Consider the following 57033-nt stretch of genomic DNA (forward strand, 5'->3'; position numbering starts at 1 on the left):
TGCGCGCCGCAGCCAATACCGAGATAGTCGCCAAAACGCCAGTAATTAAGGTTGTGCTGACACTGATAGCCCGGCTTCGCATAGGCTGAGGTTTCGTACTGTTGATACCCGGCGGCGGTCAGCAACTGGTGGCCTTGCTCAAAAATATCCCACAGCGCATCATCGTCTGGTAAAACAGGCGGTCGGGAACCGAACAGCGTGTTGGGTTCGATGGTCAACTGATACCAGGAAAGATGCGGTGGGTTGAGCGCGATGGCCTGCTGTAAATCGCCCAGCGCCTCTTCCAGCGTCTGATCTGGCAAACCATGCATCAGGTCGAGGTTAAAGCTGCGTAGCCCCAGACCGCTCGCCAGGTGTGCTGCTCGTTTGGCTTCTTCCGGCCCGTGAATACGTCCCAGACGCTCGAGTTTGGCGGAGCTAAAGCTCTGTACGCCAATCGAGATACGGTTTACGCCAGCGCGTTGATAATCAACAAAGCGATCGGCTTCCACCGTCCCGGGATTCGCCTCCATTGTGATTTCTGCATCTGCGGCCAGATTCAGCCGTGCACGCACGCCGTCGAGCAGCGTTTGCATTGCCGGGCCAGAAAGCAGGCTCGGCGTACCACCACCGATAAAAATTGTCTTTACTTCGCGCCCCTGGGCATGGGCCACCTCAGTATCCAGATCGCTCAGCAGGTGCTGAACATAGTCGTCATGAGGAACCTCGCCCTTAAGCGCATGCGAGTTAAAGTCGCAGTACGGGCATTTCTGCACGCACCAGGGGATGTGAATATAAAGACTTAGCGGCGGAAGGTTAACCATTGCGCAGGGCATCCAGCAGCAGCTTCAGTGCCTGTCCGCGGTGAGAAATCGCGCTTTTTTCTTCGCGGGTCAGCTCAGCAGCTGTTTTTCCTTCGGACGGCACAAAAAAGATTGGGTCGTAACCAAAACCACCGTTTCCGGCCGGTTCACGGGTAATCACGCCCGGCCAGCTTCCGTGGCACACTAAAGGCGTGGGATCGTCCGCATGGCGCATATACACCAGCACGCAGTGGAATTGCGCCTGACGCTGGTCATCCGGGACATCCCGCAGGGTGTGCAGCAGTTTTTCCAGGTTCTGCTGATCGGTCGCATCTTCGCCGGAATAGCGGGCTGAATAGATACCCGGCGCGCCGCCAAGGGCATTTACTGCCAGGCCGGAGTCATCAGCAATGGCTGGCAAACCCGTAATTTGCGCGGCATGACGCGCCTTCAGAATGGCGTTCTCAATAAACGTCAGCCCGGTCTCTTCTGCAGAATCAACACCCAGATCCGTTTGGGCAACAACATCAAGACCGAAATCACTCAGAAGAGAGGCGAGTTCACGCACTTTACCGGCATTGCCGGTCGCGAGGACAACTTTTTGCATGGGATACCTAATCAGTTAGCGCCGCAATTTCGGGCGGGATCTGTTGCGGATGAATAATTTTAACCTGTTTGTGACGACCAAGCTCGCCCTTCTCAATAACGACCTGGCTTTTCGCTACGCGGAACTGTTTACCGAGAAACTTCACCAGATGGCTGTTGGCTTGTCCATCGACCGGCGGGGCGGTAATGGCGACTTTAACTTCGTCGCCATGTAAACCCACAATACTGTCACGGCTGGCTTTCGGCTGAATATAGAGCCGTAAAACCAGACCGTCGTCGCAGGGTGTAACGGCACTCATAGCGCCATCCACAGCCCCGGCAGCAGCATGTTGCCTGTCGCCTGTAACACTTCCGCGATACCCATGTTAATGACATAGAGCAGCAGAACCAGAATCATTGGGGAGAAATCGATCCCGCCCATGCCTGGAAGTATGCGACGGATAGGACGCAACAGCGGATCCGCCAGTTGAATCAGCACGTACTCCACCGGGCTGCGACCCTGGCTGACCCAGCTCATAATCGCCATTACCAGCAGCACCCAGAAAATCAGCAACCCAATGGTCTTCAGGACAATCAGCACGGCGGCGATCCAGATGATCGGCTGGAACGTGACCACCTTAAATAGCACGATGGCTTTGATAAAGCTGAGAACGAGCGCGACTAATGCTGATGCGCTGTCAATGGGCCCCATCGGAGGAATAATACGGCGTAACGGCCCAATAATGGGCTGAGTGATTTTCACAATAAACTGCGAGAACGGGTTGTAGAAATCGCAGCGAGACCATTGCATCCACACGCGCAGTAGCAGCGCCATGGTATACAGCTCAATTACCGTTGAGAGCAGGAAGGTCAACGTATTCATGGTGTTCCTTAATTTTCCTTATTTTTTAGTGTAATCACGAGCACCAAAAATGGCAGTGCCGATGCGCACCATCGTGCTACCCGCCGCGATAGCGGCATCCATATCATCAGACATCCCCAGCGAGAGCGTATCGATATTTGGATAGCGTGTTTTCAACCCGGCAAATGCTACAGCCATTTGCTGTGCAACTTCAAACTGCCTTACATAATCTGACTCAGGAGCGGGAATAGCCATCAAACCACGCAGGGTAATGCGCGGCAGCGCAGCGACTTCAGCGGCCAGGGCATCAAGCTCTGCCAGCGGAATCCCTGACTTACTGTTCTCATCGCTGATATTAATCTGGATCAGCACATTCAGCGGCGGCAGGTCTGCCGGGCGCTGTTCGCTCAGACGGGCAGCGATACGTAGACGGTCGATCGTATGGCACCAGTCAAAGTGCTCGGCGACCAGACGACTTTTGTTGGACTGCAGCGGGCCGATAAAGTGCCACTGCAGATCGTTGACGCCTTTTTCCTGAAAGTAGCGGATTTTATCCACCCCTTCCTGGACATAGTTTTCACCGAAGGCACGCTGCCCTGCGGTAATGGCTTCTTCGATGGCGCTCGCAGGTTTGGTTTTGCTGACTGCAAGCAACATAACTTCTTCTGAAGACCGCCCGCAACGCGTCGCGGCGGCTGAGATTTTGTCCCGGACATGTGCCAGGTTATGCGCGATATCGTTCATTTTCCGAGGATGTTCATATGAATATGGAAGAAATAGTGGCCCTTAGTGTAAAGCATAACGTGTCGGATCTACACCTGTGCAATGCATGGCCTGCGCGTTGGCGCAGGCGTGGAAAAGTCGAAAGCGCACCGTTTACCACGCCTGACGTAGAGAATCTGCTGATGTGCTGGCTCAGTGAGCAACAACAGGTACAGTTGCAGGAGCAAGGGCAGATTGATTTTGCCGTTACCCTGACGGACTCCCGACGGCTGCGCGCCAGCGCATTTGTCCATCAGCAGGGAACCTCGCTGGCGCTAAGACTGCTACCGCTGGATTGTCCTCATTTAGACGATCTTCAGCCTCCCGCGGTCATACCTGAACTGCTTCACAGTGAAAATGGGTTGATTCTGGTGACAGGCGCTACCGGCAGCGGTAAATCTACGACCCTGGCGGCGATGGTGGAGTATCTTAATCAGCATATTGAGGGGCACATTCTGACGCTGGAAGATCCTATTGAATATCGCTACACCAGCCGACGTTGTCTGATTCAACAGCGGGAGGTGGGCGCACACTGCGCCTCTTTCGCCGCCGGTTTGCGCGGTGCGCTACGCGAAGATCCCGACGTTATTTTGCTGGGCGAGCTGCGCGACGTGGAAACCATTCGGCTGGCATTAACGGCGGCGGAAACCGGACATCTGGTGCTGGCAACGTTACATACGCGAGGTGCGGCGCAGGCCATCGCGCGGCTGGTGGATTCCTTTGCAGCAACAGAGAAAGATCCTGTGCGTAACCAACTGGCAGACAGCCTGCGGGCGGTTCTTTCGCAAAAACTTGAGGAGGATAAGCAGGGGGGACGCGTGGCGCTATTCGAACTACTCGTCAACACGCCCGCCGTGGGCAATTTGATCCGCGAAGGGAAAACGCATCAGCTACCCGGCGTGATTCAAACCGGGCAGCAGACAGGTATGCAGACATTTGCACAAAGTTTGCAGCAGCGACAGGCGCAGGGGCGGCTTTAATAGCCCTGCTCGAAATAGCTTTCCAGGATAATAACGGCAGAAGCGGAGTCCACTTTGCCTTTATTCAACGCCCGGTAACCGCCTTGCTCAAACAGGCCTGAGCGGGCTTCGACGGTGCTCAAACGTTCATCGTGCAGCGTTACGGTTACGCCAAAGCGACCATGAATGCGGTTAGCGAATTTACGTGCGCGCGCGGTAAGGGGCTGTTCGGTGCCATCCATGTTGAGTGGCAGGCCGACAATGATTTCATCCGGTTGCCACTCTTTCAGCAGGCGTTCAATCAAATTCCAGTCTGGCGTACCGTCCTGTGCTTTGATGGCGGGCAATGGCCTGGCCGTACCGGTAATGCGCTGACCCACGGCGACGCCGATACTTTTCGTACCAAAATCAAAAGAGAGTAATGTTCCGCTCATCATGCGTGTCCCGCCACGCCGGGCATGGTCTGAATATCTATCCCGATAAGCTTCGCCGCATCGCGCCAGCGGTCGGCAATCGGTGTTTTGAATAAGATGTTGAGATCGGCAGGGGCCGTAAGCCAGGCGTTATCCAGTAACTCTTGTTCCAGTTGGCCCTTTTCCCATGATGAATAACCCAGCGCAACCAGCACTTCGGACGGTTGTTCCTGCGTACCCAGGGTTTCTAATACATCGCGGGAGGTTGTGATGATGGTTTTATCAGAAATGCGAATACTGGACGCAAAGCGCGACGGTGGGGTATGAAGTATAAATCCACGGTCTTCTGCCAGCGGGCCGCCGAGCATCACGGGCTTATCCAGACGAATGGCCGGATCGCGTTCTTCTGGAGTAATCTTCAGCTTTTCCAGAATCCCTTCAATTTGTAAGTTTTCCAGAGGCTTATTGACGATAATCCCCATTGCTCCGTTCTCATTGTGTTCGCAAATATACACCACGGAACGGCGGAAAATTGGATCCTGGAGAGCAGGCATGGCAATTAGAAAGTGATGCTGTAAATTCATTGTCAGAGGTTCTGTTTCCTGGTTCAAAAAAGCAACAGCGCCCAGTATGCGTACAAACAGGAGCGCTGTCACTATTAGTATTGGTAGGGTCCCTTCTACCGGCGAGTTCTTTTATTTTTGCAGGCGCGCCTCAATGGCATCCATCAGCATACCGGTAATCGAAACCGGGAACTCCGCTTCAATTTCACGAATACAGGTTGGGCTGGTGACGTTAATTTCCGTCAGACGATCGCCAATGATATCCAGACCGACAAAAATCAAACCTTTCGCTTTCAGCGTTGGCCCAATGCGACGGGCAATTTCCCAGTCACTGTCGGTTAATGGACGCGGCTCGCCACGACCACCTGCGGCCAGGTTGCCACGGGTTTCGCCGCCCTGCGGAATACGCGCCAGGCAGTAAGGAACGGGTTCGCCATCGACCACCAGCACGCGTTTATCGCCGTCTTTAATGGCTGGCAGATAGTTCTGCGCCATGCAGTAGCGGGTACCGTGCTCGGTCAGCGTTTCCGCAATAACGCCAAGGTTCGGATCGCCTTCCTTCACGCGGAAAATAGAGGCCCCGCCCATGCCGTCCAGCGGTTTGAGAATGATGTCGCTGTGTTTTTGCCAGAAGGCTTTCAGCTGCGCTTTATTACGCGTGACCAGAGTTTCCGGCGTCAGATCGGCAAACCATGCGGTGAACAACTTTTCGTTGCAGTCGCGCAGGCTCTGCGGTTTGTTGACGATCAGCGTTCCTTTCTCTTCTGCACGTTCCAGAATATAGGTCGCGTAGATGAACTCGGTATCAAACGGCGGATCCTTACGCATCAGAATAACGTCCAGGTCTGCCAGCGGGAGATCCTGTTCGCTCTTAAATTCATACCATTTGTCGTAGTTCTGCTCTACGCTCAGGGTACGCGTATGGGCGCGGGCTTCACCGTTGATCAGATAAAGATCGGCCATCTCCATATAATGAATTTCGTAACCGCGGCGTTGCGCTTCCAGCAGCATAGCGAAACTGGAATCTTTCTTGATGTTGATGCTTGCGATGGGATCCATCACGATGCCGAGCTTGATCATGTTCTTCTCCGTTTATGCCTTAGCCCAGATCGCCAAAACGCACCTGAAGCGCGGTAATGGCGGTGAGCGCAGTTGTCTCAGTACGCAGAACGCGAGGTCCTAACAGAATATCAGTAAACTGATACCGTGCGGTCATGGCAATTTCATCTGCCGACAACCCACCTTCCGGGCCAATCAGCAAGCGGATGCGCTCCACCGGGAGCGGCAGCGTGTTAATGCTGGCGCTGGCGCGAGGATGCAGATTGAGCTTCAGTCCTTCGTCCTGTTCTGCGCACCATGCTTCCAGATCCATTGCCGGGCGAATTTCAGGCACCCGATTACGACCGCACTGTTCGCAGGCGGCAATAGCGATTTTCTGCCACTGCTGGAGCTTCTTGTTCAGGCGTTCATTGTCCAGTTTAACGCCGCAACGCTCAGAAAAAAGTGGCGTAATGAGGCTTACACCCAGTTCAATCGATTTCTGGATAGTAAATTCCATTTTTTCACCGCGCGACATTACCTGGCCCAGGTGGATATGCAACGGTGATTCCCGATCGTCGAGTTCAGCGTTAAGCACCTTCACTTCCACGCTTTTCTTACTGGCATGGGTAATTTCGGCGTCGAATACCTGATTGCTGCCATCAAACAGCTGTAGCGGCTGGCCTGGCCCCATACGTAGTACGCGGCCGATATGGTTGGCAGCATCTTCACACAGTGAAATTTGGCTACCGGAAGCGAGTGGCTCTGGGTGATAAATGCGAGGAATGCGCATAGTTAAACATCCGCGTCATGGCCCTGGGCTGCAACAGGCAGGGCATGGTTAAAAATATTGCCGCTAGTGTAGGTTAGCTCTTTTGCGCCTGGCAAGCGCGTTGCACATAGGGGTTATGATTCCCCTGTACCTTCGCGATGCGTTCGTCGCGCTCACACTCCCAGTCGGTGACCGGATACTGCTTATTCCAGGCATTAAAAAGCTGGGTTTGCTGGCGAGAGAGCGTCAGGTTGTATTGGTCGCGCATATAAAAATAGGTACGCGCGATGGCGCCACGGGCGCGGGCAGGCGGCTCGGCAACTTTCTCTTTGAAATCAACCTTCATCGCGCACTGTCCATACTGGCCTTCGCCACCGTTCCACTGGCTGTACATGAAGTTAGCGCGATCGCCATTCACTTCACCTACCGCAGGCTGCAGGTTATGCATATCGCTTTCCATTTTGCGATAGACCGGATCTTTAGCGCAGTTTTTACGCCCTCCGTCCTGCCAGCACTGGCGCTGATGACCAAACTGCCAGGCGGGGACAACGTGCTCCCATTCAATTCGACTGGCGCGGTTTTCGTTTTTTCGCACTTTATAGCCGCAGGATTCGAGGTCCACGACCCCTTTTTTGCCTTGCCAGTTAATTTTACAACCGCAGTAGAAATCGCCTGGTGCATCGGCGTTAACTTTGACGCCCGCCGCTTTTGCCTGAGAAAAACTGTTGATGCCTTCGGCTAAAGCCGGGCCTGAAAATGCTGCGGCTAACAAGGCCGCAGCAAAAGAAAAATTACGGTACATCACGAACTCCGTGTCAAAACGAGCCCGCAACGTAGCGAAAGTCATTCCTGTATGCAATCAGTTAGATCAGAAAAGTTCCTGATAATTCTGAAGATTATTCTGCAATCAGTGGTTCGCCGCAGTGAACGCAGCGGTAGGTGGCTTCGCCGCGTATCACGCGGTTATGGCGGCGTACGGTCAGTTGGTGTTCCTGACACTTGCAGCGGTAAGTAAAGGTCTTACGCTGCACGGATTGCAGTTCGAACTGATGCGTACGTCGGGCTGGCACGCCCAGCACGCTTTCCATCATCCATTTCCACTCTTTGCCGTGCGGCGGCACGCGGCCAAAGTATTTCCACACCAGTAAATGCGCCAGTTCATGGGGCACCACTTCGTTAACGAACGCGTCAACGTTCTCAATCAGCAGGACGGGATTAAGGCGAATTTCATAGGTTTGTAGCCACGCGGTACCCGCGGCGGTTCCGCGCTGTTGGTAAACCAGCTTTGGCTCCGGGTAATTGCGTTCGAGCTTGAGGTTGGCCTGAGCGAGCTTTTCCCGCAGGCTGCGCATAACGGCTTGCTGGATGGCGATAGGGAGACGGGAGGTTTTCATAGCGCCAGAGGATAGTGCGACAGGGAAGGGACTGCAAGAGGAAGGCTTCCTCCCGCGGGGGAGGAAGCTTTTCGTGATTAGTCGTGTGCGCCAATTTCGCGCAGTTTACGACCTTTCATCAGGTTACGTTCAATGTGTTCCAGAGAGACATTTTTAGTTTCAGGTATCAGCCACAGGGTCAGGAAGATGAACAGGACGTTCAGACCACCGTAGACCCAGAAAGTATTGGCGCTGCCCAGCGAGTTCAGCATCGTCAGGAAGGTTGCACCGACGATCATATTGGCAATCCAGTTGGTTGCGGTAGAGCAGGTGATACCGAAATCGCGGCCTTTCAGCGGTTGGATTTCAGAGCACAGAACCCAAATCAGCGGACCGGCGCTCATGGCAAAGCCAACGATAAACATCAGCAGCATCAGTACAGCGAAGTATTGCGCGGCCGCCGAGTGAATACCCACGTGCATCATCGTACCCAGCACGCCCATACCGACGGCCATGACGATAAAGCCGAGGATCAGCGTAGGCTTGCGGCCCCAACGGTCAACCAGGCCAATGGCGATAAAGGTTGCCAGCACGTTGGTCAGACCGACGATAACAGTCCCCCACATCTGCTCGGTGGTGTTGGTGTAGCCCGCCAGCTCAAAGATTTTCGGTGCGTAATACATAATGACGTTCATCCCGGTGAACTGCTGCATCACCTGTAACAGGACGCCAAGGAATACTGCGCGGCGGAAGTTGCTGTTTTCTTTAAACAGCGCCCAGCCGCTCTGCTTCACCTGCAGACTTTCACGAATTTCATCCAGCTCGCGTTTGGCTTCTGCGCTGGTATCACGCAAACGCAACAGAACACGTTCAGCATCGACAAAACGACGTTTAGCAGCAAACCAGCGTGGGCTGTCCGGCAGGAAGATAACGCCAACCAGCAGCAGCAGGGCAGGGATGATGATCACGCCCAGCATCCAGCGCCATGCGCCGCTGTAGCTAAACGCCGTATCGGAAAGATACGCACCCAAAATACCGATGGTGATCATCAACTGATACATAGAGATCATGCTGCCACGAATTTTTTCCGGGGCAATTTCAGACAGGTAAAGCGGCGCGGTATAAGACGCAACGCCTACCGCAAGGCCGAGCAGCACGCGGGAAACCAACAGCACTTCAACGTTTGGTGCCGCGGCGGAGAACAGTGAACCGGCAACAAACAGGATTGCGCCGATCATCAAACTCTTTTTACGCCCCAGTTTGAAGGAGAGCCAACCGCTGCCGACGGCACCCACGGCAGCACCAAACATCATCGAACTCACCACCCATTCCTGAGTGTGGGGGGTAATTTGGAACTCGTCGGTGATGAACGGTAAAGCTCCGGCAATAACACCGATATCCAGGCCAAAAAGTAATCCAGCCAGGGCTGCAAGAAAGCAGACAAAAAATGTCATGGCTTTGTTGGAACGCCCCGTTTTTTTATTGTCAGGCATGATGCCCTCCGGTTGGGTAGCTAGTTTTGTTGATGTTAAGGGTAGGTGAGTACGGGGTAAAAAAATGCGAATCACATCACATTAGTGTAATCGGTTACACTGGCATTCATGTAAGTTATTGGTTATTTGATTGAAAAATAACGTTATTTATTTCACATGAATAACATTGATTGTCTGAGTTTAAGATAATGCTGAAATATAATGTAACAGTGATGCAATCACAGTAACGAAGAGATGTTGATTCATGTTGGATCGAAATTCTACGATATGTAATCGCTTTCATTTGTTGTTTGCAACAAGGGAGATTAGCGTAGCTTTGGCTATGGGGTATGGAAGAGAAAAGGACATAAAAAAGACCAGCGCGAGGCTGGTCTTCATAAGCGTTGAACCGTGAGGGAATTACTTCAGACCGGCAGCTTCACGCAGCAGAGCGGCTTTGTCGGTTTTTTCCCATGGGAAATGTTCGCGCCCAAAGTGACCGTAAGCAGCGGTTTCTTTGTAAATCGGGTGCAGCAGATCCAGCATCTGAATCAGGCCATACGGGCGCAGGTCGAAGAACTCGCGCACCAGCAGGGTCAGTTGCTCAGAAGGCACTTTTTCAGTACCAAACGTTTCCACCATGATAGAGGTCGGTTCAGCCACGCCGATTGCGTAGGAAACCTGAATCTCACAGCGATCAGCCAGACCAGCGGCAACAATGTTTTTCGCGACGTAACGAGCTGCATAGGCTGCGGAACGGTCAACTTTAGACGGATCCTTACCAGAGAATGCACCGCCGCCGTGACGCGCCATGCCGCCGTAGGTATCAACGATGATTTTACGACCTGTCAGTCCACAGTCGCCCATTGGACCGCCGATTACGAAACGACCGGTTGGGTTGATGAAGAACTTGGTCGAAGCAGTCAGCCATTCAGTAGGCAGTACCGGCTTGATGATCTCTTCCATAACGGCTTCTTGCAGCGATTTCTGATCGATGTCTTCAGAGTGCTGAGTCGACAGAACAACCGCATCAATACCGACGATTTTGCCGTCGTCATACTGGAAGGTAACCTGGCTTTTTGCATCCGGACGCAGCCAGGATAAGGTGCCGTTTTTACGCACTTCAGCCTGACGCTGCACCAGACGGTGAGCATAGGTGATCGGGGCTGGCATCAGCACGTCGGTTTCGTTGGTTGCATAACCAAACATCAGACCCTGGTCGCCTGCGCCCTGTTCCAGCGGATCGGCGCGGTCAACACCCTGGTTGATGTCCGGAGACTGTTTACCAATCGCGCTCAGTACCGCACAAGAGTTGGCGTCAAAGCCCATGTCGGAATGCACATAGCCAATTTCGCGAACCGTATTACGGGTGATCTCTTCGATATCAACCCATGCGCTGGTGGTGATCTCACCGCCAACTAAAACCATACCGGTTTTGACGTAGGTTTCGCAGGCAACGCGTGCTTTCGGATCCTGCTCGAGGATTGCGTCCAGTACGGCGTCAGAGATTTGGTCAGCGATTTTGTCAGGATGCCCTTCTGATACGGACTCGGACGTAAAAAGGTGTTTTGCCATATTTAATTTCACCTAAGGAGAATTTGGTTAGCTCAAACTGTCGAGTGGAATAGCCATGTGTAGAAGATTCTACCATGAGTCTGCAGATGACGGACACTGGCAGTCTGAGTGTTAATCGGTATAGATGGATTAACATCTGGACGGCTATTTTAGGACAGTTCTTCGCCTGATTTCCAGCTTTTTTTGATTGAGGTCGCATTGTACTGAAAATGTAACTGGAAATTTTTCCTGACGGTGCTGGCAATGCGCGCATTTATCTTTTGCTTTTTGACTTCCTTATGGGTATAAAACGCGGCGCGCGGCTCATACAAAAGCACACGACGTTTTCATCGTGTTGCCACTTCCAGCCGGGTTAAGACTTTAGCTTTGGCTTGTGGGTTCGTTCCGTAAGGAGCAACCGTGGAGGTGATACGAGATAATGAACCGTTGTATTCTGCTGAATCTGTCGCACCGTTCTGGTGTACATATGTTCCCCGCAATCTGCATCTTGCATACCTGCCGATGTTATACCCATCTCGGCGCTTCTCAGGACTCCAGGGCCGGTAACGGTCACTAAGAACTGAACAAGGGCGCTCTTGGTAAACAAGAGTTTTCTCGTGGTTTCGCCGAACCGTCAGCATTAAGTTCGGTTACGTGTTTACATTGATATGAAAAAGAAACCGGTCGCACAGTCGGAGCGTCAGCACTATCTGCTGCAAATTCTGCCTGTATTTGGGTTGTTATCGCGTCTTCGGATTGCGATAGTAGTCAACTGTTTTACACTTGTTAATAAAATTTGAGGTTCGCTATGTCTGACGACATTTCTTTGGGTTCGCCTTCGTCAGCAGGCGAACACGGTGTACTACGCTCCATGCAGGAGGTTGCAATGAGTTCCCAGGAAGCCAGCAAGATGCTGCGTACTTACAATATTGCCTGGTGGGGTAATAACTACTACGACGTCAATGAACTGGGCCACATCAGCGTGTGCCCGGATCCGGACGTACCCGAAGCGCGCGTTGACCTTGCTGAGTTGGTGAAAGCCCGTGAAGCGCAGGGCCAGCGTCTGCCTGCATTGTTCTGCTTCCCGCAGATCCTGCAACATCGTTTGCGTTCGATTAACGCCGCGTTTAAACGAGCCCGTGAATCTTACGGTTACAACGGTGACTATTTCCTCGTTTACCCGATCAAGGTCAACCAGCATCGTCGCGTGATTGAATCGCTGATCCACTCCGGCGAACCGCTGGGGCTGGAAGCTGGTTCCAAAGCTGAATTGATGGCCGTTCTGGCCCATGCCGGAATGACCCGTAGCGTGATCGTGTGTAACGGTTATAAAGACCGCGAATATATCCGTCTGGCGCTGATTGGCGAGAAGATGGGCCATAAGGTCTATCTGGTCATCGAGAAGATGTCTGAAATCGCTATCGTGCTGGATGAAGCTGAACGCCTGAATGTCGTTCCGCGTCTGGGCGTGCGTGCGCGTCTGGCGTCGCAGGGCTCTGGCAAGTGGCAGTCCTCCGGCGGTGAAAAATCAAAATTCGGCCTGGCGGCAAACCAGGTGCTGCAACTGGTAGAAATTCTGCGCGAGCGTGGTCGTCTGGACAGCATCCAGTTGCTGCACTTCCATCTCGGCTCCCAAATGGCGAACATTCGTGATATCGCCACCGGCGTACGTGAGTCGGCGCGTTTCTACGTTGAGCTGCACAAGCTTGGCGTTAATATCCAGTGCTTCGACGTGGGCGGTGGTCTGGGCGTAGATTACGAAGGTACCCGTTCGCAGTCTGACTGTTCCGTAAACTACGGTTTGAACGAATACGCCAACAACATCATCTGGGCTATTGGCGACGCCTGTGAAGAACACGGTCTGCCGCATCCGACGGTAATCACCGAGTCTGGCCGCGCGGTAACCGCGCACCATACCGTGCTGGTATCTAACATTATCGGCGTTGAGCGTAGCGAACACACCGAAGCCACACCTCCGGCTGACGATGCGCCACGTGCCCTGCAAAGCATGTGGGAAACCTGGCAAGAGATGCATGAACCGGGAACCCGTCGTTCGCTGCGTGAATGGCTGCACGACAGCCAGATGGATCTGCACGATATTCACGTTGGGTACTCTTCAGGCACCTTTAGCCTGCAGGAGCGTGCGTGGGCAGAGCAGCTGTATCTGAACATGTGCCATGAAGTGCAGAAACAACTCGACCCGAGCAACCGTGCGCACCGTCCGATTATCGACGAGCTGCAGGAGCGTATGGCGGATAAGATTTACGTCAACTTCTCGCTGTTCCAGTCGATGCCGGATGCGTGGGGGATCGATCAGCTGTTCCCGGTCATGCCGCTGGAGGGCTTAAACCAGGTGCCTGAACGCCGCGCGGTGCTGTTGGATATCACCTGTGACTCTGATGGCGCTATCGACCACTACGTTGACGGTGATGGCATTGCGACCACCATGCCGATGCCGGAATACGACCCTGAGAACCCGCCGATGCTGGGCTTCTTTATGGTGGGTGCGTACCAGGAGATCCTCGGCAACATGCACAACTTGTTTGGTGATACCGAAGCGGTTGACGTGTTCGTCTTCCCTGACGGCAGCGTAGAAGTTGAGCTGTCCGACGAAGGGGATACCGTGGCGGATATGCTGCAATACGTGCAGCTGGATCCGAACACCCTGCTGACGCAGTTCCGTGACCAGGTGAAAAACACCGATCTGGACGCTGAGCTGCAACAGCAGTTCCTCGAAGAGTTTGAAGCCGGTCTGTACGGTTATACTTATCTGGAAGATGAGTAACGATAAATGCCAGGTGGTGCTGCGCTTACCGTTCCTACGAAAGTAGGCCGGATAAGGCGAAGCCGCCATCCGGCAGTCGGAATCCGCGGGGGCAGCATTTGTGGCACTCACTTGAATCCGTACAAAATAACGGCGATAATTTGCCGTAAATATGCAGTTACCAAATCAATCCCTTCCTCGTCGGGCTTAACGACGCGGAGGGGATTTTTTTTCATCGATTTTTAAAGAGGTCAGTACATGAGCACCTTAGGTCATCAATACGACAACTCCCTGGTTTCTAACGCCTTTGGTTTTTTACGTCTGCCGATGAACTTCATGCCGTACGATAGCGACGCCGACTGGGTGATCACCGGTGTACCGTTTGATATGGCAACGTCTGGTCGTGCGGGCGGGCGTCATGGTCCGGCGGCAATCCGTCAGGTGTCCACCAACCTGGCCTGGGAGCACAACCGCTTCCCGTGGAACTTCGATATGCGCGAGCGCCTGAACGTGGTGGACTGCGGCGATCTGGTTTATGCGTTCGGGGATGCGCGTGAAATGAGTGAAAAACTGCAGGCGCATGCTGAGAAGCTGCTGTCTGCCGGTAAGCGCATGCTCTCCTTTGGCGGCGACCACTTCGTCACGCTGCCGCTGCTGCGCGCGCATGCCAAGCACTTTGGTAAAATGGCGCTGGTGCACTTTGATGCCCACACCGACACCTACGCTAACGGCTGCGAATTCGACCACGGCACCATGTTCTACACTGCGCCGAACGAAGGTCTGATCGATCCGAATCACTCTGTGCAGATCGGTATTCGTACCGAGTTCGACAAAGACAACGGCTTTACCGTGCTGGATGCGTGCCAGGTTAACGACCGCAGCGTTGATGACATTATCGCTCAGGTTAAGCAGATTGTCGGTGATATGCCGGTATACCTGACTTTTGATATCGACTGTCTGGACCCGGCGTTTGCACCAGGAACCGGTACGCCAGTGATCGGCGGTCTGACTTCCGATCGTGCTATTAAACTGGTACGTGGTCTGAAAGATCTGAACATCGTCGGGATGGATGTTGTTGAAGTGGCTCCGGCCTACGATCAGTCAGAGATCACCGCACTGGCGGCGGCAACGTTAGCATTAGAAATGCTCTATATCCAGGCGGCGAAAAAAGGCGAGTAACGGTTTCGGGCTATTTTACTCGCCATTTTGAACCCGGGCAGTGCTCGCCATCCTCACGTACTACGTGTACGCTCCGGTGGCTGTGCGCTGTCCGGTCTCAAACTGGCTTCGCCAATAACGCCCGATCGCTGGACTAAATTTGTAATTCTGTAGGCCGGATAAGGCGTTCACGCCGCCATCCGGCACTGTTCGAAGATTATTTGATCCCGTCTGCGCTCATGCGATCGCGAATATGTTGCGCACGTTCTGCGGATGCCGGATGATCGTCAAACATTGAGCTTTGACGTCCTGCTTCCAGTTTTGCCAGTTTCTCAAAACTGGTGGCTAAGCCAGCCGGATTGATCCCACGTTTGCGCAACAGATCATACGAGTAATCATCCGCCTCGGATTCCTGACGCTGGGAGAACTGTGAGTTCACCAGTTTCTCGCCAAGATCGCCCAATTGCGATTGCGACAGGCTGCCGACAATCCCGCCAGCGGAAGCCGCAGCTGCCCGCACGGCGTTCGTACCCAGCGCAACCTGCATCCCTTTTTTCACGTGACCCAGCGCAACGTGACCCATTTCGTGGCCGATCACCGCTTCGACTTCGTTGTCGGTCATCATATCCATCAGGCCGCTGTATACGCGGATACAGCCGTTCGCCATGGCAAAGGCATTTACATCTTTCGCCATATAGACTTTGTAGTTCACCGGCTGGCCGTTAATGTTATCGCCAAGCGCGGCGGCGATTTTGCCAAGACGCGTTGCATACTCGCTGCCAGCCGGGGCGATGGTAGCTTTGCTGTCCATATCCTTACAGGCCTGATCGCTCAGCGCTTTTACCTGCGCATCGCTCAGACTGTAGGCCTGAAAAGCCTCTGCGCCTGAGGAAAGCAGTCCGTTTGAGTCCATGTTCTGGCAGCCGGTCAATGCCGCCGCCATGCTCGTAGCAAGCAGTAAAGCGCGAATTTTCATTTTTTCTCTTCCGCACAAAGTCAGGATTATTCTAAAAAATGCGTCGTTTGCAGGTGAACCGACGCTCGGCATAAGTATAAAGAAAAGAACAATAAGCGGGCGAGAAGATTGCGCAACTTGCGCGCATGATCCAGAGATTTCTGAAGCGGTAAAAGGATGCTCCATGTACATGACACGCGGCTTGGGTTACATTGTTGGCACTTTTTTCCGGCGTAGCCCAAAACGCGCTGTCGTCAAGTCGTTTAGGGCGTGGCCTTCATTATCCGATCTGGAGTCAAAATGTCCTCACGTAAAGAGCTTGCCAATGCTATTCGTGCGCTGAGCATGGACGCAGTACAGAAAGCCAAATCCGGTCACCCGGGTGCCCCGATGGGTATGGCTGACATTGCCGAAGTCCTGTGGCGTGATTTCCTGAACCACAACCCGACTAACCCGTCCTGGGCTGACCGTGACCGCTTCGTGCTGTCTAACGGCCACGGTTCAATGCTGATTTACAGCCTGCTGCACCTCACCGGCTATGATCTGCCGATGTCCGAGCTGCAGAACTTCCGTCAGTTGCACTCCAAAACGCCGGGTCACCCGGAAGTGGGTTACACCGCGGGTGTTGAAACCACGACCGGTCCTTTGGGTCAGGGCATTGCGAATGCAGTGGGTATGGCTATCGCTGAGAAAACGCTGGCGGCGCAGTTTAACCGTCCTGGTCACGACATCGTTGACCACTTCACCTATGCTTTCATGGGCGACGGCTGCATGATGGAAGGTATCTCTCACGAGGTATGTTCCCTGGCCGGTACGCTGAAACTGGGTAAACTGGTTGCGTTCTACGATGACAACGGCATCTCTATCGATGGCCACGTTGAAGGCTGGTTCACCGATGACACCGCGAAGCGTTTCGAAGCTTACGGCTGGCACGTGATTCGTGGTGTAGATGGTCACGATGCTGACGCGATTAAACGCGCTGTTGAAGAAGCACGCGCAGTGACCGACAAACCGTCCCTGCTGATGTGCAAAACCATCATCGGTTTCGGTTCTCCGAACAAAGCCGGTACCCACGACTCTCACGGTGCACCGCTGGGCGATGCAGAAATCGCACTGACCCGCGAACGGCTGGGCTGGAAATACGCGCCGTTCGAAATCCCGTCTGAAATCTACGCGCAGTGGGATGCGAAAGAAGCCGGCCAGGCAAAAGAAGCCGCATGGAACGAGAAGTTCGCTGCTTATGCCAAAGCTTTCCCGCAGGAAGCTGCTGAATTCACCCGTCGTATGAAAGGTGAAATGCCGTCTGACTTCGACGCAAAAGCCAACGAGTTCATTGCTAAGCTGCAGGCTAACCCTGCGAAAATCGCCAGCCGTAAAGCGTCTCAGAACGCGATTGAAGCCTTCGGTCCTCTGCTGCCTGAATTCCTCGGCGGCTCTGCTGACCTGGCACCGTCTAACCTGACTCTGTGGTCTGGTTCTAAGGCCATCAACGAAGATACTGCCGGTAACTACATCCATTACGGTGTACGTGAATTCGGTATGACCGCGATTGCCAACGGTATTTCCCTGCATGGTGGTTTCCTGCCGTACACCTCCACCTTCCTGATGTTCGTGGAATATGCCCGTAACGCGGTGCGTATGGCTGCGCTGATGAAACAGCGTCAGGTGATGGTCTATACTCACGACTCCATCGGTCTGGGTGAAGATGGCCCGACTCACCAGCCGGTAGAGCAGGTTGCTTCTCTGCGTGTGACCCCGAACATGAGCACATGGCGTCCATGTGACCAGGTTGAATCCGCAGTAGCATGGAAATACGGTGTTGAGCGTCAGGACGGCCCGACCGCGCTGATCCTCTCCCGTCAGAACCTGGCACAGCAGGAACGTACTGCAGAGCAACTGGCGAACATCGCTCGCGGTGGCTACGTGCTGAAAGATTGCGCGGGTCAGCCGGAGTTGATCTTCATCGCCACCGGTTCTGAAGTTGAACTTGCCGTGGCTGCCTGGGACAAACTGACCGCTGAAGGCGTGAAAGCGCGCGTGGTTTCCATGCCGTCTACCGATGCATTCGACAAGCAGGATGCGGCTTACCGTGAATCCGTACTGCCGAAAGCCGTCTCTGCTCGCGTCGCTATCGAAGCTGGCATTGCTGACTACTGGTTCAAATACGTGGGCCTGAACGGCGCTATTGTCGGTATGACTACCTTTGGTGAGTCTGCACCGGCAGAACTGCTGTTTGAAGAATTCGGCTTCACCGTAGACAACGTGGTCGCGAAAGCAAAAGAACTGCTGTAATTTCGATTACAGGTGAAAACGGGTCGCTCAGGCGGCCCGTTTTTAATTTGGCTGAATTTAATTCACATTGCGCAATCAGTAAATTTAGATCTGAATCACAAATATGATATTTAGTGTTATTTGGTATTTGCAATGCACGTCACATAATTAGTGTTGCTTTTTATTTTTAATGGCTCAATTCATTGTTTTTAAAGACTTCACAAAAAGACATTCCGCGCCATACGTATTTTCCCCCTCGATTGATTTCATTTTGCCGCACGCGTATTTTATTTTTAACGCTAACTCGTACCCTAAAAATAAAATAAGGAAAATGTATGCGGCTGATTGATTACTTTCCAGAATCATCTATATCAATAAAAGATTCAGCAAAGAACTGGCAGGAAGCAATTGACTTTTCTATGTCATCCTTACTCGCCAATCATTATGTCAATTCAGATTATATTCAGGCGATCAAAGACTCAACGATTAACAATGGCCCTTATTATATTTTAGCGCCTGGTGTCGCCATGCCACACGCTCGTCCGGAATGTGGCGCGTTAAAAACCGGAATGTCATTAACGCTTCTTAAACAGGAAGTGAAATTTGCCGATGATGATGAAGGTATCAGATTATTAATCGGGTTGTCGGCGGCAAATGCTGACTCTCACATTGGCGCTATTCAGGCTTTAAGCGAATTATTATGTGAAGAGGAAGCGCTAAGCGCTTTGTTAGCGGCTAAATCAGAAAAACAGCTGGCGGATATTATCGCCTTTGCATAATTCATCGTTTCCTTTCAGGATAATATTATGGAAAACAAGTCTGCTCGTGCCAAAGTCCAGGCTTTTGGTGGTTTTTTGACTGCAATGGTCATTCCCAATATCGGTGCCTTTATTGCCTGGGGTTTTATAACCGCATTGTTTATTCCTACCGGTTGGATGCCGAATGAGCATTTCGCCAAAATTGTCGGTCCGATGATTACCTATTTACTGCCTGTCATGATTGGCTCCACAGGGGGACATCTGGTTGGTGGGAAACGTGGCGCGGTAATGGGAGGCATTGGTTCTATTGGCGTTATTGTGGGCGCGGATATCCCGATGTTCCTTGGCGCGATGGTGATGGGACCACTTGGCGGCTGGGTGATTAAGCATATCGACCGCCTGCTGGAAAAACGCATCCCTGCTGGTTTCGAGATGGTTATCAATAACTTCTCCCTGGGTATCGCGGGAATGCTCTTATGTTTGCTGGGATTTGAAGTCATTGGCCCGGCGGTTCTCATTGCCAATAACTTTGTGAAGGAGTGTATTGAAGCGTTGGTTCATGCGGGTTATCTGCCGTTGCTATCCGTAATCAATGAACCCGCGAAAATCCTCTTTCTGAATAATGCTATCGATCAGGGCGTCTATTATCCGCTGGGAATGCAACAAGCTTCTGAAACGGGAAAATCGATTTTCTTCATGGTGGCATCTAACCCAGGGCCGGGGTTAGGCCTGTTACTCGGCTTTGCCATTTTCGGTAAAGGGATGAGTAAAAAATCCGCGCCAGGTGCCATGATTATCCACTTCCTCGGTGGTATTCATGAGCTGTATTTCCCGTATGTGCTGATGAAGCCTTTAACCCTGATTGCGATGATTGCCGGGGGAATGACCGGAACGTGGGTATTCCACCTGCTGGACGGTGGGTTGGTTGCAGGACCGAGCCCAGGATCAATATTCGCCTATCTGGCATTAACGCCAAAAGGATCTTTCCTCGCGACCATCGCAGGCGTTACAGCGGGAACAATTGTTACTTTTGTGATTACATCTGTAATCCTGAAAATGGAAAAGAGCGTAGAAACAGAAAGTGAGGATGACTTTGCTGAATCAGCCAGAACCGTCAAAGCGATGAAGCAGGAAGGTAAATTCTCTTATAAAAATATTAAACGCGTCGCTTTTGTCTGTGATGCGGGAATGGGTTCCAGTGCGATGGGGGCAACCACGTTTCGTAAGCGTCTGGAGAAAGCGGGATTAAATATTAACGTCACGCACTATGCTATCGAAAACGTTCCACAAGATGCCGATATTATTGTCACCCATGCCAGTCTTGAAGGTCGTGTTAAACGAGTGAGTGAAAAGCCATTAGTACTTATTAAGAACTATATTGGTGATCCACTGTTGGATGATTTATTTAAACGCATTACTGCGAACTAACCTTCTTCTATTTTGGGAGTAAGTATGAAAACGAAAGTGGCTGCCATATATGGCAAGCAGGATATTCGTATCCGCGAATTTGATCTGCCTGAAATTACAGATAACGAATTGTTAGTAAGCGTAATATCCGATAGCGTTTGTTTGTCCACCTGGAAAGCGGCGGCATTAGGGAGCGATCATAAACGCGTGCCGGACGATTTGGAAAATCATCCGGTCATTACCGGACATGAATGTGCAGGTATCATTGTTGAGGTGGGAAAAAACCTTACGGATAAATATAAGAAAGGTCAGCGTTTTGTGTTGCAACCCGCGATGGGATTGCCAAGTGGATATTCCGCGGGATACAGCTACGAATATTTTGGCGGTAATGCGACATATATGATTATCCCGGAAGTGGCGATTAATCTGGGATGCGTTCTACCTTACCACGGCTCTTATTTTGCCGCCGCCTCATTGGCAGAACCGATGTGCTGCATTATTGGCGCGTATAACGCGAATTTTCACACCACGCCTTACGTCTATGAGCATCGCATGGGGATTAAGCCGGGGGGAAGCATTGCGCTTCTGGCCTGCGCCGGGCCGATGGGTATCGGAGCAATAGATTATGCCATTAACGGCAGTATTCAGCCGTCACGCGTGGTGGTGGTCGACATTGACGAAGCACGACTGGCGCAGGCTAAAAAATTGTTGCCGGTTGAGCTGGCGGCAGAAAAAGGGATTGAGCTTATCTATGTGAATACCTTCGGTATGGACTCCCCGACCGCGATGCTGCGCGCCCTTACTAATGACGCAGGTTTTGATGATGTCTTTGTGTATGCGGCAGTGCCAGCCGTCATTGAAATGGCTGACGATTTACTCGCGGAAGATGGTTGCCTGAATTTCTTTGCCGGTCCGACGGACAGCAACTTTAAAGTGCCGTTTAATTTTTATAACGTGCACTACAACAGCACTCACGTGGTCGGGACCTCCGGTGGATCAACGGATGATATGAAAGAGGCTATTGCACTCAGTGCAACCGGACAGCTACAGCCGTCGTTTATGGTGACGCACATTGGCGGCCTTGATGCGGTTCCGGAAACCGTATTGAATTTACCGGCAATTCCTGGCGGTAAGAAGCTGATTTATAACGGCGTTACCATGCCGCTAACCGCCATTGCTGATTTTGCCGAGAAAGGGAAAACTGACCCATTATTCAAAGAGTTGGCGCTGCTGGTGGAGGAAACGCACGGCATCTGGAACGAAAAGGCAGAAAAATATCTGCTGGCACACTTCGGCGTTGATATCGGGGAGGCGGCGATATGATGTCGCTGGCATGGCCGTTATTTCGTATCACGGAGCAGGCTGCGTTGGCAGCCTGGCCGCAAACCGGGTGCGGCGATAAAAACAAGATTGATGGTCTGGCCGTGACGGCAATGCGCGAAGCATTGAACAGTATTGCCATCCGCGGACGAATCGTCATTGGCGAAGGGGAGATTGATCAAGCCCCGATGTTGTGGATTGGTGAGGAAGTGGGAACCGGCGCCGGACCAGAGGTCGATATCGCTGTCGATCCTATTGAAGGTACGCGAATGGTGGCGATGGGGCAATGCAATGCGCTGGCCGTCATGGCGTTTGCCCCTCGCGGCAGTTTGTTACACGCCCCTGATATGTACATGAAAAAACTGGTTGTTAATCGGTATGCAAAAGGGGCGATTAATCTGGCGCTGCCGTTGGCAGACAATCTGCGCAATGTGGCTGAGGCACTGGGCAAACCGCTGGAGCGACTGCGGATGGTGACGCTGGATAAACCGCGTCTTCAACCAGCGATTGCCGAAGCGACACGGCTTGGGGTCAAAGTCTTTGCGCTGCCCGATGGTGATGTGGCCGCCAGCGTGCTGGCCTGTATGCAGGAAAATCCCTATGACCTGATGTACACCATTGGCGGGGCACCTGAAGGGGTTATTTCAGCTTGCGCAGTTAAAGCGCTGGGGGGCGACATGCAGGCTGAACTGATTGATTTTTGCGCGGCGAAAGGTGATAGCGCAGATAATCGTCTGATTGCGGCACAGGAACGTCAGCGCTGCAGGGAAATGGGCGTTGAGATCAACCGTATCTACGCGCTAGACGAACTGGTAGGGGGAAATAAGATCCTCTTCAGCGCGACGGGGGTTACGGGCGGCGATCTTGTGAAAGGGATCCAACAGGTTGCGAATGGTGTGCGCACGCAAACTTTACTGATCGGCGGCGCGGATCGAACGTGTAATATAATAGACTCTCTGCATTCATGGTGATTTATCGGATAACTAATGACGACGCTGACAGAAGACGATGTGCTTGAGCAACTGGATGCTCAAAATAATTTACTTTCGTTTATGACGACGGCACATAACATTTTGCTCCAGGGCATTAAGCGCTTTCTGCCGTCGCTGTTCGTTAATAACGATGAAGAGATCGTGGAATATGCAGTGAAGCCGTTGCTCGCCCAGAGTGGACCGCTTGACGATATCGACGTTGCGCTACGTCTGATTTATGCGCTGGGAAAAATGGATAAATGGCTTTACGCCGATATCACCCATTTTTCCCAGTTTTATCAGTACCTGAACGAGCAGGATACTATCCCCGGTTTTGCCGATGACATCACCTGGGATTTTATCAGCAACGTGAACAGTATTACCCACAACGCAACGCTCTACGGCGCACTGGAGTCAATGAAATTTGCCGACTTTGCTGCGTGGTCTGAGGTGCGCTTTAGTGCAATGGTCAAGACGGCAATGACGCTGGCAGTGACGGCGATTTTAAAGGAATTAACGCCGTGAAAATCAAACTAACGGTGAATGGGCTACAGGTTGAAGCACATTACCATGATGATGAGATAGAGAACGTCCACAAACCGTTATTACAGCAACTGGCAAAAATACACGCTGCTAATCCGCAGCGACGTACGATAGTTTTTCTCTGCGCGCCACCGGGTACGGGTAAATCGACGCTGACCACCTTCTGGGAATATCTCTGCGCTCAGGATCCTTGTCTACCAGAGATCCAGACGCTGCCGATGGATGGCTTCCATCACTACAACAGCTGGCTGGATGCCCATAACCTGAGGGCATACAAAGGTGCGCCGGAAACCTTTGATGTGGATAAGCTTGCGCAGAATCTACGTCAGATAAGGGAAGGAGAAGGATTCTGGCCGCAATATGATCGGCAAAAGCACGATCCGGTCGAAGAGGCCATACGGGTGACTGCGCCGATGGTGATTGTGGAGGGAAACTGGCTATTGCGCGATGATGAAAGATGGCGAGCGTTAGCTGAGTTTTGTGATTACTCGTTGTTTATTCGCGCTCCAGCCAATGCGCTGCGTACGCGGCTGGTAGGCCGTAAACTGGCTGGCGGACTCTCACAAGCTGACGCTGAGGCATTTTATGAGCGTACCGACGGACCGAATGTTCGTCGGGTGCTGGAAGATAGCCTGTCAGCAGACCTTATGCTGGAGATGACGATTGAGGGGGCATATCGGACGGCATGAGGTTTTTGTTGTGTAGCCGTACTATGCGCGAAAAATGGCGCTGCGTAAATGCAGCGTCATGGCTGATCGCTACAACGCTGGCGCCACGTGTACGACACACTGCCAGCCAGTTTTCGAAGACGCCAAGCCAGTGTGCATCAAAGTCCCGACTGGGCTCATCCAGCAGTAGAATAGCGGGTTTGAGGGCTTCCAGACTGGCGACGGCAACCATACGTCGTTGTGCCGTATGCAGATCGAGCGGGTGCGCGTCGGCGACATCCTCTAACTGACATAATCGCAGCGCCGCCATCGTGCGTTGCGCAATTTCAGTCGCCGGAAGCTTCTGTAGCCGTAATCCGAAGGCCACTTCCTCTGCAACCTTGCTGTGAAAGATTTGATTCTCCGCCTCCTGAAACAGTACGCCGAGCACCCTGGCGCGCTCCCGGTTTTTCAGTTGCGCAATCGCACGATTTTGAACGGTTATTGTGCCGGATGAGGGCGTCAGTAGCCCGGCCATGATGCGCAACAGCGTGGATTTTCCTGCGCCATTATCGCCCGTTAGCGCCAGCCATTCCCCCTCCTGGTGTTCCAGCGAAATATTGCGTAAACAGTCATCGGCGGCGTTCGGCCAGCGATAGCTGATCTGGTTTAGCGTCAGCATAGTGATGACAATGCTCCGTCGCGCAGCTGCCATGCCTGCTGGCAGTAGCTGAGAAAAGGTGAAGGGTTGCGTTCGAAAAGTATCACCAAAGCATGCTGTTCCTGTGCCCACTGTTGCAGTCGCGCCAGCAGTATTGCCGTGGCTTGCGCCGTCAGGCGACTGAACGCTTCATCCAGAATCAATATTTTCGGCTGCATGGCGAGTGCGCTGGCAATGACTACCCGCTGGGTTTCCCCGCCGGAAAGGGTGCCGGGATGACGATGGCGTAGGGGCTGACATTCTGTCAGCGTAAGGGCGGCATCTATGCGCTGCATAATTTCAGTCTCGGTAAGGCAGAGATTTTCCGGGCCAAACGCCACTTCTTCCTCCACGCTGAAAGTACAACCTGAAAGCTGCAGGTAAGGTGACTGCTGCACAAGCTGGATGGTACTCGACTGCTCGACCAGCGATAGTTGCCCGATGGGATTACCCAGTAGCGTGCCTGTGCCCTCAATTTCTCCCGGAAGGAAGTCGGGGTACCAGCCAGCCATCAGCTGTGCCAGCGTACTTTTCCCGCAGCCGTTGTCACCAAAAATAGCCACCATACCAGGCCTGGCGTAATGGAAATCGTAACAGGCGGATGGCCGCATAGCGTGCGTCGGAATATAGCGAAACTGCTCTAACGTAACCATATCCAGATTCCTGTCTCAACTGCCATCAGAACCACCATACCGTAGCGGGCCAGACGTTGTAAGGTGCTGTCTGGCGGCGCCCATAGCGTGGTGCGAGTGCGATGCAGGCGAAATCCCCGCATATCGAGCGCTGCACCGCGAACGGCCAAGTCATTGAGCGCGTTATGGGTGAGCGGCACAATCAATGCCGGCATAGCGCGTAAACGTTGGTACCAGGACTCATCCAGCGGTACGCCGCGTGCGCGCTGTGCCTCGTGAATAATCGCCAATTGGTGTTTGAGCTGTTCAACCACCAGCAGCGGGCCTGCGAACAGATAGGCAACGCCTGGCGGCAGGCGTGAAGCAAACAGGGCGCGCATAAAGCGCGCAACCGGCACGTACTGCATCCACATCTGCGATGTCGACACAATGGCGAGGATCCGCAGCCAGAGCGTAACGGCATCGACCCAGCGTTCTGGTGTGCGCGGCTGCCCGCTAATCCACTCGGTAAGCCATCCGCCGTGTACCAGCCATAGCCCCAGTCCTAAGGGGATCATCAGCCAGAGTACGTATTTCGCCCGCGACCGCGTAGCCTTCATACATAGCAAACCGAAAAACGTCGCGGCGCTATACAAGCTGAGCGGCACTCCGGCTGGCAGCAGGAGCATGGAGCAGGCGGCAAGCACCCATAGAGTTAACGACGTAAACGGATGCATTTAGCGCACGGCAGACATCGTAGGGAAATGGCGCGTGGTGCGCAGCGGAAGCTGTCGCAGCAGCACCCAGACGATGATTGCCGTGAGGATTTTATCGACCAGATTCGCACCGATGACGGTGATGGCGACGGACTCCACCAGGTTCTGACCGACCGAGTGCATCCAGGCGACAAAAAGATCCGCGCCGCTGCCAGTGACACCGCCGAACAGAGTCGTGCGAATCGGCACGGCAACGAGGGTCACGGCAAGCGTGATAATTACGCCGCTAACCACGACTTTGGGTAAGGTGCGAAACCATCCCGCCCGTGCCAGCCAACCGGCGACCAGTCCAATAACCATGGCAACGGGCGCAAAGGCGGCGGCGATCGGATCGGTCAGCAACCCCCACAATAGGTTAGTGAGTAATCCGGTTAGCATCCCCACAACCGGACCTAACAGCACCGCGCTGATCAACGTGCCAATCGAGTCGAGAAAAATAGGTAATTTCAACATGCTGATAAGCTGCCCACCGACCATGTTGATGGCGATAGCAATGACAATAAGAACCAGAGACTGGCTGGAAAATTGGCGACGCGCCATAAAAGACCTCGTATAAGTGAATCGTTAGCGGGATGAAATAACCAGTTCGTCATAACCGGAAACGGCGCAGGGCTGACGGCTGAATGCCAGAGACGTCAACTCGCCAATCACCAGTTCCAGCGTGGTTCGCACGGTACAGCCCGGCATCATGTGTCCGCCCAGCATCGCGCCGTGTGGGTCAGCAACCGCCAGATGAAGATGCTCGCCGGTAAGTTCTAGCGTGCCGTTCAGAGAGATAATTTCCCACGTACCCGTAAGTAATGTGGTTTCTTCACGTCCGGCGAAGCGCAGAGCAATGTTGGTCAAACTGCCGGTGCAACCCGCTATCCAGGCTGCCTGTAGTTGATGCTGCTGGATAAAAGCGTGTAGCGCTGAAAAGACTTCCTGGCCCGGTAATAAACGCAGCGCATGAAAGCGAGCTTCAGATGGTTGGGGATAGAATGTTGCCATAGTTGAGGGACTCCGAGACTCGGACGTTGCGCTGATAATATAGACGCGGGTTAGGGAGCTTTCTGATATAAATCAGGATTTGTGACATGGCAACGAAATAATCTTGCTACGGTTATTCGTAATTCTGGAATATGGAATAAAAGTCGCGTTGAAGGACGTTAAAATGTGACGTAAGTCAGATAACTGTGTTCTGTTGCTGGACAATCATTCCTTTTATTCCGCGTTTCGCTTATTCTAGCTGAAGCGTTTCAGTCGATTAAATGTTCGACAATTAACCAATTAGTCGCAGTTTGCGACAGGTAAGGTTTCCCTGAGCGATTTGCTGCATTACTCTGTCTGCCACATCGTTTCTGAGAAATCCTTGCAGGAGACCTATGACCGTACGCGTAGCGATTAATGGTTTCGGTCGCATCGGACGCAACGTGGTTCGTGCTTTGTATGAATCCGGGCGTCGGGCGGAAATCACCGTGGTGGCAATCAACGAACTGGCGGATGCTGCAGGCATGGCGCATTTGTTGAAATATGACACCAGCCATGGGCGTTTTGCCTGGGATGTTCGTCAGGAACGAGACCAGCTCATCGTTGGCGATGACGCGATCCGCATTCTGCATGAGCGAACGCTCGATGCGCTTCCATGGCGCGAACTGGGTGTCGACGTTGTGCTGGATTGTACTGGGGTCTTCGGCAGTCGCGAACACGGCGAGGCGCATATTGCCGCCGGCGCAAAGAAAGTGCTCTTTTCACATCCTGGTAGTCACGACATCGACGCAACCGTTGTGTTTGGCGTTAATCAGGATCAGTTGCGCGCTGAGCACCGGATCGTTTCCAATGCCTCCTGCACCACGAATTGCATAATACCCGTCATTAAATTGCTGGATGATGCTTACGGCATTGAGTCTGGTACCGTCACCACGATCCACTCCGCGATGCACGATCAGCAGGTTATTGATGCTTATCATCCTGACCTGCGTCGCACGCGAGCGGCCAGCCAGTCGATCATTCCGGTTGATACCAAACTGGCGGCGGGCATCACGCGAATTTTCCCGCAGTTTAACGATCGTTTTGAAGCGATAGCGGTGCGTGTACCGACCATAAATGTGACGGCGATCGACTTAAGCGTGACGGTGAAAAAACCAGTAAAAGCCAGTGAAGTCAACCAGTTGCTGCAAAAAGCAGCACAAGGTGCATTTCATGGTATAGTTGACTATACGGAATTACCGTTGGTCTCAGTAGATTTTAACCACGACCCGCACAGCGCCATCGTTGATGGTACGCAAACGCGCGTGAGTGGCGCTCACCTGATCAAAACGCTGGTCTGGTGTGATAATGAATGGGGCTTTGCTAACCGTATGCTCGATACGACGTTAGCGATGGCTGCTATTGGTTTCAGGCTCGACGCTTGAGCGTCGACAAAACTTTATGAATCAACGAGAGGATTCACCATGTCTGTAATTAAGATGACCGATCTGGATCTGGCTGGTAAACGCGTTTTTATCCGTGCGGACCTGAACGTACCAGTTAAAGAAGGGAAAGTAACCAGCGATGCGCGTATCCGTGCTTCCCTGCCGACCATCGAACTGGCCCTGAAACAGGGTGCTAAAGTGATGGTAACTTCCCACCTGGGTCGTCCTACCGAAGGCGAGTACAATGAAGAATTCTCTCTGCTGCCGGTTGTTAACTACCTGAAAGACAAACTGTCTGCTCCGGTTCGCCTGGTAAAAGATTACCTGGACGGCGTTGAAGTCGCTGCCGGTGAACTGGTTGTTCTGGAAAACGTTCGCTTTAACAAAGGCGAGAAGAAAGACGACGAAGCGCTGTCCAAAAAATATGCTGCTCTGTGCGACGTATTCGTTATGGACGCTTTCGGTACTGCTCACCGTGCGCAGGCGTCTACTCACGGTATCGGTAAATTCGCCGATGTCGCTTGTGCAGGTCCGCTGCTCGCTGCCGAGCTGGATGCACTGGGTAAAGCACTGAAAGAACCTGCTCGTCCGATGGTTGCTATCGTTGGTGGTTCTAAAGTTTCTACCAAACTGACCGTTCTTGATTCTCTGTCAAAAATCGCTGACCAGCTGATTGTTGGCGGTGGTATCGCGAACACCTTCGTTGCTGCTCAAGGTCACAATGTGGGTAAATCCCTGTACGAAGCTGACCTGGTTGACGAAGCTAAGCGTCTGCTGACCACTTGCGACATCCCGGTTCCGACCGACGTTCGCGTAGCGACTGAATTCTCTGAAACCGCACCGGCTACCCTGAAATCCGTTAGCGATGTAAAAGAAGACGAGCAGATCCTGGATATCGGCGACGCTTCTGCACAGCAGTTGGCTGACATCCTGAAGAATGCGAAAACCATTCTGTGGAACGGCCCGGTTGGCGTGTTCGAATTCCCGAACTTCCGCAAAGGTACTGAAATCGTTGCTAATGCCATCGCAGACAGCGAAGCATTCTCTATCGCAGGCGGCGGTGACACCCTGGCAGCAATCGACCTGTTCGGCATTGCTGACAAAATCTCCTACATCTCTACTGGCGGCGGCGCGTTCCTCGAATTCGTGGAAGGCAAAGTACTGCCAGCAGTAGCCATGCTCGAAGAGCGTGCTAAAAAGTAAGAATTTAATGGGCAGGGAAACCTGCCCTTATTTTAGCGCGCTTTAGGGCGCGCGCCCTTTCCAAGGCCGAAGATACAGGACTCGTAAAATGTCTAAAATTTTTGATTTCGTAAAACCAGGCGTAATCACTGGTGATGACGTACAGAAAGTTTTCCAGGTAGCTAAAGAAAACAACTTTGCTCTGCCAGCTGTTAACTGCGTGGGTACCGACTCCATCAACGCCGTTTTGGAAACTGCTGCAAAAGTTAAAGCGCCGGTAATCGTACAATTCTCCAACGGTGGTGCTTCTTTCATCGCGGGTAAAGGCGTGAAGTCCGACGTTCCTCAGGGCGCTGCAATCCTGGGTGCTATCTCTGGCGCGCATCACGTTCACCAGATGGCTGAACACTACGGTGTTCCGGTTATCCTGCACACTGACCACTGCGCGAAGAAACTGCTGCCGTGGATCGACGGTCTGCTGGACGCGGGTGAAAAACACTTCGCAGCAACCGGCAAACCGCTGTTCTCTTCTCACATGATCGACCTGTCTGAAGAGTCTCTGGAAGAGAACATCGAAATCTGCTCCAAATACCTGGCGCGCATGTCCAAAATGGGCATGACTCTGGAAATCGAACTGGGTTGCACCGGTGGCGAAGAAGACGGTGTGGACAACAGCCACATGGACGCTTCTGCACTGTACACCCAGCCGGAAGACGTTGATTACGCATACACCGAGCTGAGCAAAATCAGCCCGCGTTTCACCATCGCAGCTTCCTTCGGTAACGTACACGGCGTTTACAAGCCGGGTAACGTCGTTCTGACCCCGACCATCCTGCGCGACTCTCAGGACTATGTTTCTAAGAAACATAACCTGCCGCACAACAGCCTGAACTTCGTCTTCCACGGCGGTTCCGGTTCTACTGCTCAGGAAATCAAAGACTCCGTAAGCTACGGCGTAGTGAAAATGAACATCGACACCGATACCCAATGGGCTACCTGGGAAGGCGTTCTGAACTACTACAAAGCAAACGAAGCTTACCTGCAGGGCCAGTTGGGTAACCCGAAAGGCGAAGATCAGCCGAACAAGAAATACTACGATCCGCGCGTATGGCTGCGTGCTGGTCAGGCAACCATGATCACCCGTCTGGAACAGGCTTTCAAAGAACTGAACGCGGTTGACGTTCTGTAATTTACGCAGTTCCACGTGACATGAGGCCCGCAAATGCGGGCCTTTTTTATTGCTATGTCAACGCTCTGCTGGCAGAGAATTCTGTGATCTGTTTGGCAAAATCCAGGTTTATTGTTTACCCTTGTCAGGTTGCCAGTCCCGTCAGGGCGGCTTTATTTCTCCCGTTTGGGTAAGCAAAAAAGGAATATTGAATGGAAGATTTGAATGTTGTCGACAGCATAAACGGTGCGGGCACCTGGCTGGTGCGCAACCAGGAACTGCTGTTGAGCTATGCCGTCAACATCGTTGCGGCCATCGCGATTGTCATTATCGGTATGATCGTGGCGCGCATTGTATCAAATACCGTTAACCGCCTGATGCTGGCGCGTAAAATTGATGCCACTGTTGCCGACTTCCTCTCTGCACTGGTGCGTTACGGTATTATCGCTTTCACGCTGATTGCCGCTCTGGGCCGTGTTGGGGTGCAAACAGCCTCCGTGATCGCCGTTCTCGGTGCCGCAGGTTTAGCCGTCGGTCTGGCGCTGCAAGGTTCGCTGTCCAACCTCGCCGCAGGTGTCCTGCTGGTAATGTTCCGTCCGTTCCGTGCGGGTGAGTATGTCGATCTCGGCGGCGTAGCGGGAACCGTGCTCAACGTGCAGATTTTCTCCACCACCATGCGTACCGTTGACGGTAAGATTGTAGTGATCCCGAACGGTAAAATTATTGCCGGGAACATCATTAACTTCTCTCGTGAGCCGGTTCGTCGTAACGAATTTATTATCGGCGTGGCTTACGACTCCGATATCGATCAGGTGAAAAAAATCCTCACCGATATCATTCAGTCGGAAGATCGCATTCTTAAAGACCGTGAAATGACGGTACGCCTCAATGAGCTGGGGGCTTCCTCAATTAATTTTGTTGTACGCGTCTGGAGCAACAGCAGCGACCTGCAAAGCGTCTACTGGGACGTACTGGAGCGTATTAAGCGCGAGTTCGATGCCAACGGCATCAGCTTCCCGTATCCGCAGATGGATGTGAACTTCAAGCGTGTGAAAGAGCGCGCGGCAGAGTAATTACGCGCCCGGAGGCGCTTTTGCTTTCCGGGCCGATAAAAACTTTCTTTCCATTAATTTCCCTAATCTACGATTAAAATTATCCATTTCCGCTAATGTTTTCCCCGCGCTATAGTCTGCTCCTAAGAGAAACAGTTCGGGATGATTAACGTGTTATCGTATTACTTTCAAGGGCTTGCACTTGGTGCGGCCATGATTCTTCCGCTTGGTCCGCAAAACGCCTTCGTGATGAACCAGGGCATTCGCCGCCAGTATCACATCATGATTGCTTTACTCTGTGCTATCAGCGATTTAGTGCTGATTTGTGCGGGGATCTTTGGCGGTAGCGCCTTGCTGATGCAGTCACCATGGCTGATGGCGCTGGTCACCTGGGGTGGGGTGGCTTTTTTACTCTGGTACGGTTTCGGGGCGTTAAAAACGGCGATGAGCAGTAACCTGGAGCTGGCCAGTGCCGAGGTGATGAAGCAAGGGCGCTGGAAAATCATTGCTACTATGCTGGCGGTGACATGGCTCAATCCCCATGTTTACCTGGATACCTTTGTGGTGCTGGGGAGTCTGGGGGGGCAACTGGACGTTGAGCCGAAGCGCTGGTTTGCGCTGGGAACCGTCAGCGCTTCGTTCCTGTGGTTCTTCGGTCTGGCATTGTTGGCGGCCTGGCTGGCTCCGCGTCTGCGCACTGCTAAAGCGCAGCGCATCATCAATACGTTGGTAGGATTAGTGATGTGGTTTATTGCTTTTCAACTGGCAAAAGAAGGTGTTGCGCACGTTCATGCGTTGTTCAACTAAGTGTTGTCTGATGGACAACGCAGCGAGATCGTCTAAGCTTGCCTGCATGTGCCCTGAGTTTCGGGGTAATTATTGAAACATGGAGGAACGACCGTGAAGTTCAAAATAATGGCCCTGGCGGCATTAGTCGGATTCAGCGCACTATCGGTACAGGCAAATGAGTTGCCAAATGGACCGCACATCGTGACTTCCGGAACAGCAAGCGTGAATGCGACACCAGACATCGCTACGCTGGCAATTGAAGTGAACGTTGCTGCCAAGGATGCGGCTTCAGCGAAGAAGCAAGCCGATGAGCGCGTGGCGCAATATCTGTCCTTCCTTGAACAGAACCAGATAGCGAAGAAAGACATTAGCGCGGCCAACCTGCGTACCCAGCCGGATTACGACTACCAGAATGGTAAAAGTATCCTCAAAGGGTATCGTGCGGTGCGCACCGTTGAAGTCACGCTGCGTCAGCTGGACAAACTTAACGCTCTGCTCGATGGCGCGCTGAAGGCTGGTCTGAATGAGATCCGTTCGGTATCGCTTGGTGTTGCCCAACCGGATGCTTACAAAGATAAAGCGCGTAAAGCGGCAATTGATGATGCCATTCATCAGGCTGAACAGCTGGCTGCGGGCTTCAATAGCAAACTTGGCCCGGTGTACAGCGTGCGCTACCACGTTTCCAATTATCAGCCGAGCCCGATGGTTCGGATGATGAAAGCCGATGCCGCACCTGCTGCTTCTGCTCAGGAAACCTACGAACAACCGGTTATTCAGTTTGACGATCAGGTTGATGTCGTCTTCCAGATTGAGCCGACGGCGGGGCAACCAGCTGCAACGCCAGCCAAAACTCAGTAATTGTTGCAGACCCGGCTTGCCAGCCGGGTTTTTTCTGTGAGCAACTGTAAAAATGAGACTTCACATCCGGTCTTTTTTTTCGCCGTAATGAGGATAGGCCATAGCGATTTTTAAGGGGACGCTATGGATATTTTTATCTCGAAAAAGATGCGTAATTTCATTCTGCTGGCGCAAACCAATAACATCGCCAGAGCGGCAGAAAAAATACATATGACCGCATCGCCCTTCGGTAAAAGCATTGCTGCACTGGAAGATCAAATCGGCTATACGCTGTTTACCCGCAAAGATAACAACATCAGCCTGAATAAAGCAGGACAAGAGCTGTATCAGAAGCTGTTTCCCGTTTATCAGCGTCTCTCTGCCATTGATAACGAAATCCATAACGCCTCTCGCCGCTCGCGGGAAATTGTTATCGGCATCGACAATACCTACCCAACGATTATTTTTGACCAGTTGATTAGCCTTGGTGACAAGTATGACGGTGTGACGGCTCAGGCCGTTGAATTCAGCGAGAATGGGGTGATTGATAACCTGTTCGATCGCAAACTGGATTTTATTATCTCGCCGCAGCACGTTTCCCCCCGCGTGCAGGAGCTGGAAAATCTGGCGATCAGCGAACTGCCTCCGCTGCGTCTGGGGTTTCTCGTTTCCCGACGCTATGAAGAAAAACAGCCGCAGGATCTGCTGCGCGAGCTGCCCTGGCTGCAAATGCGCTTCCAGAATCGCGCCAACTTTGAGGCGATGCTGGATGCATACATGCGACCCTGCGGGATCAACCCGACGATTATCTATCGTCCGTACAGCTTTATGGCGAAGATTAGCGCGGTGGAGCGCGGGCAGTTTTTGACGGTGATCCCTCACTTCGCCTGGCGGCTGGTGAACCCGTCGACGCTGAAATATTTCGACGCGCCCGGCAGTCCCATGTATATGCAGGAGTTTCTTTATTCGCTGAAAAATCATCGCTATACCGCCACCATGCTCCAGCATATTGCTGAAGATCGTGACGGTAGTGCAAGTTAACCTAGCATCGAGCCTGTTTCGAGAAGGTTGCGATGCAGATCGAACGCATGGCTGAGATCGTGATGGATATGCCCGCCGGGTGCTTTCTCCAGATAGCGGTGCAAGTAATCTTTGTAAAGCGGATGCGCACAGTTATTGATAATTGTGTGCGCCCGCTGCATCGGAGATAACCCACGCAGATCGGCAATCCCTTGTTCGGTCACGATCACTTTAACGCTATGTTCACTGTGGTCGACATGGCTGCACATCGGTACGATGGTTGAGATTTTCCCGCCTTTGGCAATCGACGGCGCCATAAAGATAGACAGGTAGGCGTTGCGCTCGAAGTCCCCGCTGCCGCCGATGCCATTCATCAGGTTCACCCCCGCAACGTGCGTGGAATTGGCATGACCGTAGATATCAAACTCCAGACCGACGTTGAGCGCAATAACCCCCAGCCGACGAATGATTTCCGGGTTATTGGAGATCTCCTGCGGGCGCAACACAATCCGGCTGGCGAAGAAGTCCATGTTGTCGTAAATCTTCTGTAGCGACGGGGCTGAAATGGTCAGGCTGGAGGCGCTGGCACCGGTTATCTTGCCCGTTTCCAGCAGATGCACCACCGACTCCTGCAACACCTCCGAATACATCATAAAGGGCGGGATATCCGGGTTCTCGCCCAGTCGAGCCATTACCGCGTTGTTGATATTGCCCACCCCGCTTTGTAAGGGCAGAAACTCAGCTGGAATGCGTTTGTGCGCCATTTCTGCCAGCAGAAAAGAGACTACGTTATCGGCAATTTGTTGGCTGACCGGATTGGTTTTATCCGATGCATTTCCTGCATCGGGCAGTTCGGTATCTACCACCGCAACCACCTTTTTGGGGTCTATCTGTACGCACTGACTGCCTACGCGATCCATGGTATGAAAAATGGGTACGCTGTTACGCCGCGGCGGCGCACCGGGTATCACGATGTCGGCAAACTCCGCCACACGCGGATTATGGTAATGATTCAATTCAATGATCACTTTTTTCGCCCGCAGCAGCCAGGTGGGGGCATTACCGATACCGCTGGACAGCCAAATCCGGCCATCCGGCGCGATGGCTGAGGCTTCAATGACGGCAACATCGATCTCGCCAAAAAAGCCGTAATTAACCATTTGCGCCACTTCGCTCAAATGGAGATCGACAAACCTCACCTGGCCCTGATTAATTTTGTCGCGCAGGCCCGATGACGTTTGATAAGGCGCACGCCAGGAAACGGCATCCGCCGCGGATAGTACGTCATCAGCGGCGGCGCCAATTGATGCTCCGGTCAGCAGGCGGATCTGAAAAGGCTGTCCGTTCTGATGCTGTTCGCAGGCACGTTGGGCAATTGCGGTGGGTAACGCTTTTGGCGAACCCGCGGGGGTAAAGCCGCTAAACGCCACCATATCATCGTGCTGGATAATTTCTGCCGCCTGTTCGGCGCTCATCCGTTTCATGGCCGTCTCCTTCCTCAGACGTGATTAATGGCCGACAAAATTAGGTTTACGTTTTTCCATAAACGCGTTCATCCCTTCCTGATAATCCTCGCTGTCGTACACCGCGCGGCGCATGCCCTGAATGCGCTCGAACTCATCGGAATTCATGGTGTGCGCTTCACCCAGCACGCGCAGCTCTTCTTTAATGACGGCGATCGCCAGCGGCGCTTTCTCCGAGATGTGGTGCGCCATTTGCAGAGTGAAATCCTCCAGTTCGTCTACAGGAACCACATGGTTGAGGATCCCGACGGCCATCGCACGCTGAGCGGTAATCGGTGAGGCGGTAAAGATCAGCTCTTTCACGATGTGAAAACCGGCGTCGCGAGTCAGGTTGTGGATGCCGACCAGGTTATACGGCACGCCGAGGTTGACCGGGGTCATCGAGAAGGTGGATGTTTCAGCGGCGATGATCAGATCGGAACTCATGATCATCTCAAATGCGCCGCCCCAGACGCTGCCTTCAACCATAGAGATCACCGGTTTTGGATATTTTTGGATCATGCGGGTTATCTGACGCAGCGGATCGTCATAGGAGAGCGGATCGCGACGTCCGGTCGGGAGTTCATGAATATCATGCCCGGCGGAGAAAACTTTGGCTCCACTCGGAGCGCGCAGAATGATGCAGCGAATGTCCGCACGATTGAGATCGCTCAGCGCCTGCATCAGATCGTCAATAAACACTTTACTCAGGGCATTGAGCTTGCGGGCGTAATTGAACTCAATAACCGCGACTTTCTGGATGATGACCACGTTGACGTATTGATAAGACATAATGTTCTCTTTATTGAAAGTAATGATGCTGGATAAATTCGCTGATGTGCCGCAGACCGGTGCGCGGCGACAGATCGTTATTTTTGACAGCCTGCAGCGTCTGCTGGAAATAGCGGTCGAAATCAGTCCGCGCAAACAGCAGATGTAGGGCTTCTTCTTCAGCCTGCTGGTGTAACCAGTCCACCGCCTGCTGCTGGCGGACTTTTTCCAGTCGACCGCTGGCAGTAAGGCACGTTTTAAAGTCGGTTATCGCCTGCCAGACCTCCTCAATACCGCGTTTTTCCAGGGCGCTACAGGTCAGAACCAGCGGCTGCCACTCGTCATATTTACGGCGCAGAATATGCAGGGCGGATTCGTACATATGACGGGCGATGGCCACGCTGGCATGGTTCTCGCCGTCGTCCTTATTGATGACGACCAGATCCGCCATTTCCATCAGACCTTTTTTGATGCCTTGCAAGTCGTCGCCACCGCCAGCGATTTGCAGGGAGATAAAGCAATCCACCATGCCTGCGACTTCGGTTTCTGACTGCCCAACGCCGACGGTTTCTACAATCACCACGTCAAAGCCAGCCGCTTCGCACAACAGCATTAATTCGCGGGCGCGCTGGCTGGCTCCGCCTAAATGACCGCTGGAAGGGACCGGGCGAATAAACGCAGATTCGGCGCGAGACAGCTCCGTCATGCGGGTTTTATCGCCAAGAATGCTGCCGCCGCTGACCGGGCTGCTGGGATCGACGGCGATCACCGCCACCCGTAATCCGTGACGGATTAACAGCATGCCGAATGCTTCCAGAAAGGTGCTTTTGCCCGCGCCCGGCGTACCGGTTATCCCCAAACGCAGGGCGTTACCGGTGAACGGCATAATTGCGTCCAGCAACTGCGTACTCAGCGGCTGGTGGCGCGGGTGGCTGCTTTCGACCAGCGTCATCGCCTGGGCGAGCGTAGCCCGTTCGCCAATTCGCAAGCGGCGGACGGTATCCTCAAGCGTGGCGGCGTTAATCATGATGCTGACTGATACGGGTTAACACATCGCGGACGCTGTCGAGCATTGGCGTGCCGGGGCCATAAATGGCAGCCACACCATGCTCGTGCAGGAAGGCGTAATCCTGTGGCGGAATAACGCCTCCTGCTACCACGCAGATATCTTCACGCCCCCATTTTTTGAGCGCGGTAACCAGTTCCGGGATCAGCGTTTTATGACCTGCCGCCAGTGACGATGCGCCTATTACATGCACATCGTTTTCTACCGCCAGACGGGCGATCTCTTCTGGTGTGGAGAACATCGGACTGAGATCGACATCGAAGCCGAGATCGGAGTAGGCGCTGGCGATCACTTTCGCGCCGCGATCGTGACCATCCTGGCCCATCTTAGCGATCAGGATCCTCGGTCGGCGACCATTTTCCGCGAGGAACTGTTCGGTTTGCGCAACGATGGCGTCGAACTCATCGGCGGATTTGTCGGACTGGTGATAGCTTTGCGCAATCACGCCGGTGACGCACTGGCTGGGAACCAGATAGCGGTCAAAAGCGGTTTCCAGCGCGTCGGAGATCTCACCAAGCGTGGCGCGAACGCGGGCGGCGTTAACGGCGGCGGCCAGCAGATTTTCATTATGCTGCGCGGCGTGGGTCAGCGCCGCGAGCGCGGCATTGACGGCATCTGTGTCACGAGTTGCGCGGATATGCTGCAACGAGGCAATTTGCTCGTTGCGTACCTTCACGTTGTCGATTTCCAGTACCGACGTTTCGTCTTCTTTATCCAGCTTGTACTTATTCACGCCGACGATAACGCGTTTACCCTGGTCGATCAGCGACTGCTCGCGCGCGGAAGCTTCTTCGATCATCCGTTTAGGGAGCCCGGCTTCGATCGCTTTCGCCATGCCGCCTGCCTCATCAATTTGTTTGATGATCGTGCGCGCCTGCTTCACTATTTGATCGGTGAGCGACTCGACGTAATACGATCCGGCCAGCGGATCGACGGTGCGGCAGATCTCTGACTCTTCCTGAATGATGATCTGTGTATTACGCGCGATGCGGGCGGAGAAATCGGTGGGTAGCCCGAGCGCCTCATCAAAGGCGTTGGTATGCAGAGACTGGGTGCCGCCAAGCGTAGCGCCGAGCGCTTCAATGGTCGTGCGGATCACGTTGTTGTAAGGATCCTGCTCGGTCAGACTCCAGCCGGAGGTCTGGCAGTGGGTACGCAGAGCGAGAGATTTCGGGTTGTTTGCGCCAAAACCGCTGACTGCTTCGCTCCACAAATAGCGAGCCGCGCGCAGCATGGCGACGTTCATAAACAGATCCATGCCGATGCCGAAGAAGAATGACAGGCGCGGCGCGAAGTCATCAATTTTCAGCCCGGCAGACAACGCGGCTTTGATGTACTCAATGCCGTCAGCCAGCGTAAACGCCACCTGCTGGACGCAGTTCGCCCCGGCTTCCCCCATGTGATAACCGCTGATACTGATGGTGTTATAGCGCGGCATATTGGCGGAACACCAGGCGATGATGTCGGCGATGATGCGCATTGAAGGTTTTGGCGGGTAAATGTAGGTGTTGCGGCACAGGTACTCTTTCAGAATATCGTTCTGAATGGTCCCGGTGAGTTGCTCCGGCGTTACGCCTTGTTCTTCTGCAGCGACGATATAAAACGCCAGTACCGGCAGCACCGCGCCGTTCATGGTCATTGATACCGACATCTTATCCAGCGGAATCTGGTCGAACAGCACCTTCATATCTTCGACAGTATCGATCGCCACGCCCGCTTTGCCGACGTCGCCTGCCACGCGCGGGTTGTCAGAGTCATAGCCGCGATGGGTGGCAAGGTCAAAGGCGACGGAAAGTCCTTTTTGCCCGGCGGCGAGGTTGCGGCGGTAAAAGGCGTTGGACTCTTTGGCGGTAGAGAAACCAGCGTACTGGCGAATGGTCCACGGCTGCGCGGTATACATGGTGGCGCGTGGGCCACGCACGTAAGGCGGTAGGCCGGGAAGAGTGCCCGTGACTTCCAGATTATCGAGGTCCGCTTCAGTGTACAGCGGCTTGATGGCAATTCCTTCCGCCGTCTGTCTTTCCAGCGATTCGACGGTTTTTTCCCGTCGACTGAGTTCTTTATTAGCGAGTGTTTGCCACTCCTGCACGTTTGCCATTTTTTGCTCCGTATTACGCAATAAGTTGAATCTTTGCGGATACGGTGAGCTTTTTCATTTGGCTTGTCGCCAGCAAAAAATAGCCAACAGGGCGTCGTTTTTTGCCGCATGGCGTGTTTGATTTTGTGATTTATTTCAAAGACGTGGCGGGAATAGCATGAATAGAGGGTAAAGGCTTGTCGGCCGGATAAGGCGTTACGCCGCCATCCGGCACTCTGGAGCAATAAACGGTTTAATCCTGACGCAACACCTTGTGCCCGTATTCCAGCAGCGCGTCGGTAACGTTGCGCATCATGCGGCTTTCCGGTGCAAAACGGTGCCAGTACAGCATCCGACGCTGGAACAGACCTGGCGTTAAGTCGATCAGCTCGCCGCTTTCCAGCTCTTTCTCAATCTGTAAGTGCGGGATCATGCAGCAGGTGGTGCCCTGACGGGCCAACTGGACGAAGGCTTCAGACGAGTTAACGATGTGGCACGGCACGCTGCCCGGCGGCAGGTCGAAGTTTTGTTGCAGGAACGCCTGGTGCATATCATCAAGATGGTCAAACGCTACCGCCGGGGCTTTCAGCAGGGCGGAGCGGGTGACGCCGTTAGGGAAATAACGTTCGGCAAAAGGTTTGGAGCCAACAAACAGGTAGTCCAGCGCGCCAAGTTTATCTACCAGACAGCTTGGCAGCGCCTGATGTTGGATACTCACCGCACCGACCACTTCACCACGACGCAGACGTTCCTGGGTGCGCGTTTCATCCTCAACCTGCAGGTTCAGCCGAATCGGTGAATTGGCCAGTACCGGGGCTAACGCCGGAAGCAACCAGGTCGCCAGACTGTCGGCGTTCACTGCCAGTGAGAGCAGCAGCGGCGTCGATCCGGTTTGTTCATCACCCAGCCACTCGTCTTCCAGCAGTTCAACCTGACGCAAAAGCGCCAGTAGTTTCTGCCCCTGTTCGGTTGGGCGTGGTGGTACGGTACGCACCAGCAGCGGTTGTCCGAACATATTCTCAAGCTGTTTTATGCGCTGTGAAACCGCGGATTGCGTGATGCACAGCTTTTGCGCCGCGCGCTCAAATCCTCGTTCACGAATAACCGCATCCAGTGCTTGTAGTGTTCTGTAGTCCGGACGTTTCATTGCTTTGACGCACTCCTGAAAATTTTGCTTGTTCTGCACTATGACACAAATTTAGGTTGGGTAAAGACGAAATCCGCCGCTTGCGAGCGGGTGTGGGGACATTTTTCTGCACAATGTTCTATAATGCGCGTGAATTTTCCCACCATATTCACACCACAGGCGAAACGATCATGACGCAGGATGAACTGAAAAAAGCAGTAGGATGGGCGGCACTTCAGTATGTACAGCCCGGTACCATTGTGGGCGTAGGTACAGGTTCAACAGCCGCACACTTTATTGATGCGCTGGGCACAATGAAAGGTCAGATTGAAGGTGCTGTGTCCAGTTCGGACGCTTCAACCGAAAAACTCAAAAGCCTTGGCATCCACGTGTTCGATCTTAACGAAGTTGATAGTCTCGGCGTATACGTTGACGGCGCGGATGAAATCAACGGCCATATGCAGATGATCAAGGGCGGCGGTGCAGCGTTGACCCGTGAAAAAATCATTGCTTCCGTGGCGAAGAAATTTATCTGCATCGCGGATGCGTCCAAAGAAGTCGACATTCTCGGCAACTTCCCGCTGCCGGTTGAAGTGATCCCAATGGCGCGCAGCGCTGTGGCTCGCCAGTTGGTGAAGCTGGGCGGTCGTCCTGAATATCGTCAGGGCGTAGTGACGGACAACGGCAACGTGATCCTTGATGTACACGGTCTGGAGATCCTTGACGCCGTGGCCATGGAAAACGCCATCAATGCGATTCCGGGTGTGGTAACCGTCGGTCTGTTTGCCAACCGTGGTGCGGATGTCGCGCTGATCGGTACCCCAGACGGCGTGAAAACTATCGTAAAATGATCTGATGGGAGTGTCTTCTCCCGTTAAAAAAATTTTGGCAGGGCAAATTTGGTGACTTGTGTCACGTTTATAATATTGTCCTGCCGATCTCTCCAAAGAAAAAGTTATCGCCAGTATTTTCCTCTGACATTTCTCTCTGAATGACATTTCTTCAGCACGGCGACGCAAACGTTCATATTGCCGCAATATTATTTTTTGATATGTTGAAGAGGCGGATGAAAATCCCACACACAACACATCAGTTTGAACAAAAAAAGACAGGGTCGGGGAAATGGCAAAGGTATCACTGGAGAAAGATAAGATTAAATTTCTGCTGGTAGAAGGCGTGCATCAAAAAGCACTCGAAAGCCTTCGTGCAGCAGGTTATACCAACATCGAGTTTCACAAAGGTGCTCTGGACACTGAACAACTGAAAGAGTCCATCCGTGATGCCCACTTCATTGGCCTGCGATCCCGTACCCATCTGACTGAAGATGTGATTGACGCCGCAGAGAAACTGGTCGCGATTGGCTGCTTCTGTATCGGCACCAACCAGGTTGATCTGACCGCTGCGGCAAAGCGCGGGATCCCCGTGTTTAACGCGCCATTCTCTAACACGCGTTCCGTTGCGGAACTGGTGATTGGCGAACTGCTTCTCCTGCTACGCGGTGTACCCGAAGCGAACGCCAAAGCACACCGCGGCGTGTGGAACAAACTGGCTACCGGCTCCTTTGAAGCGCGTGGCAAAAAACTGGGGATCATCGGCTACGGCCACATTGGTACTCAGCTAGGCATTCTGGCGGAATCGCTGGGGATGCATGTCTATTTCTATGATATAGAAAATAAACTCCCACTCGGCAACGCCACGCAGGTGCAGCATCTTTCCGACCTGCTCAATATGAGCGACGTGGTCAGTTTGCACGTACCGGAAAATGCCTCCACCAAAAATCTGATGGGCGCGCGTGAGATTGCGTTGATGAAACCAGGCGCGCTGCTGATTAACGCCGCACGTGGTACGGTTGTTGATATTCCTGCGCTGTGCGACGCGTTAGCGACCAAGCACCTGGCAGGGGCGGCAATCGACGTATTCCCAACCGAGCCGGCAACCAACAGCGATCCTTTCACTTCGCCGCTGTGTGATTTCGACAACGTGATCCTGACGCCGCACATTGGTGGTTCAACGCTGGAAGCGCAGGAAAACATCGGTCTGGAAGTGGCTGGGAAACTGACCAAGTATTCCGATAACGGCTCTACGCTGTCTGCAGTTAACTTCCCGGAAGTTTCGCTGCCGCTACACGGCGGTCGTCGTCTGATGCACATTCACGAAAACCGTCCGGGCGTACTGACCGCGCTGAACCAGATTTTTGCCGAGCAGGGCGTCAACATTGCCGCACAGTATCTGCAGACTTCCGCACAGGTAGGTTACGTGGTTATTGATATTGAAGCGGATGAAGATGTGGCAGAGAAAGCGTTGCTGGCGATGAAAGCCCTCCCGGGTACCATTCGTGCTCGTCTGCTGTACTGATTTCCTCTACATGGGCAGGCAGTTGACCTGCCCATCTTTCCTCTGATTATCCTGCCTTACTATCTCTTTGTGTAACGCATACATTCCGTTTTCGATCTTTGCCGCAATTGGTAATTAAAGGCTGCGCTCTGCGTTGTACATCAATAAAAGGAATTTACGATAGGGGCTCAGCATCGTGCTGAAACGGGAAAGCCCCTACCGAAGCAGGGGCTTTAAAAAGGAAAGGGACGATGATGAGATACGTCATCATGCTGCTGATCCTGTTAATCATCGCTTCGCCAGCATATTAACAGAGAGTACGCAGGAGGGAGGTTCGCCTCCCTCACCCTTCACCGAGAAAGTTAGTTTAAAAAAACGGCGCTGTCAATCGACAAAAAAGCTACCATTCCCATACTTTTGACGGCGTCACCACCGCAGGCAGCGGGATATCCCATTCTTCGACAGGCAGCTTTTCAACTCGCTGACAATCGTGCGCGTAGCCTACGGGCTGGATCTTATGCTGCTGCCAGTTTTGTAACGTGCGGTCATAAAATCCGCCGCCCATGCCCAGGCGTTGCCCATATTCATCAAACGCCACTAACGGCGTAATCAGTACATCCAGCTGTGGCAGCGGTAATACGTCACGTACATCAAGTCGTGGTTCCTGGATCTTTAAGCGATTGGTTACCAGGTCGCTATGCGGATGATAGTGCAGGAACAGCAAATTACCGGCGCTGAAGGGATGAAGAACCGGAAGATAAACGCGCTTGCCCGCTCGCCACAGCTGATCTATTAGCGGCTGGGTATCGAGTTCGCCATCGAACGAGAGGAATACTGCCACCGTATGAGCGAGTACAACAGGGGGAAAGCTGAGCATTCGGGTCGCGGCTTGCTGACCGTATTGTCGTTGCTGTTCGGAGGTAAGCGCACGACGACGCTGCCGAATCAGTTGACGAATTTCTTGCCGGGATAAAGGGAGTTCAGAAAGTAATGTCATGGCTGTTGCCAGGTAGAAGGGAATCTCCGAGATGCCGCCGCAGGCTGTAACCCTTGAACCCTTGGTTCAAGGTGAATGTGTCGTCACAGTTTTAAGGCTTCTCGGACGGGCCGAGCATGCTCACCAACCGTGGAGCGCCACATTCTTGTGGTATGAAATATCGGCTCAGGGGACTGGCCCGCTTGCAAACATCTCAGAGAAATTTTGTCTTCACGGTCACTCTACCACAGTAAACCGAAAAGTGTTATTCAAAGTTTTGGCCCGTTTTTTCGGTTATGCGACCCTGATCAAGCAACGCCTGTTCGATGGTCTGTTGTAGCATCCGAATACGTTGTTCCATGCTCGCCGCGTACTCACGCGTCTTCGCTTTTTCCTGAGTTAATTCATAGCTGATGTTCAACGCGGCGATGAAAACCAACTGCTCAGTATTTGTGACTCTAGTGCGAACTTTCAGATCTTGCAATCGCTGATTGAGATCGTCCGCAGCCTGATTCAACGCATCCCTTTGTTCAGGCGGGCAATTCACTCGCAGTGAACGGCCAAATATTTGGATATCGACGGGTTGTGCAGACATGCCACCTTCCTGCTGATTGACTGCGCTGCCTTCGTCTCCAGACCGTGGGTCCGCGAAGGGGCGACACTATAGCTACCCTGGTATCAAGATACAAGCCCTTTTCTGGTCCACCAGGGTCCAAAGTGGTAGCATACCATGAATATTCCTCCCTTTGATGACGAATGCTTATGTCTATACAGAACGAAATGCCTGGTTACAACGAAGTTAGCCAGTTTTTGAACCAACAAGGGGCTGGATTAACCCCGGCCGAAATGCACGGCTTGATAAGCGGAATGATTTGTGGTGGAAACAACGACAGCTCATGGCAGCCGCTGTTGCACGACCTGACGAACGAAGGCCTGGCCTTTGGTCACGAGCTGGCTCAGGCGCTGCTGAAAATGCACTCTGCCACCAGCGATGCCCTCGAAGACGACGGCTTCCTTTTTCAGCTTTATCTGCCTGAAGGGGATGACGTCAGCGTGTTCGATCGCGCCGATGCGCTGGCGGGATGGGTAAACCACTTTTTGCTGGGTCTTGGCGTCACGCAGCCGAAGCTCGACAAAGTAACCGGCGAAACCGGGGAAGCGATTGACGACCTGCGCAATATCGCGCAGTTAGGGTATGACGAAGACGAAGATCAGGAAGAGCTGGAAATGTCGCTCGAAGAGATCATCGAATACGTGCGCGTAGCCGCTTTGCTGTGTCATGACACGTTTACGCGTCAGCAGCCGACTGCGCCGGAAGTTCGTAAACCGACTCTGCACTAAGAACGAAACGCAAAGGAGAGTGTGATGAGCGAGATATCTCAGCAAGAATTCCAGCGTCGTCGCCAGGCTTTACTGGCACAAATGCAGCCCGGCAGCGCCGCGCTGATTTTTGCCGCGCCTGAAGCGACGCGCAGCGCGGACAGTGAATACCCGTACCGCCAAAGCAGTGATTTCTGGTACTTCACCGGTTTTAACGAACCTGAAGCCGTGCTGGTGCTGATTAAAAGCGATGACACTCATAACCATAGCGTTTTGTTCAATCGGGTTCGCGATCTGACGGCGGAGATCTGGTTTGGTCGCCGTCTGGGCCAGGATGCTGCCCCGGCAAAACTTGGCGTTGACCGGGCGCTGGCCTTCAGTGAAATCAACCAACAGCTGCACCTGTTGCTCAATGGCCTGGACGCGGTGTACCACGCACAGGGCGAATATGCCTGGGCCGACGAGATTGTGTGCACGGCGCTGGATAAACTGCGTAAAGGCTCCAGACAAAATCTGCACGCACCTGCCGCGATTATCGACTGGCGTCCAATGGTGCATGAGATGCGCCTGTTCAAATCACCGGAAGAGATTGCGGTCATGCGTCGTGCCGGAGAAATCACCGCGCTGGCGCATACCCGTGCGATGGAAAAATGCCGTCCGGGAATGTTTGAATACCAGTTAGAAGGGGAGATTCACCACGAATTTACCCGCCATGGTGCGCGTTATCCGTCCTATAACACGATTGTCGGCAGCGGTGAAAACGGCTGTATCCTGCATTACACCGAAAATGAAAGTGAAATGCGCGATGGCGATTTGGTGCTGATCGACGCTGGCTGTGAATACAAAGGCTATGCGGGCGACATTACGCGTACCTTTCCGGTAAATGGTAAATTTACCCCAGCACAGCGTGAAATCTACGATATCGTGCTGGAATCCTTAGAGACCAGCCTGCGTCTGTATCGTCCCGGAACGTCCATTCAGGAAGTCACTGGCGAAGTGGTGCGCATCATGATTACGGGTCTGGTGAAACTCGGTATTTTGCACGGTGATGTCGATCAGTTGATTACCGAAAATGCACATCGCCCATTCTTTATGCATGGTCTAAGCCACTGGCTTGGGCTGGATGTGCACGACGTCGGCGTTTATGGTCAGGACCGCTCACGTATTCTTGAGCCGGGAATGGTGCTCACCGTCGAGCCGGGACTGTATATCGCGCCAGACGCCGATGTACCGCCGGCTTATCGTGGTATCGGCATTCGTATTGAGGATGACATCCTCATCACCGAGGACGGCAATGAAAACCTGACCGCCAGCGTAGTGAAGAAAGCGGATGACATTGAAGCCTTAATGGCTGCGGCGCGACTGCAATGAGCGTGATTATCGTTGGTGGTGGTATGGTTGGCGCGACGCTGGCGTTGGCCATTTCTCAGCTCAGCCATGGGACTCTGCCGGTTCATCTGATAGAAGCGAGCGAACCTGAAACTGACCGCCATCCCGGGTTTGATGCCAGGGCGATCGCTCTGGCGGCAGGAACCTGCCAACAGCTGGCGCGAATTGGCGTATGGCAGGCGATTGCCGATTGCGCAACGGCCATTAAAACGGTTCACGTCAGCGATCGCGGTCATGCCGGATTTGTGACGCTGGATGCGCAGGAATACCGTATTCCGGCTCTGGGCCAGGTGGTAGAACTGCACGACGTCGGGCTGCGTCTGTTTGCGCTGCTGCGCAAAGCTCCGGGCGTCACATTGCACTGCCCCGACCGCGTAGCTAGCGTGTCGCGCACGCAGGAGCGCGTTGAAGTAACGCTGGAAAATGGCGAAATAATTGATGGTCGCCTGCTGGTGGCCGCCGACGGTACGCGCTCCGCACTGGCTACCGCCTGCGGTGTTGACTGGCTGCAACAGCCTTATGAGCAACTGGCGGTAATTGCCAACGTCACGACCTCTGTACCGCACGACGGTCGAGCGTTTGAACGCTTCACGCAATATGGTCCGCTGGCAATGCTGCCGATGTCTGACGGTCGCTGCTCGTTGGTGTGGTGCCATCCGCTGGAGCAGCGTGATGAGATTATGGCCTGGTCTGACGAACAGTTTTGCCGTGAACTACAAACCGCTTTTGGCTGGCGACTGGGACGTATTACCCAGGCCGGTAAACGCAGCGCCTATCCGCTTTCGTTAACTACAGCGCTGAAGGCGATTACCCATCGTACCGTGCTGGTAGGGAACGCCGCCCAGACGCTGCATCCCATTGCCGGGCAAGGTTTCAACCTGGGCCTGCGTGACGTAATGAGCCTGGCTGAGACGTTGACGCAGGCGGAAAACGGCGCGGAAGATGTGGGTGATTATGCGGTGCTGGCACGCTATCAGCAGCGCCGCGAAAGCGATCGTAATACGACGATTGGTGTGACCAATAATTTAGTGTATTTGTTTGCCAATCACTGGGCCCCGCTGGTTGTTGGGCGTAATGCCGGGCTGATGGCGATGGAATTATTCACCCCTGCGCGCGATGCGCTGGCGGAGCGGACCCTGGGCTGGGTTGCGCGCTAAATATAACCTGTAGGCCGAATTAAAGAAGTAGGCCTGATAAGCGCAGCGCCATCAGGTAATGTCGCGGAATTGATGCCGGATGGCGGCTTTGCCTTATCCGGCCTACGGTTTTTGATTGTCCTATTTTCAGGAGCAAACAGTGCAAAGTGTTGATGTAGCAATTGTTGGTGGCGGCATGGTAGGACTGGCGGTTGCCTGCGGCTTACAGGGCAGCGGGTTGCGCGTTGCTGTATTAGAACAACATGTTCCGCAGCCGTTGGCGGCGGATGCACCTCCTCAGCTTCGTGTTTCGGCCATTAATGCCGCCAGCGAAAAACTGCTTACCCGTCTTGGCGTCTGGTCCGACATTGTTGCCCGTCGCGCTTGCTGCTACCACGGCATGGAAGTCTGGGACAAAGACAGCTTTGGACGTATTGCGTTTGATGACCAGAGCATGGGCTATAGCCATTTGGGGCACATTGTCGAAAACTCAGAGATTCATTATGCGCTGTGGCAAAAGGCGCAGCGTTCAGCGGATATTACGCTGATGGCACCCGCTGAATTACAGCAGGTGGCCTGGGGTGAGAACGAAGCATTTCTGACCCTGAAAGATGGCGCAATGCTGACGGCCCGCCTGGTCGTCGGTGCTGATGGTGCTAACTCCTGGCTGCGCAACAAAGCGGATATTCCGCTCACCTTCTGGGATTATCGTCATCATGCGCTGGTGGCGACTATCCGTACGCAGGAAGCGCACGGTGCGGTTGCGCGTCAGGCGTTTCACGGCGAGGGGATCCTGGCATTCCTGCCCCTCAGCGATCCACACCTGTGTTCTATCGTCTGGTCGCTCTCGCCGCAGGAAGCAGAACGTATGCAGCAGGCAAGCGTTGACGAGTTTAATCAGGCGCTGAATATCGCTTTTGATAATCGTCTGGGGCTGTGCAGCCTTGAAAGCGAACGTCAGGCGTTTCCGCTGACGGGACGTTATGCCCGTCATTTCGCCGCCCATCGTCTGGCGCTGGTGGGGGATGCGGCGCATACCATCCACCCGCTGGCGGGTCAGGGGGTTAACCTTGGCTTTATGGATGCGGCGGAGCTGATCGATGAACTTAAGCGGCTACAGCGTCAGGGTAAAGATATTGGGCAGTATCTCTATTTACGCCGCTACGAACGCAGCCGTAAGCACAGCGCAGCGCTGATGCTGGCAGGGATGCAGGGTTTCCGTGAACTGTTTGCAGGCGAGAATCCGGCGAAAAAACTGCTACGCGATATTGGGCTGAAACTGGCCGATACCCTCCCGGGCGTAAAACCACAACTCATCCGTCAGGCGATGGGACTGAACGATCTTCCCGAGTGGTTACGTTAGTGTCCGTAAGGACAATCTTAAGAGTTTGAGACCCGTCACACTTTCCTCTCCCGGCCTGCGCGCCGGGGTTCTTCTCTCATTTGAAATAATCTAATTCCACGCCTTTTTTCGCATTAGTTTTTTTAATATCACGTTTTTTTCATAACGCCATTTTTGACATTTTTTCCACATTTAATGTTGATTGGTGCTGTAAGTTTGCGCTTATCTTTGTTTGTTATTCTGATTTATTACTACATATATGGAGTTTTATTCTGTTGTCGATCTGGCTGTTTTTCGCCATAAGCTAATGTGATGGTTAATTTTGACTTATGGTTTAGCGTCTGTTTCGGTGGTAAGTTCAGGACAAAGAGAACGTTTGCGTCGTAGCCCCTGGAGCGGCTGCGGTGCTGGGTTTCGTGGCGATAATTTCACCGCGAAAGAGTTGATAGCCCCGCTTATTCAACGAGGAAAAGATGGCTCAACAGACTCCTTTGTACGAACAACACACGCTATGTGGCGCGCGCATGGTCGATTTCCATGGCTGGATGATGCCACTGCATTACGGTTCTCAGCTCGATGAACACCATGCTGTTCGCACCGATGCCGGAATGTTTGATGTGTCGCATATGACCATCGTCGACCTGCGCGGTAGCCGCACCCGGGAGTTCTTGCGTTATCTGCTGGCAAACGACGTCGCGAAGCTAACGAAGACGGGTAAAGCCCTCTACTCCGGTATGCTTAACGCTTCGGGCGGCGTGATAGATGACCTGATTGTCTACTACTTCACTGAAGACTTCTTCCGCCTCGTTGTTAACTCCGCCACCCGCGAAAAAGACCTCTCCTGGATTACCCAACACGCTGAACCTTACGCCATCGACATCACCGTTCGTGACGACCTGTCGCTGATTGCGGTACAGGGTCCAAACGCACAGGAAAAAGCAGCTACGTTGTTTACTGACGAGCAGCGTCAGGCGGTAGCAGGCATGAAGCCGTTCTTCGGCGTTCAGGCGGGCGACTTGTTTATCGCAACCACCGGTTATACCGGCGAAGCAGGCTATGAAATTGCCATGCCGAATGAAAAAGCGGCAGATTTCTGGCGTGCGCTGGTACAGGCTGGTGTCAAACCCTGCGGTCTCGGCGCACGTGACACGCTGCGTCTGGAAGCCGGTATGAACCTGTACGGTCAGGAGATGGACGAAGGCATTTCTCCGCTGGCGGCCAACATGGGCTGGACCATCGCATGGGAACCGGCTGACCGCGACTTTATCGGTCGTGAAGCGTTGGAAATGCAGCGTGAAAAAGGCCACGAACAACTGGTCGGGCTGGTGATGACCGAGAAAGGCGTGCTGCGTAATGAACTGCCGGTGCGCTTCACCGATGCTTCCGGCAACCAGCAGGAAGGCATTATCACCAGCGGGACATTCTCCCCAACTCTTGGTTACAGCATCGCGTTGGCGCGTGTCCCTGCGGGTATCGGCGAAACTGCGATCGTGCAGATCCGTAACCGCGAAATGCCGGTAAAAGTGACTAAACCTGTTTTTGTGCGTAACGGCAAAGCCGTCGCGTAATTCATCCTTTTTTGGAGATTGATTGATGAGCAACGTACCTGCAGAACTGAAATACAGCAAAGAACACGAATGGCTGCGCAAAGAAGCTGACGGCTCTTACACCGTTGGTATCACCGAACACGCTCAGGAGCTGTTAGGTGACATGGTTTTCGTTGACCTGCCAGAAGTTGGCGCAACCGTCAGCGCGGGCGATGATTGTGCCGTTGCGGAGTCCGTAAAAGCGGCATCCGATATCTATGCGCCAGTAGGTGGTGAGATTGTGGCGGTTAACGACGCGCTCAGCGACTCCCCGGAACTGGTCAACAGCGAGCCGTATGCGGGCGGCTGGATTTTCAAAATCAAAGCCAGCGATGAAAGCGAAATTGAATCGCTGCTGGATGCGGCCGCATATGAAGCATTGTTAGAAGACGAGTAAATACGCTTTTGCCGGATGGCGCTGCGCTTATCCGGCCTACAAAGCATGCGTAGACCCGGTAAGCGCTAGCGCTGCCGGGCTCGTAGACAGAGACAATCACGATTCACTGCACGTTTCAGGAACCATCGCCCATGACACAGACGTTAAGCCAGCTTGAAAACAGCGGCGCTTTCATTGAACGCCACATCGGACCGGACGCCGCGCAGCAGCAAGAGATGCTGAATGCGGTTGGCGCCGAGTCGTTAAACGCGCTGATCGGCCAGATTGTGCCGAAAGACATTCAGCTCGCAACCCCGCCGCAGGTGGGCGAGGCGGCGACCGAATACGCTGCGCTGGCTGAATTAAAAGCCATCGCTGGGCGTAACAAGCGCTTCACGTCCTACATTGGCATGGGCTACACCGCCGTGCAGTTGCCACCGGTTATCCTGCGCAACATGCTGGAAAACCCGGGCTGGTACACTGCGTATACGCCGTATCAGCCAGAAGTTTCTCAGGGGCGCCTGGAAGCGCTGCTCAACTTCCAGCAGGTGACGCTGGATCTGACCGGTCTGGACATGGCCTCCGCCTCTCTGCTGGATGAAGCCACCGCGGCGGCTGAAGCGATGGCGATGGCAAAACGCGTCAGCAAACTGAAAAACGCCAACCGCTTCTTTGTGGCCGCTGATGTTCATCCGCAAACGCTGGATGTTGTGCGTACTCGTGCACAAACCTTTGGTTTTGACGTGATTGTTGATGACGCGGCGAAAGCACTGGATCACCAGGATGTGTTTGGCGTGCTGTTGCAGCAGGTTGGCACCACCGGTGAAGTGCATGACTACAGCAAACTGATTACCGAGCTGAAATCCCGTAAAGTTGTGGTCAGTGTCGCTGCCGACTTTATGGCGCTGGTACTGCTGACTGCTCCGGGCAAACAGGGCGCGGATATCGTTTTCGGTTCTGCACAACGCTTCGGCGTACCGATGGGTTACGGTGGCCCACACGCGGCATTCTTCGCCGCGAAAGACGAATTCAAACGCTCCATGCCAGGCCGTATTATCGGCGTCTCCAAAGATGCGGCGGGCAATACCGCACTGCGCATGGCGATGCAGACTCGTGAGCAGCATATCCGCCGCGAGAAAGCGAACTCCAACATTTGTACCTCGCAGGTCCTGCTGGCCAACATCGCCAGCCTGTATGCCGTTTATCATGGTCCGGTTGGCCTGAAACGCATTGCTAATCGCATCCACCGCCTGACTGATATCCTGGCAGCCGGTCTGCAACAGAAAGGATTGAAGCTGCGTCATGCGCATTACTTCGACACTCTGTGCGTTGAAGTAGCCGATAAGGCCGCAGTGCTGGCGCGTGCCGAAGCGGCAGAAATCAACCTGCGTAGCGATATCCATAACGCGGTAGGTATTACGCTCGATGAAACCACCACCCGTGAAAACGTGGTGCAGTTGTTCAATGTTCTGCTGGGCGACAGTCACGCTCTGAACATCGATACGCTGGATAAAGACGTGGCGCTCGACAGCCGTTCTATTCAGGAAAGCATGCTGCGTGACGATGCGATCCTCAGCCACCCGGTGTTCAACCGCTATCACAGCGAAACCGAGATGATGCGCTACATGCACTCACTGGAGCGTAAAGATCTGGCGCTGAATCAGGCAATGATCCCGCTGGGTTCCTGCACCATGAAGCTCAACGCCGCTGCCGAGATGATCCCTATCACCTGGCCTGAATTCGCTGAGCTGCATCCTTTCTGCCCGCCAGAGCAGGCTGAAGGTTATCACCAGATGATCGGCCAGCTTTCCGAGTGGTTGGTTAAACTGACCGGTTATGATGCCGTCTGCATGCAGCCGAACTCCGGTGCGCAGGGCGAGTATGCGGGTCTGCTGGCGATTCGTCATTATCACGAAAGCCGTAACGAAGGTCATCGCGATATCTGTCTGATCCCGGCTTCTGCCCACGGTACCAACCCGGCGTCTGCACAGATGGCGGGTATGCAGGTAGTGGTGGTCGCCTGTGATAAGAACGGCAACATCGACCTGGACGATCTGCGAGCAAAAGCAGAACAACATGCCGACAACCTTTCTTGCATCATGGTGACCTACCCATCCACCCACGGCGTTTATGAAGAAACGATCCGTGAAGTGTGCGACGTTGTGCACCAGTTCGGCGGCCAGGTTTACCTGGATGGCGCGAACATGAACGCTCAGGTTGGGATCACCACGCCGGGCTTTATTGGCGCAGATGTCTCGCACCTCAACCTGCATAAAACATTCTGCATTCCGCACGGCGGCGGCGGCCCAGGTATGGGACCGATCGGCGTGAAATCACATCTGGCGCCGTTTGTACCGGGCCACAGCGTAGTGCAGATTGAAGGGATGCTGACCCGTCAGGGCGCAGTTTCTGCGGCGCCGTTCGGTAGCGCATCCATTTTGCCAATCAGTTGGATGTACATCCGTATGATGGGCGCAGAAGGTCTGAAGCAGGCCAGCCAGGTGGCGATTCTTAACGCTAACTACATTGCCAGCCGTCTGAAAGATGCTTATCCGGTACTGTATACCGGTCGCGATGGTCGCGTGGCGCATGAATGTATTCTCGACATTCGCCCACTGAAAGAAGAGACCGGCATCAGCGAACTGGATATTGCCAAGCGCCTAATCGATTACGGTTTCCATGCGCCGACTATGTCATTCCCGGTCGCGGGTACCCTGATGGTTGAACCGACTGAATCTGAAAGCAAAGTGGAACTGGATCGCTTTATCAATGCGATGCTGGCAATCCGCGCTGAGATCGATCGCGTGAAAGCCGGTGAATGGTCACTGGAAGATAACCCGCTGGTTAACTCACCGCACACGCAAAACGAGCTGGTCATGGAGTGGAATCACGGTTATAGCCGCGAAATCGCCGTCTTCCCGGCGGGTGTGGCGAACAAATACTGGCCAACCGTGAAACGCCTTGATGACGTTTACGGTGACCGTAACCTGTTCTGCTCCTGTGTACCGATGAGCGAATATCAGTAATTTGCTGATTCAACTATCTTTTAAAGGCGCTTCGGCGCCTTTATTTTTTAGGAGAAACGTTATGGCTATAGCATTGGTGACGGGCGGCAGTCGTGGCATTGGTCGAGCAACCGCGCTGCAACTGGCGCAAGAGGGTTACACGGTCGCCGTGAATTTTCATCACAATATTCGTGCGGCAACCGAGGTGGTGAACAACATCGTCGCTGCAGGCGGTAAAGCATTTGCTTTGCGTGCGGATATCAGTGATGAAAGCCAGGTGGTGGCAATGTTTGAGTCTATTGACCGTGAAGGCGAGCAACTGACTGCCCTGGTGAATAATGCCGGGATCTTGTTTGAGCAAAGCACGGTCGAAAACTTAACCGCCGAACGAATTAATCGCGTACTGGCAACCAACGTTACCGGCTATTTTCTGTGCTGTCGGGAAGCGGTAAAGCGCATGTCGTTCAAGCACGGCGGTCAGGGTGGATCGATTGTAAATGTCTCTTCGGCGGCATCGCGGCTTGGTGCGCCATTCGAATATGTTGATTACGCGGCCTCGAAAGGCGCTGTGGACACGCTCACCACCGGCCTGGCGCTGGAGGTTGCGGCGCAAGGGATCCGCGTAAACTGCGTGCGACCAGGTCTTATCTACACTGAAATGCACGCATCAGGCGGCGAGCCGGGAAGAGTCGATCGCGTGAAATCACTGTTGCCTATGCAGCGTGGCGGGCAGCCGGAAGAAGTCGCGCAGGCAATTACCTGGCTGTTGAGCGAGAAGGCATCTTACGTAACGGGCAGTTTTCTGGAACTGGCAGGCGGGAAGTAGGGATTTAATTGCCGGATAGCGCTGCGTTTATCCAGCCTACGGGAGTATAACCTGTAGGCTGGATAAGGCGTTTACGCCGCCATCCGGCAAAAAATTACAGATTCTCGCCGTTGCTGGCAATCACCTCTTTGTACCAGTCAAAACTCTTCTTCCGTGAACGTGACATATCGCCGGTGCCGTCGTCATGTTTGTTCACGTAGATAAAGCCGTAACGTTTGCTGTACTGACCGGTGGTAAACGATACGCAGTCGATGCAGCCCCATGGCGTGTAGCCCATCAGGTCTACGCCATCATAGGTCACCGCTTTCATCATTTCTTCGATGTGGGCGCGCAGATAGTCGATGCGATAGTCGTCGTTGATGCTGCCGTCTTCTTCTACTTTGTCATAAGCGCCAAACCCGTTTTCAACGATAAACAGCGGCTTCTGGTAGCGTTCATACAGCTCACATAAGGCATAGCGTAGACCGACGGGGTCAATCTGCCAGCCCCAGTCGGAGGCTTTTACGTGCGGGTTCGGTACGCTGCCCTCAAAACCAGAAATGGCATCGCCGCTGCCGCCTTCCGCTTTTACCGCGTTGGTCATGTAGTAACTGAATCCGAGATAGTCACAGGTGCCTTCACGCAGGATTTGCTCATCGCCGGCTTCTATTTGGATGTTGAATTCGCGGCGTTCCCACTCGTTCAGTACATATGATGGATAGTAGCCGCGCAGCTGAACGTCAGTGAAAACGTAGCGCTCACGCATCGATTCCTGCGCGAACATCACATCCTCAGGCTTACAGGAGAACGGGTACAGTGGCACCATCGCCAGCATGCAGCCGACTTTCATTTCCGGGTTGATGCGACGTGCCGCCTTTACCGCCAGCGCGCTGGCCACGAACTGGTGGTGCAGCACCTGGTACATAGTCTCTTCCGGGTTTTTATGCTCGGTATACACCACGCCGGAGCAGCAATAACCAAACAGCGGTGCGCGCCAGTTACGCTGGTTGTTGATCTCATTGAAGGTCATCCAGTATTTGACCTTGTGCTTATAGCGCTCAAAAACGACTTCAGCAAAACGGACAAAGAAATCGACGACTTTACGATTGGTCCAGCTACCGTACTGTTGAACCAGGTGCAGCGGCATTTCAAAGTGGGAAAGGGTGATGACTGGTTCAATGTTGTACTTCAGCAGTTCATCGAACATGTCGTCGTAGAACTTTAGCCCTTCTTCATTCGGTTGGGTTTCGTCCCCTTTGGGGAAGATACGGGTCCAGGCGATTGAGGTACGGAAGCATTTGAATCCCATCTCGGCAAACAGCTTGATGTCTTCTTTGTAATGACTGTAAAAACCGACAGCTTCGTGGTTGGGGTAGTACTTACCGGACTCAACTTCCTGAGTGATTTCTCGCGGAACGCCGTGTGCCCCTCCGGTCAGTACGTCGCAAATGCTGGGGCCTTTGCCACCTTTGTTCCAGCCGCCTTCAACCTGGTGCGCCGCAACCGCGCCGCCCCATAAAAAATCTTTTGGTAAGGTAAGTTTTTTCATCTGCGCTCAGTCTCAAATTAATACAATCTGATTTTGAGTCTAACAAAGGAAAGATAAATGTCACGATATAACAAAATAGCGTAAATGTGATTTGTTACATCAAAAAAACAGATTGTTTTTTTACGCTATTCTTTTCGCCAGCTTGCGACCGAGTGATTCCAGAATATAAATAACGGGGATCTGCGTGGTTATATCGTATACCCCGGCAATACGTGT

The 57033-nt window shown here is 53.3% G+C and carries 57 protein-coding genes and 1 other RNA gene (2 of these 58 only partly in view); 29 read left to right on the forward strand and 29 right to left on the reverse strand.

Annotated features, from left to right (window positions below; translation table 11 throughout):
* The 5 genes in view from hemW to OGV57_RS10145 are tightly spaced (at most 18 nt apart) and all read right to left on the reverse strand, a layout consistent with a single transcriptional unit that may run on beyond the window.
* On the reverse strand, positions 1–803 hold the 5' portion of the coding sequence (gene hemW / locus OGV57_RS10125) for a radical SAM family heme chaperone HemW (protein ID WP_003027105.1). Its footprint begins 334 nt before the window's first position; the window shows 803 of its 1137 coding nt (coding positions 1–803); its start codon is at positions 801–803; its stop codon lies beyond the left edge, outside the window.
* Positions 796–1389, reverse strand: a complete 594-nt coding sequence (locus OGV57_RS10130) for an XTP/dITP diphosphatase (RefSeq protein WP_003027104.1) — start codon at positions 1387–1389, stop codon at positions 796–798. The genes hemW and OGV57_RS10130 overlap by 8 nt, the downstream gene beginning before the upstream one ends.
* A gap of 7 nt (positions 1390–1396) precedes the next feature.
* Positions 1397–1687, reverse strand: a complete 291-nt coding sequence (gene yggU, locus OGV57_RS10135) for a DUF167 family protein YggU (RefSeq protein WP_003027101.1) — start codon at positions 1685–1687, stop codon at positions 1397–1399.
* A complete protein-coding gene (locus tag OGV57_RS10140; protein WP_003825417.1) occupies positions 1684–2250 on the reverse strand; it encodes a YggT family protein in 567 nt (188 codons plus the stop codon). Before OGV57_RS10140 ends, yggU begins: the two co-directional genes overlap by 4 nt.
* 18 nt (positions 2251–2268) lie before the next feature.
* Positions 2269–2973, reverse strand: coding sequence for a YggS family pyridoxal phosphate-dependent enzyme (locus tag OGV57_RS10145; RefSeq protein ID WP_003838215.1), 705 nt, complete (start codon positions 2971–2973; stop codon positions 2269–2271).
* 17 nt (positions 2974–2990) lie between these two features.
* Between OGV57_RS10145 and OGV57_RS10150 the strand changes: the two genes are divergently transcribed.
* Positions 2991–3971: a type IV pilus twitching motility protein PilT gene (locus OGV57_RS10150; protein ID WP_016150970.1), complete on the forward strand. Its 981-nt coding sequence runs from the start codon at positions 2991–2993 to the stop codon at positions 3969–3971.
* Here the strand turns inward: OGV57_RS10150 and ruvX are convergent.
* The 8 genes from ruvX to metK all read right to left on the reverse strand — a co-directional run bounded on the left by ruvX (position 3968) and on the right by metK (position 11156).
* Entirely contained in the window at positions 3968–4384 is a 417-nt protein-coding gene (ruvX, locus tag OGV57_RS10155) for a Holliday junction resolvase RuvX (RefSeq protein WP_006686843.1), read from the reverse strand. The genes OGV57_RS10150 and ruvX overlap by 4 nt on opposite strands.
* Positions 4384–4947, reverse strand: coding sequence for a YqgE/AlgH family protein (locus OGV57_RS10160; RefSeq protein WP_054528926.1), 564 nt, complete (start codon positions 4945–4947; stop codon positions 4384–4386). The genes ruvX and OGV57_RS10160 overlap by 1 nt, the downstream gene beginning before the upstream one ends.
* 111 nt (positions 4948–5058) lie before the next feature.
* Complete coding sequence (gshB, locus tag OGV57_RS10165; protein ID WP_003027083.1) at positions 5059–6006, reverse strand: glutathione synthase; 948 nt, start codon at positions 6004–6006, stop codon at positions 5059–5061.
* A gap of 19 nt (positions 6007–6025) precedes the next feature.
* Positions 6026–6757, reverse strand: coding sequence for a 16S rRNA (uracil(1498)-N(3))-methyltransferase (rsmE, locus tag OGV57_RS10170; RefSeq protein WP_003027080.1), 732 nt, complete (start codon positions 6755–6757; stop codon positions 6026–6028).
* Positions 6758–6830: 73 nt separating this feature from the next.
* Positions 6831–7538 carry a deoxyribonuclease I gene (gene endA, locus OGV57_RS10175; protein WP_016150969.1) on the reverse strand — a complete coding sequence of 236 codons (708 nt, stop codon included), beginning with the start codon at positions 7536–7538 and terminating at the stop codon, positions 6831–6833.
* Between the two features lie 94 nt (positions 7539–7632).
* Positions 7633–8130, reverse strand: a complete 498-nt coding sequence (locus OGV57_RS10180) for a SprT family zinc-dependent metalloprotease (RefSeq protein WP_003846365.1) — start codon at positions 8128–8130, stop codon at positions 7633–7635.
* A 77-nt stretch (positions 8131–8207) separates the two neighbouring features.
* Positions 8208–9602 (reverse strand): galactose/proton symporter, encoded by a 1395-nt coding sequence (galP, locus tag OGV57_RS10185; protein WP_003027074.1) that lies wholly within the window; start codon positions 9600–9602, stop codon positions 8208–8210.
* Positions 9603–10001: 399 nt separating this feature from the next.
* A complete protein-coding gene (gene metK, locus OGV57_RS10190; RefSeq protein ID WP_003027071.1) occupies positions 10002–11156 on the reverse strand; it encodes a methionine adenosyltransferase in 1155 nt (384 codons plus the stop codon).
* A gap of 418 nt (positions 11157–11574) precedes the next feature.
* Here metK and yqgG point away from each other — a divergent pair, with 418 nt between their 5' ends.
* The 4 genes from yqgG to speB all read left to right on the forward strand — a co-directional run bounded on the left by yqgG (position 11575) and on the right by speB (position 15078).
* Positions 11575–11712: a small protein YqgG gene (gene yqgG, locus OGV57_RS10195; RefSeq protein WP_269147429.1), complete on the forward strand. Its 138-nt coding sequence runs from the start codon at positions 11575–11577 to the stop codon at positions 11710–11712.
* A 91-nt stretch (positions 11713–11803) separates the two neighbouring features.
* The gene (gene yqgB / locus OGV57_RS10200; protein WP_003027062.1) at positions 11804–11935 is read left to right on the forward strand and encodes an acid stress response protein YqgB; all 132 of its coding nucleotides are present in this window, start codon (positions 11804–11806) and stop codon (positions 11933–11935) included.
* Positions 11936–11943: 8 nt separating this feature from the next.
* Positions 11944–13920 carry a biosynthetic arginine decarboxylase gene (speA, locus tag OGV57_RS10205; protein ID WP_003027059.1) on the forward strand — a complete coding sequence of 659 codons (1977 nt, stop codon included), beginning with the start codon at positions 11944–11946 and terminating at the stop codon, positions 13918–13920.
* A 237-nt stretch (positions 13921–14157) separates the two neighbouring features.
* Positions 14158–15078, forward strand: a complete 921-nt coding sequence (gene speB, locus OGV57_RS10210; RefSeq protein WP_003027056.1) for an agmatinase — start codon at positions 14158–14160, stop codon at positions 15076–15078.
* Between the two features lie 196 nt (positions 15079–15274).
* Here speB and loiP read toward each other — a convergent pair whose 3' ends face one another.
* A complete protein-coding gene (loiP, locus tag OGV57_RS10215) occupies positions 15275–16033 on the reverse strand; it encodes a metalloprotease LoiP (RefSeq protein ID WP_003027053.1) in 759 nt (252 codons plus the stop codon).
* 279 nt (positions 16034–16312) lie between these two features.
* Between loiP and tkt the strand changes: the two genes are divergently transcribed.
* The 7 genes from tkt to OGV57_RS10250 all read left to right on the forward strand — a co-directional run bounded on the left by tkt (position 16313) and on the right by OGV57_RS10250 (position 23971).
* The gene (gene tkt / locus OGV57_RS10220; protein ID WP_054528775.1) at positions 16313–18304 is read left to right on the forward strand and encodes a transketolase; all 1992 of its coding nucleotides are present in this window, start codon (positions 16313–16315) and stop codon (positions 18302–18304) included.
* Positions 18305–18618: 314 nt separating this feature from the next.
* A complete protein-coding gene (gene cmtB / locus OGV57_RS10225; RefSeq protein ID WP_032950059.1) occupies positions 18619–19062 on the forward strand; it encodes a PTS mannitol transporter subunit IIA in 444 nt (147 codons plus the stop codon).
* 27 nt (positions 19063–19089) lie between these two features.
* Entirely contained in the window at positions 19090–20469 is a 1380-nt protein-coding gene (locus tag OGV57_RS10230) for a PTS mannitol transporter subunit IIBC (protein WP_016150965.1), read from the forward strand.
* A 24-nt stretch (positions 20470–20493) separates the two neighbouring features.
* Complete coding sequence (locus OGV57_RS10235; protein ID WP_016150964.1) at positions 20494–21771, forward strand: zinc-binding dehydrogenase; 1278 nt, start codon at positions 20494–20496, stop codon at positions 21769–21771.
* Positions 21768–22739 (forward strand): class II fructose-bisphosphatase, encoded by a 972-nt coding sequence (gene glpX / locus OGV57_RS10240; protein ID WP_016150963.1) that lies wholly within the window; start codon positions 21768–21770, stop codon positions 22737–22739. Before OGV57_RS10235 ends, glpX begins: the two co-directional genes overlap by 4 nt.
* 15 nt (positions 22740–22754) lie before the next feature.
* On the forward strand, positions 22755–23264 hold the full coding sequence (locus OGV57_RS10245) for an MltR family transcriptional regulator (protein ID WP_032950053.1): 510 nt from the start codon (positions 22755–22757) through the stop codon (positions 23262–23264).
* Positions 23261–23971 (forward strand): nucleoside/nucleotide kinase family protein, encoded by a 711-nt coding sequence (locus tag OGV57_RS10250; protein ID WP_048217175.1) that lies wholly within the window; start codon positions 23261–23263, stop codon positions 23969–23971. The genes OGV57_RS10245 and OGV57_RS10250 overlap by 4 nt, the downstream gene beginning before the upstream one ends.
* Here the strand turns inward: OGV57_RS10250 and OGV57_RS10255 are convergent.
* From OGV57_RS10255 to OGV57_RS10275, 5 genes are read right to left on the reverse strand one after another with little or no spacing between them, the layout of a single operon-like run.
* Positions 23928–24611, reverse strand: coding sequence for an ABC transporter ATP-binding protein (locus OGV57_RS10255; protein WP_054528774.1), 684 nt, complete (start codon positions 24609–24611; stop codon positions 23928–23930). The genes OGV57_RS10250 and OGV57_RS10255 overlap by 44 nt on opposite strands.
* Complete coding sequence (locus OGV57_RS10260; RefSeq protein ID WP_054528773.1) at positions 24605–25282, reverse strand: ABC transporter ATP-binding protein; 678 nt, start codon at positions 25280–25282, stop codon at positions 24605–24607. The genes OGV57_RS10255 and OGV57_RS10260 overlap by 7 nt, the downstream gene beginning before the upstream one ends.
* Positions 25270–25977 (reverse strand): energy-coupling factor transporter transmembrane component T, encoded by a 708-nt coding sequence (locus tag OGV57_RS10265; RefSeq protein WP_286531060.1) that lies wholly within the window; start codon positions 25975–25977, stop codon positions 25270–25272. Before OGV57_RS10265 ends, OGV57_RS10260 begins: the two co-directional genes overlap by 13 nt.
* Positions 25978–26556 carry an ECF transporter S component gene (locus OGV57_RS10270; protein ID WP_003027040.1) on the reverse strand — a complete coding sequence of 193 codons (579 nt, stop codon included), beginning with the start codon at positions 26554–26556 and terminating at the stop codon, positions 25978–25980. It abuts the gene before it with no gap.
* 24 nt (positions 26557–26580) lie between these two features.
* Complete coding sequence (locus OGV57_RS10275; protein ID WP_003027037.1) at positions 26581–27006, reverse strand: PPC domain-containing DNA-binding protein; 426 nt, start codon at positions 27004–27006, stop codon at positions 26581–26583.
* A gap of 374 nt (positions 27007–27380) precedes the next feature.
* Between OGV57_RS10275 and epd the strand changes: the two genes are divergently transcribed.
* The 7 genes from epd to srsR all read left to right on the forward strand — a co-directional run bounded on the left by epd (position 27381) and on the right by srsR (position 34478).
* A complete protein-coding gene (epd, locus tag OGV57_RS10280; protein WP_003027035.1) occupies positions 27381–28409 on the forward strand; it encodes an erythrose-4-phosphate dehydrogenase in 1029 nt (342 codons plus the stop codon).
* Between the two features lie 39 nt (positions 28410–28448).
* Positions 28449–29612 carry a phosphoglycerate kinase gene (gene pgk, locus OGV57_RS10285; RefSeq protein WP_003027032.1) on the forward strand — a complete coding sequence of 388 codons (1164 nt, stop codon included), beginning with the start codon at positions 28449–28451 and terminating at the stop codon, positions 29610–29612.
* Between the two features lie 88 nt (positions 29613–29700).
* Entirely contained in the window at positions 29701–30780 is a 1080-nt protein-coding gene (gene fbaA / locus OGV57_RS10290) for a class II fructose-bisphosphate aldolase (protein ID WP_003027029.1), read from the forward strand.
* Positions 30781–30971: 191 nt separating this feature from the next.
* Positions 30972–31832, forward strand: a complete 861-nt coding sequence (locus OGV57_RS10295) for a small-conductance mechanosensitive channel MscS (RefSeq protein ID WP_003027007.1) — start codon at positions 30972–30974, stop codon at positions 31830–31832.
* A gap of 150 nt (positions 31833–31982) precedes the next feature.
* Positions 31983–32618 (forward strand): arginine exporter ArgO, encoded by a 636-nt coding sequence (gene argO, locus OGV57_RS10300; protein WP_003027005.1) that lies wholly within the window; start codon positions 31983–31985, stop codon positions 32616–32618.
* A gap of 93 nt (positions 32619–32711) precedes the next feature.
* Positions 32712–33458, forward strand: coding sequence for an oxidative stress defense protein (locus tag OGV57_RS10305; RefSeq protein WP_054528772.1), 747 nt, complete (start codon positions 32712–32714; stop codon positions 33456–33458).
* A 123-nt stretch (positions 33459–33581) separates the two neighbouring features.
* Positions 33582–34478, forward strand: coding sequence for a LysR family transcriptional regulator SrsR (srsR, locus tag OGV57_RS10310; RefSeq protein WP_003026999.1), 897 nt, complete (start codon positions 33582–33584; stop codon positions 34476–34478).
* On the opposite strand, the gene scpC is transcribed toward srsR, so the two are convergent.
* The 5 genes from scpC to argP form a co-directional block, all read right to left on the reverse strand.
* Complete coding sequence (scpC, locus tag OGV57_RS10315) at positions 34475–35941, reverse strand: succinyl-CoA:acetate CoA-transferase ScpC (RefSeq protein WP_054528771.1); 1467 nt, start codon at positions 35939–35941, stop codon at positions 34475–34477. The genes srsR and scpC overlap by 4 nt on opposite strands.
* Before the next feature lie 24 nt (positions 35942–35965).
* Positions 35966–36751 (reverse strand): methylmalonyl-CoA decarboxylase, encoded by a 786-nt coding sequence (gene scpB / locus OGV57_RS10320; protein WP_003026994.1) that lies wholly within the window; start codon positions 36749–36751, stop codon positions 35966–35968.
* A gap of 10 nt (positions 36752–36761) precedes the next feature.
* Entirely contained in the window at positions 36762–37757 is a 996-nt protein-coding gene (gene meaB, locus OGV57_RS10325; RefSeq protein ID WP_016150957.1) for a methylmalonyl Co-A mutase-associated GTPase MeaB, read from the reverse strand.
* Complete coding sequence (gene scpA / locus OGV57_RS10330; protein WP_003838245.1) at positions 37750–39894, reverse strand: methylmalonyl-CoA mutase; 2145 nt, start codon at positions 39892–39894, stop codon at positions 37750–37752. Before scpA ends, meaB begins: the two co-directional genes overlap by 8 nt.
* A 232-nt stretch (positions 39895–40126) precedes the next feature.
* A complete protein-coding gene (gene argP, locus OGV57_RS10335; RefSeq protein ID WP_003026988.1) occupies positions 40127–41020 on the reverse strand; it encodes a DNA-binding transcriptional regulator ArgP in 894 nt (297 codons plus the stop codon).
* Between the two features lie 170 nt (positions 41021–41190).
* On the opposite strand from argP, the gene rpiA reads away from it, so the two are divergent.
* Complete coding sequence (gene rpiA / locus OGV57_RS10340) at positions 41191–41850, forward strand: ribose-5-phosphate isomerase RpiA (RefSeq protein ID WP_003026986.1); 660 nt, start codon at positions 41191–41193, stop codon at positions 41848–41850.
* Positions 41851–42121: 271 nt separating this feature from the next.
* Positions 42122–43354 (forward strand): phosphoglycerate dehydrogenase, encoded by a 1233-nt coding sequence (gene serA / locus OGV57_RS10345; RefSeq protein ID WP_003026984.1) that lies wholly within the window; start codon positions 42122–42124, stop codon positions 43352–43354.
* Positions 43355–43733: 379 nt separating this feature from the next.
* On the opposite strand, the gene OGV57_RS10350 is transcribed toward serA, so the two are convergent.
* From OGV57_RS10350 to zapA, 3 genes are all read right to left on the reverse strand, one after another.
* Complete coding sequence (locus OGV57_RS10350; RefSeq protein ID WP_054528770.1) at positions 43734–44330, reverse strand: 5-formyltetrahydrofolate cyclo-ligase; 597 nt, start codon at positions 44328–44330, stop codon at positions 43734–43736.
* A 19-nt stretch (positions 44331–44349) separates the two neighbouring features.
* A non-coding RNA gene (gene ssrS / locus OGV57_RS10355) (6S RNA) lies at positions 44350–44533 on the reverse strand.
* A 41-nt stretch (positions 44534–44574) separates the two neighbouring features.
* Positions 44575–44904 (reverse strand): cell division protein ZapA, encoded by a 330-nt coding sequence (zapA, locus tag OGV57_RS10360; protein WP_003026980.1) that lies wholly within the window; start codon positions 44902–44904, stop codon positions 44575–44577.
* A 167-nt stretch (positions 44905–45071) separates the two neighbouring features.
* Between zapA and OGV57_RS10365 the strand changes: the two genes are divergently transcribed.
* The 8 genes from OGV57_RS10365 (at position 45072) to OGV57_RS10400 (ending at position 55289) form a co-directional block, all read left to right on the forward strand.
* A complete protein-coding gene (locus tag OGV57_RS10365; protein ID WP_003026978.1) occupies positions 45072–45650 on the forward strand; it encodes a YecA/YgfB family protein in 579 nt (192 codons plus the stop codon).
* 24 nt (positions 45651–45674) lie between these two features.
* On the forward strand, positions 45675–47000 hold the full coding sequence (pepP, locus tag OGV57_RS10370) for a Xaa-Pro aminopeptidase (protein ID WP_003846386.1): 1326 nt from the start codon (positions 45675–45677) through the stop codon (positions 46998–47000).
* Positions 46997–48175, forward strand: coding sequence for a 2-octaprenyl-6-methoxyphenyl hydroxylase (gene ubiH, locus OGV57_RS10375; RefSeq protein ID WP_054528769.1), 1179 nt, complete (start codon positions 46997–46999; stop codon positions 48173–48175). The genes pepP and ubiH overlap by 4 nt, the downstream gene beginning before the upstream one ends.
* Positions 48176–48314: 139 nt before the next feature.
* A complete protein-coding gene (ubiI, locus tag OGV57_RS10380) occupies positions 48315–49517 on the forward strand; it encodes an FAD-dependent 2-octaprenylphenol hydroxylase (protein ID WP_054528768.1) in 1203 nt (400 codons plus the stop codon).
* A gap of 452 nt (positions 49518–49969) precedes the next feature.
* Positions 49970–51064, forward strand: a complete 1095-nt coding sequence (gcvT, locus tag OGV57_RS10385) for a glycine cleavage system aminomethyltransferase GcvT (RefSeq protein WP_003026967.1) — start codon at positions 49970–49972, stop codon at positions 51062–51064.
* 25 nt (positions 51065–51089) lie between these two features.
* Complete coding sequence (gene gcvH, locus OGV57_RS10390) at positions 51090–51479, forward strand: glycine cleavage system protein GcvH (protein WP_003838257.1); 390 nt, start codon at positions 51090–51092, stop codon at positions 51477–51479.
* Positions 51480–51610: 131 nt separating this feature from the next.
* Positions 51611–54484, forward strand: a complete 2874-nt coding sequence (gene gcvP / locus OGV57_RS10395) for an aminomethyl-transferring glycine dehydrogenase (RefSeq protein WP_054528767.1) — start codon at positions 51611–51613, stop codon at positions 54482–54484.
* A gap of 61 nt (positions 54485–54545) precedes the next feature.
* On the forward strand, positions 54546–55289 hold the full coding sequence (locus OGV57_RS10400; protein WP_032937431.1) for an SDR family oxidoreductase: 744 nt from the start codon (positions 54546–54548) through the stop codon (positions 55287–55289).
* Positions 55290–55383: 94 nt separating this feature from the next.
* Here OGV57_RS10400 and bglA read toward each other — a convergent pair whose 3' ends face one another.
* Together bglA and OGV57_RS10410 are read right to left on the reverse strand one after the other, a co-directional pair.
* Complete coding sequence (bglA, locus tag OGV57_RS10405; RefSeq protein WP_054528766.1) at positions 55384–56817, reverse strand: 6-phospho-beta-glucosidase BglA; 1434 nt, start codon at positions 56815–56817, stop codon at positions 55384–55386.
* A gap of 120 nt (positions 56818–56937) precedes the next feature.
* Positions 56938–57033, reverse strand: the 3' end of a protein-coding gene (locus OGV57_RS10410; RefSeq protein ID WP_003838265.1) for a MurR/RpiR family transcriptional regulator. It continues 633 nt past the right edge of the window; the window shows 96 of its 729 coding nt (coding positions 634–729); its start codon lies beyond the right edge, outside the window; the stop codon is at positions 56938–56940.

This window comes from Citrobacter sp. Cf087, assembly GCF_030334285.1.
Taxonomy (GTDB): domain Bacteria; phylum Pseudomonadota; class Gammaproteobacteria; order Enterobacterales; family Enterobacteriaceae; genus Citrobacter; species Citrobacter freundii.

What these genes read in the sequence shown, in the direction of transcription:
- OGV57_RS10255 (WP_054528774.1), bottom strand. Translation starts at nt 24,611, where the DNA reads ATGCTGACGCTAAACCAGATCAGCTATCGCTGGCCGAACGCCGCCGAT.
- yqgB (WP_003027062.1), top strand. Translation starts at nt 11,804, where the DNA reads ATGAAAAAGAAACCGGTCGCACAGTCGGAGCGTCAGCACTATCTGCTG.
- OGV57_RS10275 (WP_003027037.1), bottom strand. Translation starts at nt 27,006, where the DNA reads ATGGCAACATTCTATCCCCAACCATCTGAAGCTCGCTTTCATGCGCTG.
- epd (WP_003027035.1), top strand. Translation starts at nt 27,381, where the DNA reads ATGACCGTACGCGTAGCGATTAATGGTTTCGGTCGCATCGGACGCAAC.
- yqgG (WP_269147429.1), top strand. Translation starts at nt 11,575, where the DNA reads ATGAACCGTTGTATTCTGCTGAATCTGTCGCACCGTTCTGGTGTACAT.
- OGV57_RS10140 (WP_003825417.1), bottom strand. Translation starts at nt 2,250, where the DNA reads ATGAATACGTTGACCTTCCTGCTCTCAACGGTAATTGAGCTGTATACC.
- OGV57_RS10265 (WP_286531060.1), bottom strand. Translation starts at nt 25,977, where the DNA reads ATGCATCCGTTTACGTCGTTAACTCTATGGGTGCTTGCCGCCTGCTCC.
- pepP (WP_003846386.1), top strand. Translation starts at nt 45,675, where the DNA reads ATGAGCGAGATATCTCAGCAAGAATTCCAGCGTCGTCGCCAGGCTTTA.
- OGV57_RS10145 (WP_003838215.1), bottom strand. Translation starts at nt 2,973, where the DNA reads ATGAACGATATCGCGCATAACCTGGCACATGTCCGGGACAAAATCTCA.
- rpiA (WP_003026986.1), top strand. Translation starts at nt 41,191, where the DNA reads ATGACGCAGGATGAACTGAAAAAAGCAGTAGGATGGGCGGCACTTCAG.
- gshB (WP_003027083.1), bottom strand. Translation starts at nt 6,006, where the DNA reads ATGATCAAGCTCGGCATCGTGATGGATCCCATCGCAAGCATCAACATC.
- pgk (WP_003027032.1), top strand. Translation starts at nt 28,449, where the DNA reads ATGTCTGTAATTAAGATGACCGATCTGGATCTGGCTGGTAAACGCGTT.
- endA (WP_016150969.1), bottom strand. Translation starts at nt 7,538, where the DNA reads ATGTACCGTAATTTTTCTTTTGCTGCGGCCTTGTTAGCCGCAGCATTT.
- yggU (WP_003027101.1), bottom strand. Translation starts at nt 1,687, where the DNA reads ATGAGTGCCGTTACACCCTGCGACGACGGTCTGGTTTTACGGCTCTAT.
- OGV57_RS10150 (WP_016150970.1), top strand. Translation starts at nt 2,991, where the DNA reads ATGAATATGGAAGAAATAGTGGCCCTTAGTGTAAAGCATAACGTGTCG.
- scpC (WP_054528771.1), bottom strand. Translation starts at nt 35,941, where the DNA reads ATGAAACGGATGAGCGCCGAACAGGCGGCAGAAATTATCCAGCACGAT.
- ruvX (WP_006686843.1), bottom strand. Translation starts at nt 4,384, where the DNA reads ATGAGCGGAACATTACTCTCTTTTGATTTTGGTACGAAAAGTATCGGC.
- bglA (WP_054528766.1), bottom strand. Translation starts at nt 56,817, where the DNA reads ATGAAAAAACTTACCTTACCAAAAGATTTTTTATGGGGCGGCGCGGTT.
- gcvT (WP_003026967.1), top strand. Translation starts at nt 49,970, where the DNA reads ATGGCTCAACAGACTCCTTTGTACGAACAACACACGCTATGTGGCGCG.
- galP (WP_003027074.1), bottom strand. Translation starts at nt 9,602, where the DNA reads ATGCCTGACAATAAAAAAACGGGGCGTTCCAACAAAGCCATGACATTT.
- srsR (WP_003026999.1), top strand. Translation starts at nt 33,582, where the DNA reads ATGGATATTTTTATCTCGAAAAAGATGCGTAATTTCATTCTGCTGGCG.
- rsmE (WP_003027080.1), bottom strand. Translation starts at nt 6,757, where the DNA reads ATGCGCATTCCTCGCATTTATCACCCAGAGCCACTCGCTTCCGGTAGC.
- scpB (WP_003026994.1), bottom strand. Translation starts at nt 36,751, where the DNA reads ATGTCTTATCAATACGTCAACGTGGTCATCATCCAGAAAGTCGCGGTT.
- loiP (WP_003027053.1), bottom strand. Translation starts at nt 16,033, where the DNA reads ATGAAAATTCGCGCTTTACTGCTTGCTACGAGCATGGCGGCGGCATTG.
- argP (WP_003026988.1), bottom strand. Translation starts at nt 41,020, where the DNA reads ATGAAACGTCCGGACTACAGAACACTACAAGCACTGGATGCGGTTATT.
- tkt (WP_054528775.1), top strand. Translation starts at nt 16,313, where the DNA reads ATGTCCTCACGTAAAGAGCTTGCCAATGCTATTCGTGCGCTGAGCATG.
- cmtB (WP_032950059.1), top strand. Translation starts at nt 18,619, where the DNA reads ATGCGGCTGATTGATTACTTTCCAGAATCATCTATATCAATAAAAGAT.
- scpA (WP_003838245.1), bottom strand. Translation starts at nt 39,894, where the DNA reads ATGGCAAACGTGCAGGAGTGGCAAACACTCGCTAATAAAGAACTCAGT.
- OGV57_RS10180 (WP_003846365.1), bottom strand. Translation starts at nt 8,130, where the DNA reads ATGAAAACCTCCCGTCTCCCTATCGCCATCCAGCAAGCCGTTATGCGC.
- OGV57_RS10350 (WP_054528770.1), bottom strand. Translation starts at nt 44,330, where the DNA reads ATGACATTACTTTCTGAACTCCCTTTATCCCGGCAAGAAATTCGTCAA.
- glpX (WP_016150963.1), top strand. Translation starts at nt 21,768, where the DNA reads ATGATGTCGCTGGCATGGCCGTTATTTCGTATCACGGAGCAGGCTGCG.
- speA (WP_003027059.1), top strand. Translation starts at nt 11,944, where the DNA reads ATGTCTGACGACATTTCTTTGGGTTCGCCTTCGTCAGCAGGCGAACAC.
- OGV57_RS10400 (WP_032937431.1), top strand. Translation starts at nt 54,546, where the DNA reads ATGGCTATAGCATTGGTGACGGGCGGCAGTCGTGGCATTGGTCGAGCA.
- OGV57_RS10235 (WP_016150964.1), top strand. Translation starts at nt 20,494, where the DNA reads ATGAAAACGAAAGTGGCTGCCATATATGGCAAGCAGGATATTCGTATC.
- gcvH (WP_003838257.1), top strand. Translation starts at nt 51,090, where the DNA reads ATGAGCAACGTACCTGCAGAACTGAAATACAGCAAAGAACACGAATGG.
- speB (WP_003027056.1), top strand. Translation starts at nt 14,158, where the DNA reads ATGAGCACCTTAGGTCATCAATACGACAACTCCCTGGTTTCTAACGCC.
- OGV57_RS10130 (WP_003027104.1), bottom strand. Translation starts at nt 1,389, where the DNA reads ATGCAAAAAGTTGTCCTCGCGACCGGCAATGCCGGTAAAGTGCGTGAA.
- OGV57_RS10295 (WP_003027007.1), top strand. Translation starts at nt 30,972, where the DNA reads ATGGAAGATTTGAATGTTGTCGACAGCATAAACGGTGCGGGCACCTGG.
- OGV57_RS10270 (WP_003027040.1), bottom strand. Translation starts at nt 26,556, where the DNA reads ATGGCGCGTCGCCAATTTTCCAGCCAGTCTCTGGTTCTTATTGTCATT.
- OGV57_RS10160 (WP_054528926.1), bottom strand. Translation starts at nt 4,947, where the DNA reads ATGAATTTACAGCATCACTTTCTAATTGCCATGCCTGCTCTCCAGGAT.
- gcvP (WP_054528767.1), top strand. Translation starts at nt 51,611, where the DNA reads ATGACACAGACGTTAAGCCAGCTTGAAAACAGCGGCGCTTTCATTGAA.
- OGV57_RS10365 (WP_003026978.1), top strand. Translation starts at nt 45,072, where the DNA reads ATGTCTATACAGAACGAAATGCCTGGTTACAACGAAGTTAGCCAGTTT.
- OGV57_RS10260 (WP_054528773.1), bottom strand. Translation starts at nt 25,282, where the DNA reads ATGGTTACGTTAGAGCAGTTTCGCTATATTCCGACGCACGCTATGCGG.
- zapA (WP_003026980.1), bottom strand. Translation starts at nt 44,904, where the DNA reads ATGTCTGCACAACCCGTCGATATCCAAATATTTGGCCGTTCACTGCGA.
- fbaA (WP_003027029.1), top strand. Translation starts at nt 29,701, where the DNA reads ATGTCTAAAATTTTTGATTTCGTAAAACCAGGCGTAATCACTGGTGAT.
- meaB (WP_016150957.1), bottom strand. Translation starts at nt 37,757, where the DNA reads ATGATTAACGCCGCCACGCTTGAGGATACCGTCCGCCGCTTGCGAATT.
- ubiH (WP_054528769.1), top strand. Translation starts at nt 46,997, where the DNA reads ATGAGCGTGATTATCGTTGGTGGTGGTATGGTTGGCGCGACGCTGGCG.
- metK (WP_003027071.1), bottom strand. Translation starts at nt 11,156, where the DNA reads ATGGCAAAACACCTTTTTACGTCCGAGTCCGTATCAGAAGGGCATCCT.
- OGV57_RS10230 (WP_016150965.1), top strand. Translation starts at nt 19,090, where the DNA reads ATGGAAAACAAGTCTGCTCGTGCCAAAGTCCAGGCTTTTGGTGGTTTT.
- serA (WP_003026984.1), top strand. Translation starts at nt 42,122, where the DNA reads ATGGCAAAGGTATCACTGGAGAAAGATAAGATTAAATTTCTGCTGGTA.
- OGV57_RS10245 (WP_032950053.1), top strand. Translation starts at nt 22,755, where the DNA reads ATGACGACGCTGACAGAAGACGATGTGCTTGAGCAACTGGATGCTCAA.